Source organism: Ensifer sp. LC384, assembly GCF_001695865.1.
Classification (GTDB): Bacteria; Pseudomonadota; Alphaproteobacteria; order Rhizobiales; family Rhizobiaceae; genus Ensifer.
Map to the genome: position 1 here is coordinate 1 of NZ_MBST01000047.1, position 51,616 is coordinate 51,616.

At 56.5% G+C, this 51,616-nt stretch carries 41 protein-coding genes and 7 pseudogenes; 16 read left to right on the plus strand and 32 right to left on the minus strand.

The annotated features are described in order from the left end of the window. Positions 1 to 340 (plus strand): transposase domain-containing protein (locus BC363_RS26775; protein WP_244519954.1); only part of this gene is annotated, 340 nt, incomplete at its 5' end. A 207-nt stretch (positions 341 to 547) separates the two neighbouring features. Here BC363_RS26775 and BC363_RS26780 read toward each other — a convergent pair. The 4 genes and pseudogenes from BC363_RS26780 to BC363_RS26795 form a co-directional block, all read right to left on the minus strand. Then, on the minus strand, positions 548 to 1,099 hold the full coding sequence (locus tag BC363_RS26780; RefSeq protein WP_065785983.1) for a UPF0149 family protein: 552 nt from the start codon (positions 1,097 to 1,099) through the stop codon (positions 548 to 550). Next, a complete protein-coding gene (locus tag BC363_RS26785; protein ID WP_065786002.1) occupies positions 1,096 to 2,670 on the minus strand; it encodes an IS66 family transposase in 1,575 nt (524 codons plus the stop codon). The genes BC363_RS26780 and BC363_RS26785 overlap by 4 nt, the downstream gene beginning before the upstream one ends. 48 nt (positions 2,671 to 2,718) lie before the next feature. After that, complete coding sequence (tnpB, locus tag BC363_RS26790; protein WP_065785984.1) at positions 2,719 to 3,075, minus strand: IS66 family insertion sequence element accessory protein TnpB; 357 nt, start codon at positions 3,073 to 3,075, stop codon at positions 2,719 to 2,721. Next, positions 3,072 to 3,544: pseudogene (locus tag BC363_RS26795) on the minus strand (transposase). Before BC363_RS26795 ends, tnpB (BC363_RS26790) begins: the two are co-directional and overlap by 4 nt. Positions 3,545 to 3,775: 231 nt before the next feature. Here BC363_RS26795 and BC363_RS26800 point away from each other — a divergent pair. The 3 genes and pseudogenes from BC363_RS26800 (at position 3,776) to BC363_RS35230 (ending at position 6,713) form a co-directional block, all read left to right on the plus strand. Next, positions 3,776 to 4,769: pseudogene (locus tag BC363_RS26800) on the plus strand (IS30 family transposase). A 27-nt stretch (positions 4,770 to 4,796) separates the two neighbouring features. Next, positions 4,797 to 5,372, plus strand: a complete 576-nt coding sequence (locus BC363_RS33860; RefSeq protein ID WP_083223674.1) for a transposase — start codon at positions 4,797 to 4,799, stop codon at positions 5,370 to 5,372. Positions 5,373 to 6,290: 918 nt separating this feature from the next. Beyond that, positions 6,291 to 6,713: a class I SAM-dependent methyltransferase gene (locus BC363_RS35230; protein ID WP_065785985.1), complete on the plus strand. Its 423-nt coding sequence runs from the start codon at positions 6,291 to 6,293 to the stop codon at positions 6,711 to 6,713. A 322-nt stretch (positions 6,714 to 7,035) separates the two neighbouring features. Here the strand turns inward: BC363_RS35230 and BC363_RS26815 are convergent, their stop codons facing one another. The 4 genes and pseudogenes from BC363_RS26815 to BC363_RS26835 form a co-directional block, all read right to left on the minus strand. Next, positions 7,036 to 7,332 carry a hypothetical protein gene (locus BC363_RS26815; RefSeq protein ID WP_065785986.1) on the minus strand — a complete coding sequence of 99 codons (297 nt, stop codon included), beginning with the start codon at positions 7,330 to 7,332 and terminating at the stop codon, positions 7,036 to 7,038. Further along, positions 7,332 to 7,559 (minus strand): annotated as a pseudogene (locus BC363_RS26820) (transposase domain-containing protein); the annotation flags it as partial. The pseudogene BC363_RS26820 and the gene BC363_RS26815, both read right to left, overlap by 1 nt. A 289-nt stretch (positions 7,560 to 7,848) precedes the next feature. Beyond that, on the minus strand, positions 7,849 to 8,196 hold the full coding sequence (gene tnpB, locus BC363_RS26830; RefSeq protein WP_065785989.1) for an IS66 family insertion sequence element accessory protein TnpB: 348 nt from the start codon (positions 8,194 to 8,196) through the stop codon (positions 7,849 to 7,851). Next, the gene (locus tag BC363_RS26835; protein ID WP_065785990.1) at positions 8,193 to 8,561 is read right to left on the minus strand and encodes a transposase; all 369 of its coding nucleotides are present in this window, start codon (positions 8,559 to 8,561) and stop codon (positions 8,193 to 8,195) included. The genes tnpB (BC363_RS26830) and BC363_RS26835 overlap by 4 nt, the downstream gene beginning before the upstream one ends. Before the next feature lie 463 nt (positions 8,562 to 9,024). Between BC363_RS26835 and BC363_RS26840 the strand changes: the two genes are divergently transcribed. Together BC363_RS26840 and BC363_RS33870 are read left to right on the plus strand one after the other, a co-directional pair. Beyond that, on the plus strand, positions 9,025 to 9,426 hold the full coding sequence (locus tag BC363_RS26840) for a hypothetical protein (protein WP_065785991.1): 402 nt from the start codon (positions 9,025 to 9,027) through the stop codon (positions 9,424 to 9,426). A 41-nt stretch (positions 9,427 to 9,467) separates the two neighbouring features. Further along, complete coding sequence (locus tag BC363_RS33870) at positions 9,468 to 10,304, plus strand: glycosyltransferase family A protein (RefSeq protein ID WP_083223676.1); 837 nt, start codon at positions 9,468 to 9,470, stop codon at positions 10,302 to 10,304. A 169-nt stretch (positions 10,305 to 10,473) separates the two neighbouring features. Here the strand turns inward: BC363_RS33870 and BC363_RS26850 are convergent, their stop codons facing one another. Next, complete coding sequence (locus BC363_RS26850; RefSeq protein WP_141690441.1) at positions 10,474 to 12,153, minus strand: hypothetical protein; 1,680 nt, start codon at positions 12,151 to 12,153, stop codon at positions 10,474 to 10,476. A gap of 462 nt (positions 12,154 to 12,615) precedes the next feature. Here BC363_RS26850 and BC363_RS26855 point away from each other — a divergent pair, with 462 nt between their 5' ends. The 5 genes from BC363_RS26855 (at position 12,616) to BC363_RS26880 (ending at position 18,364) form a co-directional block, all read left to right on the plus strand. Further along, positions 12,616 to 13,461 carry a class I SAM-dependent methyltransferase gene (locus BC363_RS26855; RefSeq protein WP_065785994.1) on the plus strand — a complete coding sequence of 282 codons (846 nt, stop codon included), beginning with the start codon at positions 12,616 to 12,618 and terminating at the stop codon, positions 13,459 to 13,461. 293 nt (positions 13,462 to 13,754) lie between these two features. Further along, positions 13,755 to 14,819 (plus strand): hypothetical protein, encoded by a 1,065-nt coding sequence (locus BC363_RS26865; protein ID WP_065785996.1) that lies wholly within the window; start codon positions 13,755 to 13,757, stop codon positions 14,817 to 14,819. Beyond that, complete coding sequence (locus tag BC363_RS26870; protein ID WP_065785997.1) at positions 14,809 to 16,077, plus strand: capsule biosynthesis protein; 1,269 nt, start codon at positions 14,809 to 14,811, stop codon at positions 16,075 to 16,077. The genes BC363_RS26865 and BC363_RS26870 overlap by 11 nt, the downstream gene beginning before the upstream one ends. A 97-nt stretch (positions 16,078 to 16,174) precedes the next feature. Next, positions 16,175 to 16,828 (plus strand): ABC transporter ATP-binding protein, encoded by a 654-nt coding sequence (locus BC363_RS26875; RefSeq protein WP_065785998.1) that lies wholly within the window; start codon positions 16,175 to 16,177, stop codon positions 16,826 to 16,828. A gap of 525 nt (positions 16,829 to 17,353) precedes the next feature. Further along, the gene (locus BC363_RS26880; protein ID WP_244519955.1) at positions 17,354 to 18,364 is read left to right on the plus strand and encodes a hypothetical protein; all 1,011 of its coding nucleotides are present in this window, start codon (positions 17,354 to 17,356) and stop codon (positions 18,362 to 18,364) included. Between the two features lie 232 nt (positions 18,365 to 18,596). Here BC363_RS26880 and istB read toward each other — a convergent pair whose 3' ends face one another. The 16 genes and pseudogenes from istB to glmS all read right to left on the minus strand — a co-directional run bounded on the left by istB (position 18,597) and on the right by glmS (position 38,324). Next, positions 18,597 to 19,352 carry an IS21-like element helper ATPase IstB gene (istB, locus tag BC363_RS26885; protein ID WP_065786000.1) on the minus strand — a complete coding sequence of 252 codons (756 nt, stop codon included), beginning with the start codon at positions 19,350 to 19,352 and terminating at the stop codon, positions 18,597 to 18,599. A gap of 14 nt (positions 19,353 to 19,366) precedes the next feature. Beyond that, positions 19,367 to 20,935 (minus strand): IS21 family transposase, encoded by a 1,569-nt coding sequence (gene istA, locus BC363_RS26890; RefSeq protein ID WP_348272420.1) that lies wholly within the window; start codon positions 20,933 to 20,935, stop codon positions 19,367 to 19,369. A gap of 201 nt (positions 20,936 to 21,136) precedes the next feature. Then, positions 21,137 to 21,664, minus strand: a pseudogene (locus BC363_RS26895) (IS3 family transposase); the annotation flags it as partial. Further along, entirely contained in the window at positions 21,624 to 21,764 is a 141-nt protein-coding gene (locus BC363_RS34785) for a transposase (protein WP_141690442.1), read from the minus strand. The gene BC363_RS34785 and the pseudogene BC363_RS26895, both read right to left, overlap by 41 nt. 314 nt (positions 21,765 to 22,078) lie before the next feature. Then, positions 22,079 to 23,344: a TylF/MycF/NovP-related O-methyltransferase gene (locus BC363_RS36100; protein WP_244519956.1), complete on the minus strand. Its 1,266-nt coding sequence runs from the start codon at positions 23,342 to 23,344 to the stop codon at positions 22,079 to 22,081. Between the two features lie 355 nt (positions 23,345 to 23,699). Continuing rightward, the gene (locus BC363_RS34790; RefSeq protein ID WP_065785933.1) at positions 23,700 to 24,419 is read right to left on the minus strand and encodes an NUDIX hydrolase; all 720 of its coding nucleotides are present in this window, start codon (positions 24,417 to 24,419) and stop codon (positions 23,700 to 23,702) included. A gap of 241 nt (positions 24,420 to 24,660) precedes the next feature. Continuing rightward, positions 24,661 to 25,557: a glycosyltransferase family A protein gene (locus BC363_RS26910; protein ID WP_065785932.1), complete on the minus strand. Its 897-nt coding sequence runs from the start codon at positions 25,555 to 25,557 to the stop codon at positions 24,661 to 24,663. Positions 25,558 to 25,567: 10 nt separating this feature from the next. Then, complete coding sequence (locus BC363_RS26915) at positions 25,568 to 26,968, minus strand: glycosyltransferase (RefSeq protein ID WP_065785931.1); 1,401 nt, start codon at positions 26,966 to 26,968, stop codon at positions 25,568 to 25,570. Between the two features lie 4 nt (positions 26,969 to 26,972). After that, positions 26,973 to 28,103 carry a UDP-N-acetylglucosamine 2-epimerase (non-hydrolyzing) gene (gene wecB / locus BC363_RS26920; protein WP_065785930.1) on the minus strand — a complete coding sequence of 377 codons (1,131 nt, stop codon included), beginning with the start codon at positions 28,101 to 28,103 and terminating at the stop codon, positions 26,973 to 26,975. A 2-nt stretch (positions 28,104 to 28,105) separates the two neighbouring features. Next, the gene (locus tag BC363_RS26925; RefSeq protein WP_065785929.1) at positions 28,106 to 29,146 is read right to left on the minus strand and encodes a polysaccharide biosynthesis protein; all 1,041 of its coding nucleotides are present in this window, start codon (positions 29,144 to 29,146) and stop codon (positions 28,106 to 28,108) included. Next, positions 29,146 to 30,012 carry an SDR family oxidoreductase gene (locus BC363_RS26930; RefSeq protein ID WP_065785928.1) on the minus strand — a complete coding sequence of 289 codons (867 nt, stop codon included), beginning with the start codon at positions 30,010 to 30,012 and terminating at the stop codon, positions 29,146 to 29,148. Before BC363_RS26930 ends, BC363_RS26925 begins: the two co-directional genes overlap by 1 nt. A 184-nt stretch (positions 30,013 to 30,196) precedes the next feature. Continuing rightward, the gene (locus tag BC363_RS26935) at positions 30,197 to 30,928 is read right to left on the minus strand and encodes a glycosyltransferase family A protein (RefSeq protein ID WP_141690443.1); all 732 of its coding nucleotides are present in this window, start codon (positions 30,926 to 30,928) and stop codon (positions 30,197 to 30,199) included. Next, positions 30,882 to 32,534 carry a glycosyltransferase gene (locus BC363_RS26940; protein WP_065785926.1) on the minus strand — a complete coding sequence of 551 codons (1,653 nt, stop codon included), beginning with the start codon at positions 32,532 to 32,534 and terminating at the stop codon, positions 30,882 to 30,884. The genes BC363_RS26935 and BC363_RS26940 overlap by 47 nt, the downstream gene beginning before the upstream one ends. A 65-nt stretch (positions 32,535 to 32,599) precedes the next feature. Beyond that, the gene (locus BC363_RS26945) at positions 32,600 to 34,888 is read right to left on the minus strand and encodes a hypothetical protein (RefSeq protein ID WP_141690444.1); all 2,289 of its coding nucleotides are present in this window, start codon (positions 34,886 to 34,888) and stop codon (positions 32,600 to 32,602) included. 123 nt (positions 34,889 to 35,011) lie between these two features. Next, on the minus strand, positions 35,012 to 36,373 hold the full coding sequence (gene glmU, locus BC363_RS26950; RefSeq protein WP_065785924.1) for a bifunctional UDP-N-acetylglucosamine diphosphorylase/glucosamine-1-phosphate N-acetyltransferase GlmU: 1,362 nt from the start codon (positions 36,371 to 36,373) through the stop codon (positions 35,012 to 35,014). A 124-nt stretch (positions 36,374 to 36,497) separates the two neighbouring features. Beyond that, a complete protein-coding gene (gene glmS / locus BC363_RS26955) occupies positions 36,498 to 38,324 on the minus strand; it encodes a glutamine--fructose-6-phosphate transaminase (isomerizing) (RefSeq protein ID WP_065785936.1) in 1,827 nt (608 codons plus the stop codon). Between the two features lie 188 nt (positions 38,325 to 38,512). On the opposite strand from glmS, the gene BC363_RS26960 reads away from it, so the two are divergent. From BC363_RS26960 to BC363_RS36110, 4 genes and pseudogenes are all read left to right on the plus strand, one after another. Beyond that, on the plus strand, positions 38,513 to 38,773 hold the full coding sequence (locus BC363_RS26960; RefSeq protein ID WP_244519957.1) for a transposase: 261 nt from the start codon (positions 38,513 to 38,515) through the stop codon (positions 38,771 to 38,773). Between the two features lie 154 nt (positions 38,774 to 38,927). After that, positions 38,928 to 39,952 (plus strand): annotated as a pseudogene (locus BC363_RS33880) (IS3 family transposase); the annotation flags it as partial. Between the two features lie 127 nt (positions 39,953 to 40,079). Next, the gene (locus BC363_RS36105; RefSeq protein WP_348272183.1) at positions 40,080 to 40,280 is read left to right on the plus strand and encodes a hypothetical protein; all 201 of its coding nucleotides are present in this window, start codon (positions 40,080 to 40,082) and stop codon (positions 40,278 to 40,280) included. A gap of 28 nt (positions 40,281 to 40,308) precedes the next feature. Further along, positions 40,309 to 40,500, plus strand: coding sequence for a hypothetical protein (locus BC363_RS36110; RefSeq protein WP_244519959.1), 192 nt, complete (start codon positions 40,309 to 40,311; stop codon positions 40,498 to 40,500). An 88-nt stretch (positions 40,501 to 40,588) separates the two neighbouring features. On the opposite strand, the gene BC363_RS26985 is transcribed toward BC363_RS36110, so the two are convergent. From BC363_RS26985 to BC363_RS26995, 3 genes and pseudogenes are all read right to left on the minus strand, one after another. Beyond that, a complete protein-coding gene (locus tag BC363_RS26985) occupies positions 40,589 to 41,605 on the minus strand; it encodes a capsular biosynthesis protein (protein WP_065785934.1) in 1,017 nt (338 codons plus the stop codon). Between the two features lie 226 nt (positions 41,606 to 41,831). Beyond that, a pseudogene (locus BC363_RS26990) lies at positions 41,832 to 42,240 on the minus strand (IS3 family transposase); the annotation flags it as partial. Next, positions 42,241 to 42,797, minus strand: a pseudogene (locus BC363_RS26995) (transposase); the annotation flags it as partial. A 154-nt stretch (positions 42,798 to 42,951) separates the two neighbouring features. Here BC363_RS26995 and BC363_RS27000 point away from each other — a divergent pair. Further along, a complete protein-coding gene (locus BC363_RS27000; protein WP_139110186.1) occupies positions 42,952 to 43,182 on the plus strand; it encodes a hypothetical protein in 231 nt (76 codons plus the stop codon). A 132-nt stretch (positions 43,183 to 43,314) separates the two neighbouring features. Here BC363_RS27000 and BC363_RS27005 read toward each other — a convergent pair whose 3' ends face one another. The 4 genes from BC363_RS27005 to BC363_RS27020 form a co-directional block, all read right to left on the minus strand. After that, a complete protein-coding gene (locus tag BC363_RS27005; RefSeq protein ID WP_065785920.1) occupies positions 43,315 to 43,995 on the minus strand; it encodes a response regulator transcription factor in 681 nt (226 codons plus the stop codon). A gap of 836 nt (positions 43,996 to 44,831) precedes the next feature. Further along, positions 44,832 to 46,157: an HlyD family type I secretion periplasmic adaptor subunit gene (locus tag BC363_RS27010; protein WP_065793341.1), complete on the minus strand. Its 1,326-nt coding sequence runs from the start codon at positions 46,155 to 46,157 to the stop codon at positions 44,832 to 44,834. A 46-nt stretch (positions 46,158 to 46,203) separates the two neighbouring features. Then, on the minus strand, positions 46,204 to 49,719 hold the full coding sequence (locus BC363_RS27015) for a cadherin-like domain-containing protein (RefSeq protein ID WP_065786276.1): 3,516 nt from the start codon (positions 49,717 to 49,719) through the stop codon (positions 46,204 to 46,206). Positions 49,720 to 49,864: 145 nt separating this feature from the next. After that, positions 49,865 to 51,616, minus strand: a 1,752-nt coding sequence (locus tag BC363_RS27020; protein WP_202618623.1) for a type I secretion system permease/ATPase, incomplete at its 5' end; no start/stop codon positions are given.

Below are 51,616 nucleotides of genomic sequence, written 5' to 3' on the forward strand. Positions count from 1 at the left end.
AACCGACCTGTCGCTCGCTCCTCTACGCGGCAAATGGAAACCCTCTGGCCGAAATACGGATGCCAGCGATAATAGACCTCGACTTCATCGCCGACATGGGCAGAATGAACGGGGCATTGCCATGAACCGCCGCAACGCGCTGTTTGCAGGCCATGACGAGGGCGGCCGCAATTGGGCCCGGTTTGCCAGTCTGATCGGAAGCTGCAAGATGAACGGTGTCGAGCCCTACGCCTACCTGCGAGATCTCTTCATCAGCCTGGCCAACGGTCATCTCGCCAAAGATATCGACGCACTCATGCCGTGGGCCTATGCGCACCGCCGGATCAGCGCCTCACAGTGAGCTCGTCCGGGACTCTTCGATGAGCTCACAGGACATCCGCAAGCGATAGACCTGACCGCTGCAACCGCAAAATCAATGGGGTGGAGACGCCGCATACACAGCAATGAAAGACGAAGGCCTTTCTCTCAAAGAGATCGTTCGATGAACTGTGGGCGCAACGAATGGCCCACGGCTTTCATGATTGACGGATAGGTTTCTGGCGCCCGGTCAGAACTTCTGCTTGGCCCGCTTCGGCATAAAGTAGGTTCGGATATTGACGAGTGCGTCGGCGACGTCAGCAGCATCCTGGCTTGTCGCTTTCCGTTTTGCCTCGCCGAGCTTGCGGATAGGTGCGATGATATCCCCAGTGACGGCATGACCTCGAAGGACGGGCCCCCAAAGCTTAGGCGCGTATCCTGTTCCCAGCAGAAAGCAGAGGTCCCAATCGAAGATATCAAAGGTCTGATCATCGATCCTGGTGAACCTGGGCCGGTGGTCTTTCGGTGTTTCGGAAAGGCTTGCCGAGATGCGGTTATACTCTGCAACGATCGTCTGCACGGCTTGATGTTCGGTCGTTTCCATCGGCAGGTTCAGGGCATCCGGACCGGTCAATTCCGGGATCCATTGGCGTGGGTCGATGAACTTCGGACCGATGATGAGCGCCGTAAGGTAGCCATCGGGACCGCTCATTGACCAAATTGGCGTTGCCGGACGACGTCCCCTGATAAAGGCTTCGAACGCCTCGTCGTCGAGCTTTGGTCGTTCCGTCGTCTGTGTCATGCCGCTCGTCGCTCCTGCTGTGTCATCGCTTCACGCTCAGCCATCCAGGTCCAAGGCAGGAGACTTTCTATCTCGTTGGCTTTCACTTTGCCGGAGATGATCCGCTCCAACACATCGGCAAGCCAGACCTCGGGATCCACGCCATTCAATTTACAGGTGTTGACGAGGGATGCGATGACCGCGAAGGTCTTGCCGCCGTGCGCGCTGCCTACGAACAACGAGTTCTTTCTCGTCAGAGCCACGGATTTCATTGAACGCTCGACCACATTGGAGTCTACCTCGACGCGGCCATCATCGAGGAAGGCTGTCAGCCCGCCCCAGTGGTTGAGTGTGTAGGAGACCGCCTTGCCAAGCGCCGACTTCGACGACACCTCGTTGCTCAGTTCCGTGAGCTTGGCCTTCAGCACTTTCATGATGGGAGCTGTATCGCGACGTCTGACGATGAGCCGGGTATCGGCATTTTCCCCGCGCAAGTCCGCTTCGATGCGATAGATTTCGGCGATCCTGGCGAGGATCGACAAAGCCTCCGAAGAGCCGGTCAGTTTGACGACATCGACGAACTTGCGTCGTGCATGGGCGAGACAGAAGGCCAGTCGCATGGGGACGACATTGCTCTTTCCACGACGCTTGACCATGGTTTTATAGGCTTGGTACCCATCAACCTGAAGCACGCCGGCAAACGACGACAGTTGCCCCTCGACCTCGCGAGCGCTACGGCTTTCGGCAAAAGTATAGGCCACCGCCGGCGGCGCCGGACCATTCCATGGGCGATCGTCGATCGCTTGCGCCCACAACTGGCAGACCTTGGTTCGTTTGCGGCCCGGATCGAGCCGCGGAAGCGGCGTCTCATCACAGAACACCCTCGGCTGGGAGCGGATGAAGGCGGTGAGCGCATCGTAGAGAAGCTCAAGCCACCAGGCGACCCGCTTGACCCAGGCGCCGAGCGTGCCGCGATCGATGATCACGCCGCAGGAGGCAAGCATCTGGGCTTGACGATGAAGCGGCAGATGCCAGGCAAACTTCGAAACGGCGATATGAGCTGCGAATGCCGTGGTCACCATGCCGCCATCCATCACGCATGCTGGTGCGGGCGCTTGTACAATGGCATTCTCGCATGCCCGGCAGGCATAACGTGGCCGGGTCGTCCGTTTCACCCGGACAACGGCAGGCACGATGTCGAGCGCCTCGCTGACGTCCGTGCCGATGCAATGCAGTTCGAACGAACAGCAGGGGCAGACCTTGGTCTCCGGCTCGATGAGCTCGTCATAACGCGGAAGGTGCTTGGGCAAGTGGCCGATATTGCGCGCTGGAGGTCGCCGCGCCGGTGTTACCCGGCCGGCCACGGGCGCAACATCGTCATTGGCCGCAACGGGAATGTCGCTGAGATCGCCAAGGTCAAGGATCGCCTGTGTCGCATCGACCGCCGTCATCTTCTCCGATTTCGGGCCAAAGAGCTGACCTTCAAGGAAGGCCACGCGCGCCTTAAGGTCGGCATTCTCTTCGTTGAGCGAGAGAATGATCCGGGTCAATTGCGCAGCGTTTTGAGGCAAGGGATCGTGTCGAAGCGGCATGACGGATCCTACCACGCAGGCCAGAATCATCAAGCAAAACCAATAGGATCAACCTACTTTCAAGGGGCGTTTTACCGGGTTCTGCGTCACCCTTGTCCAGTCGATACCGGCCAGCAAAAGCGAGAGCTCTTCGCGCGTCATCTGCATGGCGCCATCGCGGATCGGCGGCCAAACAAACTTGCCCGCCTCAAGCCACTTCGTCGCCAGGATCATGCCGGATCCGTCCCAATAAATGCAGCGAAGTCGATCGAGACGCTTGGCGCGGAACACGAACACGTCGCCGCAATACGGGTCAGCCGCAAGCGCCGATGCCACCAATGCCACCAGGCCATTCATGCCGCGCCGGAAGTCGACAGATTGCGTCGCAACCATGATCTTCACTCCACCAGGGGAAAGTCCGATCACCGGCGCCCTCGCAACGCCGCCACGATCGCTTGCGCCAACTCGGGCGCCACCGTACCGATCACGGTCATGCGCGCGCCAGCAATCTCGATCTCAATCCGACCTGCGGCGAAGTGGGCGGCATCCGATCGAGAGCCCTGGTGGGCCGCTTGATCGCCGACCACCGCTACCGGCACGAACATCGCCTGCTGCGCACAGACCTTGGCCGAGCGACGAGTGGTCAGCCCGGCATCAATCGACGCCAAACATTCAGCAAGCCGCGATTGACGCCCCAGCGCCGAGCAACAGCAGAGATATTCACATCAGGCTCCGCGCTTTCCGCAAGGATGCGCGCCTTCTCCTCGTCAGTCCAATTCCGCCGCTGGCGACGACCGGTGATCACCTCGATCCGACGATATATTCCCTCATGCTTGGCTTCATGCATGCCTTCATCCATGACTTCAAGCATGGCATCAGCGCGATCTCCAACCATCCCGTTCCGCTCCTATCGGTGAAGAAGCTTATCTCGCGGCCTCGATCACAAAAGGAAAGGTGGGCTGTTCGTAGCGCTCACGATGAACTGGCGTCAGTCGCGGAACAGTGCGCAAGATTTCCCGTGGCATTCAGGACGATGTATTCCGTGTTCGGGAAAGCTCGGTGGGTTCAAGGATGAAGTGCGACTTGCGATAGATACCAATGGGTTGTCACGCGCGAGGAATGGCTCATGAGACGCACCTACTCCCAAATCGATATGGATGAACGTCGCAGGATCGCCCGCTGGCGAGCGGCTGGCCTGAGTGCCACTGTGATTGCCGAGAAGCTTGGACGACATCGCTCGACGATCTTCCGGGAGCTCAGGATACGCAAATGCCGGAGCTCAGCGGCTACTACTGCGTCACGGCCAACGAGATGGCGCGCGACCGCAGAGCCAAGCTGCGTAAGCTTGCACGGTTTGCGCATGTGCGCCGATCGGTGATTGAGCGGATCATGCATGGTTGGTCGCCGCAACAGATCGCCGGCCGGATGCGGCTCGAGCGTCATCCAATTTCCGTCAGCTACGAGACGATCTACAAATTTGCCTATTCTGCCGACGGCCAGGCCATCAAGCTATGGCGGCATCTGCCGGAACGGCGTGCGAGACGTCGCCCGCGACATGCCAGGCGGCGCTACGGCCGCCGTTTCAGTCCGGAACTCAACATTCTCCATCGGCCGACACCGTCGCCGCGCGCAAGCAATTCGGTCATTGGGAGTGCGATCTCATTCAGTTTCGCAAGAAGTTCGGCAAGGCCAACGTGACGTCGCTGGTTGAGCGGGTCAGCCGCTTTGCGGTCTTCCTGCGCAACAACGACCGGCAATCGAGGCCAATTATGAACGGGTTGATTGAGGTGCTTCAGTCCCTGCCCCACGCTGCTCGACGCTCCATCACCTTCGATCGGGGTACCGAGTTCAGCGAGTGGCCCTATCTGCAGGCGGGCATCGGAACACAGACATGGTTTTGCGACCCGCAGTCGCCCTGGCAGAAAGGCACGGTCGAGAACACCAACGGCCGGGTTCGCAAGTGGCTTTCGAGAGAGGTGGATCCGCTGTCGATCACGGATGGTGACCTGAAGAACATCTGCGATCGGCTTAACTCGACACCGCGGAAGTGCTTGGGCTACCGAACGCCTGCGGAAGTCTTCCGCAAGAAACTGCTCGCGCAAATGCGACGTGTCGGTTAGCGTTGCACGCGCAAGTCGCAGTTCGCCATGAACTCACACTCCCTTGAATCCTATTTGCCGATCCTTGACGCGCTCTGGATTGGAGGCTGTCACAATGGCGCGGATCTGTGGCGACGTCTGAAAGCGAGAGACTTCAGAGGATCGCTGAGGGTGGTTACCGAACGGACGACCCGCCGCCGGCGTGCTGATCGCCTCTGCCTGACCGACCTTCAACACGTCCCTTCGGCCCGTAAAATTGCCCGCATACTGACAACCAGCTGGAACAACTTGACGAAGACCGACGCCGTTATTGTCGCCAATATCGAGAAGAGTGTCCCAGCGCGGGCTACGGCGAGAACTTTGCTTGAGCTGTTCCAGGCCATGATCCGCAAGAGAAATACATCCGACTTGAGCCCCTGGATCATCGATACCAAATTAAGCCTAATTGCCTCCTTTGGGAACGGCGTTTCCAAAGACATCGATGCCATTCGCAATGCGATTGAACAGCAATGGTCAAGCGGTCAGGTCGAAGGCCAGTTCAACAAACTGAAAATGGTGAAGCGGCAGATGTATGGGCGGGCAAGAGTCGATCTCCTCCAAGCCCGCCTTGTCGGACCATCATAATCGAACGTCATCGAAAATGCGTCTGACCCATTTTTGGACGTCCCGTCGGAAAGCCCGACCGACGAACGGCTCAAGTGAGGTAGGATCACCAAGGCAGGCAACCGAGCGGATTGATACGACGGTAAGACGATGGAAGTGATAGATGTTATGCTGGAGGATTTCGATTTACGACGATGCTTCTGGCGTAGAACCCACTCGATAATTCGTCATAATTACGCTCTCGCTTGAAGAGGCCTCCGAGATGTCCGCATTTATGGTAAAGGCATAGGAAAAGTGGCAACCGTCTCAGAGATGCCCAAAGCCGCGCCCATCCCAGCCGACAGCAGCCCCAACTAAATGGTCCCGCGGATCGCTTACCGCGAATTATCCCTGCGAGTGTGGCAGAGAAAGCATTTACATAGTTCGGTCTATCGGCTTTTTTCCGGCCTCCATTTGAGAGGGACTGGCTATGCATCAGGACAGGAAAAAGAGCGAGGAGCAAGAAAAGCGTCAACCGGTCGAAGACGATGTCCGCTTCTACAATCCGTGGGACGAGCAATTCAAGACAGATTTCAAACAGCCGCAGACTGACTTCGAATCTTAAGTTACGTCACGTAGCGGGTTGAGTTGTCTTTCTTAGCAGAGCAAATGCAAAGCAGCTCGCATTTATGTTACGAGCGGCCTTAACTAAAACCCTCCGAGGCTACATCAATGTTTTCCCAATTCCTCAAGAGCGCCGTCAATAAACGCCCCCCGACGCGGCCGGCCGAGCTTGTACCTCATACCCACATCCCTAACGTTGACGTGATCAACGTTTTTAATACGAACGTGAGTGCAACGAATATCCGACGCGTTTTGGAAGTGGGAACGCGACGAACTGCACCCGGCCGTAAAACACACAGTCGTGACTATTTTCCGCACATTGCGGACGAGAACTATGTGCGGCTAGACATCCGTGACGGGATCGACGTGGACTTCATCGGAGATCTGCATGCACTGCCGCAGGAATGGACCTCGAGTTTCGACCTTTTCATCGCGGACGCTGTCTTTGAGCACCTCGAGAGGCCTTGGATTGCTGCAAAGGAAGTCTCACGGGTGCTGGCACCGGGAGCAATTTTTCTAGCCGTGACCCACCAGTGTTACCCGATCCATGGCCACCCCAGCGACTTTTTCCGATTTAGCACAGAAGCTCTGCGGGTGATCTTTGAGGACGCCGGCCTAGTCGTGGAAGCCGTAGAGTACAGCGACCAGTGTATGATCGTTCTTCCGGAGCACCTACTCCCGTACAAAATGATTGAGAGCTGGAACCGAGAATTCCCATCATACACAATGGTTCGCGCAACAGGCAGGAAGCCCGCCTAAGAGCAGTCGTTCGACTATCCAGAAGAGACTGAACCGAAAGCGCTAATTGCTCCGACGACGCGTCAGTGAGCAAGCGCCCCTGTCATACGACCAGCGGTTAAACCCACGCTCGTAGCTCCAGTAGCGGGATCTAACTTGTTTACTGCGCCTACGATCCCCTTGATCCCTTGAATTTCAGAGCGATTGCCATCGCCGAGGAGGTAACCAAAAATTATCAACTTTCCTGCATTGTTTCCGAGCACGGCAACCTCCCGGAATTAGGCATGGCAATTGTTAAGGGTGAACCACTCACCAATGCCTTCCGGGCGTAACCGACCGGTTGTTACCGCGGAGATTTCGCTTTGAAGCGGGCGACCAGCTCCTCGTCGTCGAAAAAGCAGTCGAGGAAGTCGTTCCATTCGTCGGTTGAACGGCGGGCGTGGGAGAGCATCTGTTCCAGTTCCTCCATGCCGTCGTCTGTCAGCGCGGTGATGGATTCGTCCTCCCCGTTATAGACGCTGATGATGCTGCCGTAGGTCAGATTATCATTGTTGGAGATGATTGCCCGGAGAAGCTCCGGATCCTCGCCAAGAATTTCAGCGACATATTTGATCGTACGGACATAAGTGATTGTTGCCATCAGGCTGCCTCGGCGCAGATGACGGCGACAGGTGACCAATTCCAGGGAAGCAGTTCGTCGAGGCGATTGATCTTGTGATCGTGGATGCGGTCGAGCACATCGGCCAGATAGGCCTGCGGATCGATGCCGTTCATCTTGGCCGTCTCGATGATCGTCATGGCACGCGCCAGGGTCTCCGCGCCGGTGTCGGCGCCAGCGAAGAGCCAATTTTTTCTTCCAATTCCTATCCCCCGTTCATTCTGCCCATGTCGGCGATGAAGTGGAAGTTCATTACCGCTGGCATCCGTATTTCGGCCAAACAGTTTGCATCCGTCGTGTCGATCAGCGGGCGACAGGCATATTTTTCCAGGTTTTGGGTCCGGTAGGCATCGTTGTTATGATCGCCGGATGGATGATCGATCCTGTGACGTACGCCAGCATGACCAGGGGAGCGGCGCGCGTCGCGCTCGACATGAACCTGACTAGCATAGGACAGGGCGAGTATCCATAAAAACAAGCAGATTCAGTGAGATAAATTCAACCAACACGCGCCGGCGGAGCGCCCCAGTTGGGACGTCGCCAATCGATCCCTTCCCAAAGCATGGCCAGTTGCGCCGTTGTCAGCCGGGCCGTTCCATCTGCTGCTGAAGGCCATGGAAACCGCCCCTTCTGCAAAATTTTGTAGTACAGGCAGAAGCCCTGGCCATCAAAATAAAGAAGCTTCAAACGATCGCCACGTCTGCCTCGAAAGGCGAAGACCGCGCCGCCTGTCGGCTTCTGGCGCAATACATCCTGCGCAAGCGCAGCCAAGCCCTCTATTCCTTTGCGCATGTCCGTGATCCCGCAGGCCAAGTACACCCGCACGCCGGTCCCAGGTCCGATCATGCCGCCTCCACCGCGCGGATGAGCCGCGTCAGGGTGGCGCCATCCACAGCACTGTCGAACCGAAGGCTGCGACCGAAGTTCAACCGCAACTCGATCACCCCCGACGGGTCCTGACGGTTTCCGCCGACCTCGGTCTGCACAACATTCATGTCCACCGGAACAAACACCGCATTCGCAGAAGACGGCAAAAGTCCCTGCTTCTTCAGTTCACTGCGCCAGGTGTAAATCTGCTGCCGCGTCAGATTGTGTCGCTGCGCAACCTCAGTAACCGTCCCCCCGTCGATCCCAACCGACAAGACAATCTCGAGCTTCTGTTCGTCGCGCCACCGGCGCCGACGTTCCTGCCCAAGAATTTCCACGCGCATCGCATACCTCGCCCAAGACACGTCGCTAACGACGTCGTTAAACACGTGTCTTAGGCCATCACGACGATAGCCGGCAGGCGGTACCAATCGGGCGGTTACTTCCGGGCCACCGTCGACATCCCAGCCTCGATCCACTGGCAAACGGATCAATCGCTCCAATGATATCCTTGGGGATCGTCGTAAGGAGCGTTTTCATCCGATCGCTTCACTACGAAACCGCACTCGGAGTGGCTTGCACACACATTAATGAATGTCATCTCAATAGGCGCGGAATTGACTCCAGACTGAAACCAGATGAAATCGCCGAGCCATTGGCGCTCAATTCCTCACTTCGATAACATCGACTCGCGAACCTGGCGTCCGATGAGAAAGACGACCGGCGCTTGCAATTTTGGTTCTCAACCTTTAACGCCACGTGGCGAGAACTCGGTGCTTGGTGTAAATCTACGCTATTGGATGTCACATGTCTTACGAAAGAGAATATCTGCTGCAAGGCAAATATAACAGGGCTCTAAACAAAATCGCAGAGTTGGAAGAACGGCTCAGAACAAGTGAGCTGCGGGTCGCGACAGGTACCCTTTCCGATAATTCTGCGCTTGAGGCGCGAGATTCCGAAATCTTGCAGAACCAGTTGCTTTTGCTTCAGCAAGATCTTGAGGCAGTTACCTTTGAGCGCGATGTCGCGAGAAGTAAGCTTCTTGCTCTGGGTCATACCGACGAGCTCCCAATGGCTCGCAATGTCATAAGCGCTGACTTGTCGAACGACGGCCGCGCCATCCGACTTATCTTGGAGATCGACAGATGCATGGCTCAACTACGACAAGAGTTGGGCATTAGATCCGAGCCATCATCCGAAGAAAAATAATGCGACGCGCTTCGATACTATTCACCTGCAGGTAGATTAAAATGACTTCTGATCCCTTGGTAAGCATAATATTGCCCACTTTTAATAGGGAGCGTTGGATAGAAGCTTCTGTGAGCAGCGCGCTCAGTCAGACTTATAAGAACATCGAAATAATCCTGATCGACGATGGTTCAGTTGACAACACCAGAGAGATCTTATCCAAAATTGATGACCCGAGGCTACGCTATCATTATCAGCCAAACAGAGGTCGGTCTAACGCGAGAAATCACGCCCTCTTACTAGCTGAGGGGCATTACATTGCATTTTTAGATTCTGATGATCTGTTCCTCCCGGATAAAACGCGACTCCAGGTCGAATATCTTCAATCTAACCCTGGAACAGGCATGGTTTATACATCTGCGCAGTGCATTGGCGAGAATGGAGAACCAATCGACTACGAATATATCGCGAACCGATCTGGGATGATCTATAAGGACGTTGCCTTTTTTAAGCCGGTCACGATAACCTTGCCGACCGTGATGACTTATCGACACGTTATCGATGCCGTCGGAGGCTTCGATGAGGAAATGTATCGCTTCGAAGATACCGATATGTGGCGTCGCATCTCGAAAGAGTATCGTGTGGATGCGATGCCAGCATATACTTGCTTACTCCGCACCCACGACAATAACGACATAACATCTCAAAACCCCGATGGCATCGTTAAAGCGCTGGATTATTACGCAGCAAAATTACTAAAGGAAGACTCAGACATCGGAGAAATTATATTGAGGGACGGCCTCCGAGCGCTTTTCGAATACTATGCGAAGTCTTTTGAGGTCTACCCGCAGTTTTCTAAACATTCATCTCATTTGATGGAGCGCGCAAGAGCTTTTTGATTTCGGTTAGGCCCGGTCTCGGATGAACACAGAGGGTGTCGGGTTGCAGCTACGGTTTGAAAACCCGAAACACACGATCATAACCGGCCCGAGTAATCGAGTATTGGATCTTGTTGGCTCAGTACCTGACGGTTGCGGCGGACGCTGAAGCCTCTTTCAGATCGTAAGATCAGCGAATACCGATGGCTGTCCAACAGAAGCTCGCATCGGCCGGTTGCTGCCGGACATTGACAGTAATAATCGAAACGAGGTTGCCGGAAGTGAAGAGGCGCTGAACACTGCGCACGTTCCCATCCATCACTGATGCAGTGAATGCGAAATCACTGGCAGTAAGATGAACTGGCATTGCAATCGTATAAGTGCCCACTGCTGTGCGCACACAAGACCATTCGGCAGGCATGCTGACAGGCATCCCATTATCCGCGATTTGCCCGCCGAAGTTTAGTCCCATGGCGCCGAACGCCACCGGATATTCAACGGCATGCGCAAACTGATGTTTGTCGCCACCAAGATTGAGCGTCATGTCAGCAGGTGCAGACGCCAAGATAGCTCTGCGCATGACATCCGGTACATAGGATCCTAAACTTTCAAACCTGTTGCCTCGCACATTCAGTGCCAGGTAGACCGAATTTTCAACATAGATGTGGTTCTGCACGTAGTGGACCATATCTAGAGACGCGAAAGAACTGTCCTCGATATTGTACACAGTGCCGCCGTTGATAACCTGTGCGATGTAGACATCCGCCCTACCGGCATTGGCCTCGAAATATGTGGAGCGGATGTTGACGCCAACGCCGCTTTCGGTCCCCGCATTCGCGAGATACATGCCGCCCCGAAAGTCATCCGAGACGCCCCATCCGTTACCTTCGATAACACCTTTAAAATCGACGACGCCGGCTTCATCAATTCGGAGCCCCCAACGCTTGTTGCGGCCAAACTCTCCCGAGATGCGAAGCGCGTTCGGGCGGCTTACAAACTTTTCGCCATCAATGAGGTAATCTGCGTACAGTCCGTAGACATTGTCCCTACAGACTAGATCGATTTTGGATGATAAACTGTTATTCAGATAGACCCCTCGCTCGAAGCCTCCACTCCCGTAGCGCCCTTCCGCAGCTACCTGAGAAATTTCACACCAGGGCGTGCGGGAAACCACCAGGCCCATGCCGCCGTCCGTTGTGGCATCTTTGTAAAAGCCGACCTTTTGGATAGATGTACGAGCGCAGCCCTCAATAGTGAGGAGGCTCACGTCGCCAGCTCCAGAAATGAAGCAACTGGCTCCCGGCCCAGCGCCGAGCAGGCCCGGCGTCTTTTTTTCATCCGCCATGGTCACCATCGCGCCGATGCTGGTGCGGTAGCATCCGCGGGGCACATAGATGTCGCCACCGAGGAGAGAAGCATAGCCATAAACGTCGGCCATAACGGAGCCATTGTCGTAGCCGCTGCTGCCGGACGTCGCATCGCCAATCGCACCCGCCATGGTGACGTCTATCCTCGGTTCGCTGATTTCCCACCAGCCTCCACCGCGTGCTGGCTCCTTAAGATTGTGGGCAGGCTCGGCATCCACCTTTCTATAAAGCGCTGCACCTAGCCGACTGTTGAGGTTATGCTGCGAAGTCCGAACGATGCGCACATCGTCAGTAACCTGCGGCAGGTCGCTGACCTGCATGACGTTAAGCGCTCCGGAGATGCTTTTCGCTGCGGGCGACCCGACCTCGCTGAGGGCGGCTGCTGCCACCCTTTCCGGGTCTTGCGGCTGCATGGAGGAGATGCGTGATCCCGTAGTGAAATGAGTGCTACACACATCGGCTCCAGCCAACAGACCGGCATTTAGGAATGAACGTCGTTTCATGGGAGCTCCTGTCGACCAAGTGGCTAATCCGACAGGAATTTCATGCCGGCAGCAACCACGCCTCGATGATATTGAGGGCCAAGGATGCACGCTGCTTCAAAAGTGCACCCGGCGATGGGTTGCCTTTACGTTCTGGAAAGCCAGACCGAAAGCTCAACACCACGGCAATGAAAGCAGGATGGCTTGAAGAACTCACCGCACGGTCTAACGTCAGAATTATTTTCGAGACGACCCGACATTGAACACTTAAATTCGAAACTCTCAACACGAGCCATTCTTATCATCCAGCCTACCAGCGAACGCCTACAATCGCCTTATTTTATAGAAATCAATGTTTGCTCCAAACAGTTCCGCCCTAACAATGGCGCTGAACGGAAAGCGCATGTTGCGTTTCCCAGGCGTCCCGATTATGTCCCTTTCGCTAAGAGCTGTGTTGACAGCAGGCCTTGACAGGATACATCAATGCTTTTGAAAAGGTTGTTTCATTGGAAGCGAATTGCAGGCGCCGAGGCGACCGAGACAGTTTTTGACCAATACTGCCACGATATACCGACGGCGCAAAATGCCGTAAGTGCTCTGACAGGCTGGACCTCCCAGTTCCCCCCGTCGGCGAATGTTTCGGCTGGCAGCCATCCGCTCTTTGCAGATACTCGGATTGAGTGGGCGCTCCAGCATGCCGGCCCCATGGCTGACAAACGCATTTTGGAAATAGGCCCGCTCGAGGGCATGCATACCTACATGCTAAACCAACATGATCCCGCCGTGATCGACGCAGTCGAGGCCAACAAGCAGTGTTTCCTTCGGTGTCTGGTCACTAAAGAGATCCTATCCATAAACCGGGCCCGATTTCACCTTGGCGATGCGCTCAAGTGGCTCGAAGCAACAGAAGCCAAGTACGATCTGGGCATCGCATCCGGCGTCCTTTACCACATGGCGGATCCCGGCCTTTTCCTGCAGCTTTTGGCTGCGCGATGTGATCAATTATTCCTCTGGACCCACTATTTCTCCGATACTGCAATGCCGGCAGAAGACGTTAGGCGGCTTGCCTTCAGTGGGAAATCAAGTCAGCGCACTATCGAAGGTGTCCCGCTCACTTATCACGAGCGACGCTACTTCCAAGCGAACGAAAGCAAGGCATTCTGCGGTGGAATGAGAGATCGGCACTTCTGGATATCCCGAGAGGATATTCTCGAGTTACTCTCTGCTCTCGGTTTCGTCGACGTCGAAATCGCACATGACGAACCTGCTCATCCGGGTGGACCGTGTTTTTCCATATTCGCTCGGCGGGCGGCCCCGTTTGGGACCTGATCAGCCGCGCCTACGGTCCACGCGCAATGTAGATGTGCAACAAATGAAGCGGACGGGCGTGAATCTGCGTGGACGGAGAAAGACCAAAGCATTGCTCGGACAAACGCATGATAGGATTCAGGAGAGGCACAGAGACTTCAGTTGCGACAAGTTTAGCATCGAAATTGCAGTGCTCTCGATTGCGAAAACCGACACTCAATCCGATTCAACGACTTGCTCTCTGGCGGGCTGCGCCATGTCAAACTCGACCGTGACCAAGCACATCATGGGATTTCGCTTTCGGGAGGCGAAGTATGCTTTTCAACGTTGAGTTTGACTCTGGTGATACTGTCGTTGGTTACCTGATTCCTGACGGCTTCTCGGAAACGCCACGCATTCGGGTTTCCGACGATAACGGAGAGATTGGTGTCTTTGCTTGCAATGACTTGCGGCCTCAGGTGACCGCCTCGGGTCGTCACGAAACGGGAATGGTGGGTTTCCGCCTCAATGATGAAAACGTCCCGAGTATTGCGACCCGTGAAAACCTCGCAGTTCATGATGCCAAGACCGATTTGCTGATCTATAGACGCATCACAAAAACTGCTCCGCTTCGACGCAAAATCATTAGGCTCGAGACGCAATTGTTGCCGATGATCCGTTTCGATCAGTACTGTGGCCGTCTCTTCCAGTACGAACTTTTCGCCGCCGAACGTCTGGGCCACGAAACGACATTGCAAGTCTTTCATCTCAACGCCGTCGACTCCATATATCTGAGTGGTCGGCTCCTTATGCGGAATTATGAGGAGTTCCTAAGCAAAGGCTTCGAGGGAATCGTGATGCTGACGGACCCATATTATGAAATGGCCGTCCGCATATTCCTGTTGAAGCGCATGGCTAAAACCCCGATTTCCTTCATAGGTGAGCGGGACAGGCTTATCTTAGGGCCAGCGACGGAATACTTTGCAGATGCCAACCTTGAAGACCATTCTTCACTTCGTTCGCTGCTCAAGAAGGCACCGAGCAAGGTGAGCAGCGTGCTTGCCTCGCCGGTTACGCGGCAGCTTACCACGACTACGCCTGAACAACGCATATCTCGCCGAGAGATCGCTCCGGCTATCGATCTTCTTTCACGTTTTACTGTCGTTGGGCACCAACAAGACATTCCATCTTTCCAGTCTGCGGTCGGCAAGACCTTAAATATCGCAGTCGACGACTTGGTTGTTCCACCGCGACAAATGTTGTTGAGCGAACTTGCCAGCAAGTTACGCATGCTACCTATTGCTGAGCTCATGCTGGAAGAAGATCTTATTTTCGACCACTATGTGAGGCAGGCGATGACGTCAGGTAGCTCGAATTCATGGAGCAACGATGCGAACTGAACGCTCAAGTCGTTTTGAAGAACCAACATCCCCTCAACAAGAGAGGGTTATCAAACCGTTACGGGCGCTTTCCTTTTCATCGTGGCGAAGGCATGCGCCTGTTCGGAAAGTCGATCGTGATGATGTCATATTATCTCTGAATGAGGGGGTCGATCTCGCTACGTCCCCTGGAGGGAAGCCTCCGATCAAGTTTTTGTCCTTCTGCCTGATTGTCCTAATTCCGTTTTTTGCCTTTCTCTGTTATTTTGTGTTCGGTGCAAGCGATCAATATACGGCGGAGGCACGCTTTGCCGTCAGATCGATCGCCGAACACGATTCGAAGGATAATACTGATAGCGACGTGCTTAGCATGAGCTCTGCAGGCCAAGATGCTTTCGTCGTGACAAGTTTCATACACTCACATGAAATCCTGGAACGCATCGGAAAAAAAATTGACTATCGTTCGATGTTCGCACGCCCTGACATCGACTCATTCTCAAGGTTCGACAAACAGGGCTCAACAGAAGAGTTTGCTAAATATTGGCAGCGTCAGGTTACTGCTTACATTGATGGCCCGTCGGGAATAGTTACATTGAAGGTCCGGGCTTTCCACCCGGACGACGCCAGACTGTTGACACAGGCAATCCTCGATGAGAGCGAGCAGCTCATCAATGAACTTAATGTACGCGCCCAGCGCGATCTGATTTCCAGCATTAGCGGTGAAGTCGAAAGAACGGGCAAACGCTATTCTGATTCTCTCGCCGCCCTGAATCGCTTTCAGCAGAGTGCCGGGCTCCTGAGCCCGCAAGCCCAAGCGACAGAGACGGGGAAGCTCCTGACCGGGCTTTTAGGTGATAGACTGAAGCTTGAGACGCGGCTTTCCATCCTGAAAACATCGGCGGCGGATAAGTCGCCAGCGTACGACCAGTTGGTCCGTGCCCGAGATAGTCTCGCCAAGCAAATTGAAGCATTGCGCGCTGAATTGACCGGGCCTGAAAACGCCAGCATAGCAAATGCGATTCTCTCTTTCTCAAGGCTGGAAACCGATAAGCTCGTAGCGGAAAAACTCTACGAAGCGTCTCGGAACAACTACGACTCCGCGTTAGCGGCCTCGCTTAGGAAGGCCCTCTACATCATGGTCTTTGTTCATCCGACGATTCCGCAGGAGTCGCTCTATCCCAAACGCGTCTCCACCCCCCTCTTTATCGGGCTGGCACTCGTCGTCGCATGGGCTACGCTGATGTTGTTGTGGGCCTCTATCGAAGACCATAAGCTTTAGAGAATGAAGGCAGCTTCGCCATGAGCGCATTTGCGAGTATCTACCTGCGAGCGGTCAGGTCTCAGGTTGCCCGTGACGCCAATGCCGAGGACCGTAAATGATCCGCTTCTCTAACGTCTCAAAGTTTTTTAAGACGCAGCAGCATCGCAAGGTGATTCTCGATCGCGTTACGATGGAATTTCAGTCCGGATACTCCTATGGATTGCTGGGAGTGAACGGCGCCGGGAAATCCACAACTATGCGGATGATTGCTGGCACCATTCTTCCGAATTCGGGGGCTATCAAGAAAAATGTGCGGGTTTCATGGCCACTTGGCTTTGCCGGTGGCTTCCATCCCAATATGACCGGCAAGGATAACCTTAATTTCGTAGCCCGAGCCTATGGTGAAGACCCCCTGCGCGTCAGTCGCTTCGTCGAAGACTTTGCCGAGCTTGGCGACTACATCAATGCTCCGGTCAAAACCTATTCATCCGGTATGAACGCGAGACTGGCCTTCGGGCTCTCGATGGCCATAGAGTTCGAATGCTATCTGGTGGATGAAATCACCGCAGTAGGCGATGCTCGCTTCCAGGAGAGGTGCAAGGTCGCATTTGAAAATCGCAGAAAAAACGCTGATGTGATTATGATCTCGCATGGGATGGACACGATTAAAAGTTATTGCGACAAGGCCATGGTACTGGTCGATGGCAGGCTCATGATTTTCGATACAGTGGAGCCCGCGATCGAGGCCTATTATCGCCTGAACCGATAGGCCGAGGAGTAAGCGGGCGGATAGCCCCTCAAGCAAATACGACGTCAACCGCGGGCATTGCTGGAAAACACCAAACGATTACCGCATCGCCGAAAGGTTATCAGCAGCGGTTCGAACACTGTGCGCCCGTGCCGCTAGCGCTTATCCGACACTGTCGGTTCGTCGCCTCCAAGCATCGAACTCGCGCCTGCCTCGGCTTGATGCTGCCAAACCTTTTGCTACCAGTCGTGCTCAAATCGCTCATTGTCGACCCACTGCAGTTCGCAAGCGGCCGATCGAGGTCAGGGGCAGAGGGCCGGCGGCACGCTCGCCATTTTGGCCACGGCAAAAGGTATTAAATGAGAATAAGCGGCATTCCCGCTGCCAAAACGTGTGGGAGAGACTTATGTTATCAGTATAATCGCAGGTGCCTGAGTGTTGGCAAGCCCATTAGCCCGAGCAATTTCACTGAGAGAAATGTTGAAACTTCGTGACGCTCTTTACTGGCTTCTTCCAAAGCCATCGTCCCAATACACGGGTAAAGGCATGACCCTGCCGGCAACCCGAGTGCTTGTAGTGTCGAAACACCCGAATCCTACCTACAGCTATTATCTTGAAGAGCGGCTGCGGAGGTGTGGGCTTCCCTTCCATGTTCAAGATCTTGATGATGATCTGGGGGGATTGGATCCCGACGGCATGTTCGTTGTGATATGCAGATACATCACGTCTCGTCAGTTGCGCTGGGTTGAGTTCAATCGACCTCGCCTCGCGGGTGTCGCCCTCTTCATAGACGACGACCTTGCAGCAATCGTAAGTGGAAGCGATGGCAGTTGGGGTTATAAGTTCCGGCTGCTGCGGCTTGGCATCAAGCCACTATACCACCTCAGAAAGGTGTTGGATGCGGTATGGGTATCGACGCCGGAATTAGCTCAGAGACTTCCGAGCTCAAATCAGGTTCCGCTCGTAATGCCGCCGTTCCCGGTCCCGTTCCCGCAGCAGAACGACCACGGAAGAAATCAGGCTGACAGCCAACAGATGCTCAAGCTTGTGTACCACGCTACAGGGATTCACCACCGTGAGCACGACTTCCTGAGGCCTATCATTGCGCGCGCCCTGGACGAACATCCAACCCTTCGATTCGAAGTGATTGCAGATGGCAAAATAGGCGCGCACTGGTCCGCAATGAATATCGCCGAAGGTCGCCTTATGGTTCGAGATAGTCTGCCTTGGCCGGAATATTTGTCCTACACAGCGCAGTCCGGAGCCGACATCGCACTTGCGCCGCTGCTGGAGAGCAGAACAAACTCTTCACGCTCCGATACCAAACGCATCGATATCGCCCGAATGAAAGCAGCGGCCATTTTTTCGAGGTCGCCCGTCTTCGATCGATGCGCCACGGAGGGCGAGCTCCATGTCGACAACACTGCCGAAGATTGGTTGTCGGCAATCAGGCTTCTGGTTACTGATCCCGCGCGTCGAGAGATAGCACGAAAGGCAACGGCGGCTTCAGTAGTAAAGATGGCGACCGTGGCGTCACCCGATTTTCCTCTAACATAGCCTTCGATTGCCGCTAGCCGCCGTCTCTCGCTCCTTTCCTGTTCTGTGAACCTCCAACCATCACAACTTCGAGCTGTATTAGTGCTGCGTATTCCGGTGATGCCGGACGGCTATTCCAATCTGAAGCCGGACAGGTATTCCAATCTCATGCCGGACACGATTCCGATTTGAAGCCGGACAGTTGGCGTGCCCCTGGGTCGTATGTGTTTTTGACCTGAACCGCGTCTCGCGGTCAAGCCGGGGTTGCTTGACCGGTGGTCACGGCTTTCTGTTTTCGCATACTCTCGCCGCTGAGCTCGATGCGATAGGCATTGTGTACGAGGCGGTCGAGGATGGCATCGGCAATGGTTGGGTTGCCGATCATGTCGTACCAGTGATCGATCGGGACCTGGCTTGTGACGATGGTGGATCGCTTCTCGTAGCGGTCCTCGATGATTTCCAGAAGATCGCGACGCTGCTCGTCGTTGAGCTTCTCCGGACCCCAGTCGTCGAGGATGAGCAGGTCGGTCCTCGCCAGCGCCTTTAGGACTTTCGGATATCTGCCGTCGCCGCGCGCCAGGGCAAGTGTGGCGAAGAGCCTGGGGAGGCGATGATAGGCAACGGAGAGGTCCTCACGGCATGCCTTGTGCCCAAGAGCGCAGGCAAGCCAACTCTTTCCGACGCCGGCGGGTCCGATCAACAGCAGGCTGTGGCGCTGCCTGACCCAGTCGCAGCCGGCCAGCTTCATGAAGAGATTGCGGTCGAGGCCGCGGGCGGCGCGGAAGTCGATATTCTCGATCTGGGCGTCGTGGCGCAGCTTGGCGGCGCGGGCTCTCGCCTCGAAGCGCTTCTGGCGGCGGGTGGTCGCCTCGCGTTCGAGCAGCAGGGCAAGCCATTCGCCATGCTCGAGGCTTCTGGCTTCCGTTTGCATCTCGAGTTCCTGATAGGCGCTTGCCATGCCTGTCAGGCCGAGTTCGCGTAGCATGTCGATGGTTGGGTTGATCAGCATCGTTGGGTGTCTCCTCAATGAAAGTAGCCGGGACCGCGCAGATTGACGTGATCCATGACGGCGGCGGGTTCGGTGGAATGCCGTGCACTCTTGTGGGTGGCGATGAGCGAGGTGATGGTCTTGCAGGTCAATCCGCCGATCTCGACGGCGCGCGCCGAAACGGCCTCGGCGCGGTCGCGGGTGATGTCGCGATAAAGGCGCAGGATGCCCAAGCATGTTCTGAAGCCTTGTTCCGGATGCGGCCGGCTGGCGAGAATGGCGACGACCAGCCCTTCGGTCTGCGGACCGATGGACGCGCCCCAGCGCCGGAAACGCTCCGGTGTCCACTCGGCATAGCGGCGATGGGAGCTGGGCATGTGGGCGGGATCTGTTCCATAGCGCGGACCGCCATAGCGGCGCTGATGCGCAGCGACGCGTTTGCCGCGATGGAAGATCTCGATCATCCGTGCGGTCGCCCGGATATCGACCTGCTGACGGATAAGGGCGTGCGGCACGGAATAGAAGAAGCTCTGGAACTCGACATGATAATCCGTCGAGACCCGCGCAAAGCGCCATTCGGCGAACTCGTAATCCTCGGCGGGCAGGCTCGCGAGCGCCGCGTGTTCAACCGTCTCGAAGAGATGCCGGCGGCTGACGCCCAGCCGTCGCATGATATGATTGTTGATGCGCTCCAGCACGTCGGCGATCGCGGTATTGGCCTCGGCGAGCGAGAAGAAAGTCTGCTTGCGCAAGCGGCCGAGAAGGCAACTCTGGGCGAAGCGCATGCCGTTCTCGACCTTGGCCTTGTCCTTGGGGCGTCGCGGGCGGGCCGGCAGAACGCCAACACCATAGTGGGACGCCATCATGCCGTAGCTGCGGTTGATCTCGGGATCGTAGAAGCTTGCGCGGCTGACGCCGGACTTCAGATTGTCGGGCACGATCAGGCGGGGCACGCCGCCGAAGAAGGCGAACATGCGCACGTGCGAGCCGATCCAGTCCGGCAAGGTCTGGGTCCAGGTCGCCTCGGCGAATGTGTAGCTCGATGCGCCGAGCACGCCGAGGAACAACTCCGCCTCGCGGATCTCGCCAGTCTTGCGATCGACGATCGGCACCTTCTTGCCGGAATAGTCCACAAAGACCTTGTCGCCGGCAGCATGCTCCTGGCGCATCGTCGGCGAAAGGCGCTGCTCGAAACCGCGGAACAGCTCGCAGAAACGGCTGTAACCATAACCATCGGGATGGACGCTGCGATACTCCTCCCACAGGATCAGCAGTGTCACGCCGGGTTTCTTCAGCTCAATGGAAAGCTCCGCCCAGTTCGGCTCGTGACGTCGCCGCTGGCCCTGTTTGACGCCAGCGCGGATGAAAAGCCGATGCTCGAGCGCATCGTCTGTCAGTTCTCCTGGCAATGGCCAGTTCAACCCAGCGGCCTTAGCCCGGTCCAGGTTATCTTGCACCGTGCTTCGGGCGATCCCGAGCACTACCGCAATCTCGCGTACGCTTGTCCCGCCGGCAGAGAGCCGAAGCATCTGTCGTATGTGTCGCATGGTCAGCCTTCTCTTTGACGGCATGAAATTCCCCTCGTGGATACTGAGGAGATTCATGCCAAGGTTGCTGACCCAAGGGCATCGTCACGACGGAAAAACCGTCCGGTAATGGATTGGAATGCTGTCCGGCTTCAGATCGGAACGGTGTCCGGATATTGATCGGAATCCCGTCCGGTTAATCCCCGGAATCCGCAAGTGCTGACCTGAGACCCTTGTTCCCTCCAGTTTTCGGGAGAGTCTTGGGTTTTCAATCTGGCCTTATGCGGCCTGTTTTTCCAGAGCAATTTTCATTGCGAACTCATTGGGCGTGATATTGCCCAGAGAGGAATGTGGCCGATTTCGGTTGTAGTCCTCCTTCCATTCGGTGATGTCTGTCCGCGCTTGTGCCAGCGATGAGAACAGGGTTTCATTGAGGCATTCGTCGCGGAAGCTGCCATTGAAGCTTTCCACGAAACCGTTTTGCATCGGTTTGCCTGGTGCGATGTAATGCCATTCGACGCGCGTGCCTTGGCACCACTTGAGAACGGCCATGCTCGTCATCTCCGTGCCGTTGTCGGAAACAACGATCCGTGGCTTTCCGCGCCGGGCGATGATGGCATCCAGTTCCCGTGCAAGCCGCAACCCTGAGAGCGATGTGTCGGCGACCAGCGCCAGGCATTCGCGGGTGAAGTCGTCAACGACAGCCAAGACCCGAAAGCGACGACCATCCGTGAAAGTGTCGCTGACGAAGTCGAGGCTCCAGCGCTCATTGGGACGCGACGGCAATGCCAAAGGTCGTCTCGTTCCCCAAGGCACGCTTGCGGCAGACATCGGCCGTCTTCAAGCCGTTCTCCTGCTCCTTCAAAATCCCGATGATCTGTTCGTCCGTGAACCGTGAATGCTTCATGCCCGTCTCCTCGTTGTGACGGACTCTACCAAAATTTGGAGGTCAGATCAGGGTCTCAGGTCACGCCGTATGATGCAAGCCGAGACGGCGATGTGATTCCCCTAACGGCCACGTTGCACCTTTTGTCAACGTTGGTGGGCCTTGCCGTACCAGGCGGGGTGCGACAACGACCGTACGTGTGGCTTGCAACAATACGAAAGCGTGTGCCGATACAGAGATATCTAAATATAGGCGAAGGATATCGACGGCTCGGCGGTAGCAAGCTCTTGGCGGCGGTAGCTGGTCAAAAGCTCTTCAAGTCGCGAGGCTTCTAGCTAAACACGCCACCAAACAGCTGCGTCATCTACGGGATGCAACGGTTGCGTGATGTGATTGTCTCTTCGGAAATCATCTACCGCCTGGGCGCATGCCTTCAGGATGTAATCATCAACAATGACAAATCCGCCTTTCGAAACTTTTGCGTACAATGCAGTCAACGTGTCCATAGTGCTTTCGTACATGTCGCCATCGAGCCTCAGGACAGCAATTTCCTTGATATCTGCAGTATGCAGAGTGTCTTTGAACCATCCTTCGAGAAATATGACATTCTCGTCGAGCAACCCATAACGACGGAAATTCTCCCGCACTACTGGTAGCGGTATGGCGAGCTCAGGAAAGGTACTGTGGATATCGCCCTGGTCGGCGGCGTAAAGGTCGACGTTTGGCTCAGGCAGTCCCCGGAAACTATCAGCCACAAAAACTTTTCTATCTTCGGCACCGCATGCTTCTAAGATACCCTTAGCGTAAATGCAGGCCCCGCCTCTCCAAACTCCTGCCTCGACAAAATCTCCCGTAATCTTGTCATCCAACGCCTGTCGCAATAACATGCGCAGATTGCGCATCCGAGCAGTACCGATCATCGTCAAGGCCTGCTTGGGCCAGTCCCGCCCAATCGCTCGTGTCGATGGGTTAAACTCGTTTGTGGTTATCCAGGGAGCCTCTGCCCCGTCTTCATACAGAACTCCCGTCAGCGACGCTTCAAGCAAATCGAGATAGAGATCGATCGGGCGCGCGTCTGTCGCGTCTGTACTTACATTATGCCTAAGAACCCGCCCCAGGCGAGCAATCGCCTCCTCTTGCCGAGTTGCCAAGCCAACATTGCCGGCCGACAAATTCGCGATCGCTCCAAGTGTCGTCTTATGATAGCTGTCGAACGTCTGATGAACGCCGCGCAGCGTTTCTTGCAATGTCGATTGATCTTTTATCTGCTGTCGTAAAAAGGAATTTTCGACATTTGCAGCGTCGCGTTCCTGCGCGATGCGGCTCAAATCAACCCGTAAAATAGCGGATTCCTTTTGACAGATATCCAGGTGCGAGAAAGACGACGTATATCTGTCCGAGAGTTCACGGTTGTCGGCGACCAACGTTTCCAACTCAGTCCGAATCTTCTCGGCCGCCTCTTTGTCGAGTCCCTCAGCGTAGAGCTCCAACTTGGCAATTGCAGCTTCGCGCTCCTCATGCAGCCGATCTATCTCATTGAAGTATGTAGCCAAGCCGGGGAGTTTGCGCCAAAATCGTTGTCTAGAGGATAGGTTGGTCAATAATACCTCGGTTAGTATCTAAGTGATTGACATCAGCGCGGAACTTCATTCCGCACCTTCGACAAAAGGCAATGGATTGTCAACTATCTGCTTCATCAGACATGGCTTAAGAATTAGCGATGTTTCATTGGTATCCTTTCGGATTGCACGCAACCGCGGGGCATGTAGATGAGCCTGGAGCCTCTGACCCGTCATACCGTCGATCTGCTCGGCGCCGAAATATGTAAGCCGTTGCCAACTCTGTTCCGCCAATGTGTAGCGCACACTGTTACACGGCAGCCAAGTTGAAGCTTTCTCATTTTCTCGCGAGAAGACAACGTATACTATCGCCGATCCCTTCTCCAAAAATGAATAACTAATTGAAAACCATATCGAGTATGGGATGCATTGCACTATTGTAATTATATGCGTATCTGTCAGAGGATCTTATCAAGACAGCCTCAGCTATTTCAGGCTGATCGACCTGAGCAGCATATTCGTCGACCCGCCTTTTCAACTCTTCGCCAGTCGCGTTGAAGCGGTAAATACGAAATACTACTATCCTATTTCGCTCGTAACTAGCGAAAAGCTGGCGATCCGCAGTTGCTTCATCTAAACAAAGCCCCGTCTCCTCACGAACCTCTCTACGCATGTTTGCTGTAATGTCTAACTTTCCCTCGATGATGTCATTGTGATCCAACAATCCCGCGGGACAATATACCTCCCCTGGCGTAGCGGTCATTTCTCCCATTCTTATCGCAACTATCGCGGAATCCGAAGACGCGATTACGGCGAATCCGAATAAATGATATGCGCCGGACTGATCAAATTGTTTCCGCCACCAGAGAAGCGATGAATAGCTAACAAAGTGACCAATTCCCACGACATTTCCCCGCGCCAAAGACAGCGATGACTGCAGCACAAGACGGCCGTTGTAAAGAAATGGCTTAGCAATTTTCTCGTCGCCCCAGTTATGATCGATAGCATCGCGATGTCTGAGCTCTATCGGATGAGGAGACGGTGAAATGGCCAAATCGATAGAATGTACTTCGAAAGAAACGCCTTCAGCTGGCCAGCTTTCACGGACATCAAACATAGCGTAACCTTTACATTCTTTGAGGGGGAGCGTGGCTCAGTCAAATCAGTGACTTTAGGCCAAACTGTTCGCCGTCAGATATATAATCCTTTGCAGCGCGCTTGGTATGCGCGGTCCTCGCACTACTTCGAGTGAGATTCCGGCTGGCAGCACTGAACAGACCATCAAACGCTAATGAAGGTCACCTAGTCTAACACAGTGATAGCGCAGAATTTTTTCCGCGCGAAACCACATAGAATGATCAGTAACCCTCCAAAGACAAACGGCGCGCTACCCGCCGCAGCTCGGCCATATACGCGACCGGGCTCAGTTTTGAGTGTACGACAGCACTTAAATAGGCGATCGGCTCCGGGTTTCCGAGATCTGTTGCTACCCCAATAAAGCAATTGGCGAGCTCATCCAACATTTCTCCGAGGTGATCTTGCGTTAGTCCGTCATCCCGGCGATAGGCTCGAGCGTAAAGATCGCAACGAGCTAATATGTTTTTACAATAGGGAAATTTACCTTCGGCGTCCCGTGTGTGGACACCCACCAGTCTTTCTTCCAGCGCTCCGAGCTCTCCATGCGCCATGAGGCGTCCCCAGAGATCGATGTCCTCGCATGTTTTGATGGCCTCATCGAATCCGCCAACATGCTCGACGATCGACTTCAACGCGACCACGCTTGGAGTTACAACTACGTTTTCTCGGATAGTAAGTATGGCTGGATACGGATTCTCGACGAACGAGCTATTTATAACTTCCGACTTCCTTCGTAATTTTCCATCATCGCTGAAATAGAAAAAATTAGTGAAGGACATGGCTAGATTTTGATTAGCCGTCATAAGCGCCATTTGCCGATGTAATTTATGAGGCATCCAAATATCGTCGCTATCCAAAAAAGCGACAAAGGCACTCTGAGCCAATGCAATCCCGCGATTGCGGGCTGCAGAAACCCCTGACTGCGTCTGACCGATGTAACGAAGCGGCACGCCTGCGGCAGCAAATTCCAAGCAAACACGCTCAGTGCCATCTGTCGAGCCATCGTCAACGACGATTATTTCAAAATCCCGGTAGGTTTGCAGAAGAACGCTTCGGATCGCGCGTGGCAAGCAATATGCGCGGTTGTGGGTGGGAATAATAATGGAAACCTGAGGCATCTCGCAAATCCTATAACGTCACCAAGGGTTCGCTCATACCGACGATGTCAGCCGAATCCTCCAAGAGAGCGACTAACTGAAGCTCAAACGGTACCTGAGCTTCATCAAAAAATCTAAGGGCCTCATACCAGCATAGTTTATGGAACATGTAAGCATCAAGGATCGCCGAGCCGGTCGCAACCACCCCGGCGGACTTCAGCTCGCAGATCTCTTGGGCGTTCATGAACGTGCCGTTCTTATAGAGTGAGCACATGCTCGCCCGCAGTCCACCCATCTGCATAAATCGGTGCTGTCGCTCGATGCGATTTTCCGAAAAAACCGCTCCAGTTGAGAAAACTACGTACTCGCCCCTACAAAACCTGAGTATTCGATCATATTTACTTTCATTGCTTGGATCGCTTAGCCGAATTACTCGGACACGTCTATCTACACCTACGAAGGAAGGAAGTGGAGTATCAGCGTCTAGCGCAACAACAATCTCTATATTCCTATAAGATTGCTTCAAGATCGAATTGAAATAGTAGAAATCGGATTGTTCGCTCCACATCACGACAACGCTGACAAGAGTGTCAGCGAGAACCTCCAACGATCGGGTTGATGCGTGAGCTATAGCCTTCTTGTAGGGAGAGTGCTGCAGATGCGTTCGCATGTGTTCGAAGTAACGGAACGAACTCCCTTCCATTAATACTCGGTCGAGTGAAGAGCGCCGATCCAGCATGTATCGCCAAAGTGGCTCCGCCTCAGCGTTGACGGCGTCGCTTTTTTTCTGGGTATCCTGATTTACATGTATGCGGTAACTCACCAGGAACTCCGGCTGGCAATAGAAATCATGCTCTTCAAGGATCTTGTTCCAGAGATAGTAATCCTGCGTATATTTCTTCGATAAATCGAACGGACCGAATTTCCGCATGATATGGACCGGGATGAACAAGGTGCATCCGTTGACGCAACCATTCAAAAGAACGCGAATTGGCGCTCTGGACAAAGCGTCGAGATTGAAGGTGACATCTTGAATCTTACCACCGTTGCCATCGATTAACGTGTAGTATGAACATATGATCGCGTCGGGATCGCCGATCTCTCGATAAAACTCGACATTTCTTTGAACTTTGTTGTCGTGATGAATGTCGTCATGGCTTAACCAAGTGAAAACGTCGCCGGTCATCACTTCCAGAGCGGTATTCAAAGCGCTCGCGACACCGCCGTTTGGTTGGGAAAAATATTTTACCCTATCTCCATACTGCTTTGCTATGCGCTCTGTCGCGCCATCGTCGATGGAGCCGTCGTTGACCACAACGACTTCGACATTGCCATAAGTCTGGCTAAGAGCGCTATCGATAGCTACCGACAGGTAGTCGCTCCCATTGTACACTGGAATGACAATGGAAACCTTCAAATCTTCGTCTTTCATGACGTCACGCCTCGGGCTTTCGCCAAACAACTCGATTTACGAATCCTATGTAAGACAAGACAATCCTGGCGACCTTTGACGACACTACTTCGACGTCGTAATCGCCGATCGGACCGGCAAAATGCGAACCGAACCGTGTTTTCCGAACGGCATCCACCGCATTTAGTATCCCGGAAGTGGACATATCCGCGATTATGAGCGTGCCCGCATCGATCCCCTCCGGTCTTTCGTGTGCATCGCGAATTGTAATCGCCGGTAAATCGAGCAAGGCGGATTCCTCGAAAATTGTCCCGCTGTCCGATATCACGCAGAAAGCCTGCTGCTGCAGCTTGATGTACGAGAAAAACGGGAAGGGCTCCAAAAACCGCACTGACTTCGACTCGGCTTCCACTCCGAGAGCTTCAAGTCTCTTTCGGGTTCTCGGGTGGGTTGAGACAATGATCGGGTAGCCGTATTTGGCGGACAATTCTTCGAGCGATGCCACAAGAACGCGCAGTTTACTATCCTGGTCAACATTTTCTTCGCGATGCATGCTAACCAGAAAATACTGTTCCGACGTGAGACCCAGCGTTTCAAGCACTGTCGACTCGGCGATCTTGTGCTTATTCCTCTCCAGGACCTCCTTCATGTGTGAGCCGACGTTGAATATCGTATTGGAAGCAATGCCTTCAGCAAGCAAATTGCTTCGAGCCTGCTCCGACAGGACCATATTGATATCACTCAAATGGTCGATAACCTTACGGTTCAGTTCCTCGGGAACACGTTGGTCGAAGCACCGGTTACCCGCTTCCATATGAAAGATCGGGATCTTCCGCCTTTTTGCAGGAATGACCGCTAAGCCGGAATTGGTGTCTCCGTAAATGAGAACTGCGTCGGGTTTCTCCAGTTCCAAAACCTTGTCAACATGATGAATCACGTTGGCAATCGCTTCAGCAGCTGTCGATGCAGCAACCCCAAGGTAATGGTCGGGCGCTCGTATGCCGAGCTCCTCGAAAAACACATCGCTGAGGTTGGGGTCGAAGTTCTGCCCCGTGTGAACCAGAACATGCTCACTCACCTGATCAACGCACGCGATAACGGCGCTCATCTTGATCAGCTCGGGCCGCGTCCCGACGATCGTCATTACTTTGACCATGATTAGTTCTCAAGCGCGCTGAGGGAGACACCGGGAGATTTGAGAGCGTGCTGGACATACTCGAGCGACATCAGCAACTCGATAACGCCCTCCACGTCCAGACGATGTGTGTTATGGGAAGTATAGTCCTCGGAGATCGAAACCTTCTGTTCGCCTTCGGTGAAAAACTTCGCGTAATTGAGATCGCGATCGTCACACGGCACCCGATAGTAATCGCCCAGGTCCTGAGCGCGAGCCATCTCTTCTCTGGAAATCAGCGACTCGAACAACTTTTCACCATGGCGCGTCCCGATGATATTCACCTTCGCTTTCGTGTTGAAAATCCGCTGTATCGCTTCGGCCAGATCGCCCACCGTGCAGGCGGGTGCCTTCTGCACGAAAATGTCGCCCTGCCCACCATTGTTGTAGGCAAACTCGACCAACTTCACGGAATCACTGAGCGGCATGAGGAAGCGCGTCATATTTGGATCGGTGATCGTGAGCTCAGCTCCTCTCAGGATCTGTCCGATGAACAACGGAATGACGGAGCCCCGAGACGCCATCACATTTCCATATCGAGTAGCGCAGAGGACAGTATCAGACCGGCTGAGAGTGCGCGACGTCGCAATCGCGATCTTCTCCATCAGCGCTTTCGTCAATCCCATAGCGTTGATCGGATAGACCGCCTTGTCGGTGCTCAATACAATTACGCGCTTAACCCGATTGTAAATGGACGCGTTGATGACATTTTGGGCGCCCAGAACATTGGTCTTAACCGCCTCCATCGGATAGAACTCACAGGAGGGAACCTGCTTGAGGGCAGCGGCGTGGAAGACGTAGTCCACGCCCTTTAAGGCCGAGTCTATCGAATTATAATCCCGAACATCGCCGATGAAATACTTTACGCGCTCGTCCCGGATGCGGTGACGCATATCCTCTTGTTTTTTTTCATCGCGGCTGAATATGCGAATTTCGCCGATATCCGAGCCCATGAATTTCTGGACGACGGCATTCCCGAAAGAGCCCGTCCCGCCGGTAATCAAGATAGTTTTTTTGGTAAACATTACGCTCTCACATCTACAGCTGTTGTCTTCATACGCGCGATAAGTTCCGGCCATGCCGGAGGCGTGTAGCCGGTGACCTGACGAAACCTGGAAGAGTCCAGCGATCGGTCGATCTTCAACGCTTCATCGGGGTTTATGACCTTTCCACAGCCATACTGCTCGTTGACTATGCTGAGGAGATCGTACTTGCTGATCCGGTCGGCGCTTACGTTGAAAAGACCATGCAGATCCTTGTTCGGCAAAACTTTATCGGCAATGATGTTTGTGATCTCGATCGTGGGAAATCCCGAAAAGAAAGCTTCCGTATATCCCTTTACCGGCCCTTTCTGATTGAGAAACCAAGCGACAAGGCCATTTTTTGAGCCGAGTTCCGGCCCGATGATCGATGTGCGGATAGTAAGGCAGTTATCGCCGTGCAACTCTCCCAGATACTTGCTAACGCCATAAAGATCCTTCGCGTCCGGCTCGTCCGTTTCACTATAGTTACCTTTATCGCCCACAAACACGCAATCGGTACTGATGTGAATGACCCGAGCCCCAATCAGGCTCGCCAGATTTGCGAGCTTGTGCGGAAGCAGGGAGTTGATCGGAATGGTGTAAAGCGGATCTTTCGCTATTCCGAGCTGCTTGATCACGCCAACGCAATTGATAATTACATCGGGTCTTACTGCCTCGAAAACTCGTATTAGAGAATCGTTATCGAGAACGTCGACGCCCAGCATTATATTCGAGGCGTCGAAGTATCCGGAAAATTCCGGCTTGAGCGAACGGGCGGTCCCGAATGCCTCAATCCCAGGGCGTCGTCCCAATTCCCTGTAGGCTACATGGCCTAGCATTCCTGTTACGCCTAGAACGAGCACTTTCATTAAAGTAGGCCTCCTTGCGGCTCCAGCCGCAGACAACAATCTGGGCGAAATCGGCTTCACGGTTAATGGATTGAGGAGGCGTTTGCAAGGCAGAGACAGCTCAAATTATGCAAGTAAAATCAACAACAAGTCTCGAAAACATTCCGGAACGGAAGGATGTTGCAGACTTACACTACCGTGTACACTATCGGCTGCGTATCAGAAAACTTGGGTAACCTGTAAACGGAGGCACACCATCGGCCTTCAGCGTTGCCTGCGATAAAGATGCTCGTCTCTTCTTTCGGACAATATGGCTCGTTCCGCGCACCACCTTATGAACGGCGCCGTTGATGATGACGTTCATATTCCATGCCCAATCTTCGAAACCTATGCCTTCGGCAACACTCGATGCCGGATAAGGATTTGAAACATATGATTCCCTCCGCCCGAAACTCAAAGCCGTCCATTGGTTCTCGATCATCAGAGACGTGGGCTCGAAAGGGTCGTCCTCCATGTCCTGATGATGAAGAATGTGATCCGAGTGCCCCAAGTATACGTTGACCTCCGGATGCCAGATTACATCATCCGATCTGCTGTCAGCACATCGAGCGGCCTCCAATAGCCAGTTCGCACCCCACATGTCGTCCGCGTCCAGGAAGGCTACGAAATCTCCTGCCGCGTTGAGCACGCCTTCATTCCTAGATCTACCGACATCACCGTATGAGAATTCAAAGACTCTTCCTACGTCCCTCATCAACTCAGAAATTATCTCAGTTGTAATGTCGTCTGAATTATCAAGAAGCGCCGCCACCTCGACATCGTATCCGGCATCCTTGGCCATCCTCATGGCGCGAAAGGCACTTCTTATTGAAGCCGGTGCCAGTAGGCCTTCACGATGCGCCGTGATCAGCGTGGTGATCTTTTGTTTTCGCGGCAATCAGTCCACCTGGGTTCTGGGGTTGATTTCGAAGGACATCAATATATCGACTCCAAGCATGCTGCTCATCAAGCTTTTTGCGCATATTGACAAGGCGCACGGAAACCTCACCAGGGTTTTGGATGATATTCTCCAGCGCAGCCAAATATGAATCGGGATTGTGAATATCGGGTACAAGCCAACCTGTGCGTTCATCCACAAGCTCTTTTATCCCCCCAATGTCGGAAGCGACAACGGCCAGACCTGCAGCCGCCCCCTCGAGCAGAACATTGGGTAGGCCATCCCAAAGCGAGGTGTAAAGCAGCGCCTCGTAATCTTCCACCGGAAGATCGGCAAAGCTTTCATACGGCCCTTCGAAATGGACATTGGGCTTTGCGGCATCAAGCTCGGACAGGGCTTCCTCGTACTCCTCTTCGCCCCTTCCCCAGATATGAAACTCGACGTGTGGCGGAGCCCTATCGATTATTGAAAAAAGTAGCTCTACATTTTTCTGGCGAGCAAGACGCCCGGCCCACAAAACCCGGATCCTGCCATGCTTGATGGATACCGGAACGCGCTGGATTTGTGGAATCGGCTGATAAAGGGGTATTAGCTTGCCCCGCAAGCTTGGGGGAATAGCAAACCGATCGGTGACCTCAAGAATATGAGTTTCGTTGTCGAAATAAATGCCGCTGAGATCGTGCAAGCAAGTGGATAGATATTCGTCGCTATAGCCTATGCGCCGGCCGTTTTCGAGAAAGTCAGCGCAGAAAAGCGTTGCGTAGATATTCGTAAATCTCGAGAGAACTCGCCCATAGAGCTGCGTTGCTTCCCAAGCAGCGCGACTGTTGACGTTTAGAACGGCACGAGGCGCAAAGCTCCGAATCATCAGACCGACAAGTTCTGCCCTTTGTGAAAGGGTGAGTTCGTCGCTGCAGTCGGAAAATGACAGGACTTGCACCTCTTCGGGAACAAGATGCGTGGCGTCCATTCGAGAATCGTCGGTTAGAACAAGCAGGACATTTTCGGTCCCTGACGACACCATCGCCCTCATGGCATTTGATGCAACAAGATCCGCTCCGCCATGACGGAGCCACGGAACGAATACTATGAAGCCGGGCGGAGCAATGAGCTTTTCGATCAGCTGCTTATAAACCAGAGCGACGTCGGAACGCGAAGTGCCATCAACGATCCTTAGACGATAAGGATCATCCAACCAGTTGATACTATTATATAGTCCCGGATCAATATCGGCGATCTCCGCCACAGCTCTCAGGGCGGCAGCAAATATCTCCTTCGAAGGCTTCGGGCGGCGTCCTTCGAGTTTGCCGAACTTGAGGTAATGTGTGAGCGGATCGGTATTTTTGATGTCCGGATATTGCTTGAGATACCAGGCCGCATCAAAGTCCGGACCGGGAGAACGACCTTCCTTGTAACCGAATCTCACATAATGAGTGAGCGCGGGGATGTCCGCAGCAGCGACATCCGGATATTTTCTCTTGTACCAGCTCTCATCGAAATATCCGGAAGCGAGCACAAAATCAGCATCAGCCTGAATTGCCGCACTGATTTCCCGACGCTTCCTTATTCGCCGGATTGAAGATCTGATCCTTTCACCAAATTCCATAAGAGATATCTCGATTGGGATTTACGATCTTACGCCTTCGCGTCAAAAAAACATGCCAAACGATTTCACCCGAATCGGCGATACTCGGTCTTGTAGAAATTTTTAACATACGATCTTGAGCTTAGTTCCACTTTGTCAGGCTTCGCATGCAGGAGCAGGCTTCTTCTGATCGCTTGGAAATGACTTAGCCATTCTACGGGTGTGCTGTCCCAGTCGGCCATGAATACCCAAGACCTGCCCGCAACTCGCTCCGGAAACGCTCCTAGATTTGGAACAAGGAGCGGAAGGCCTGACCAGAGACCTTCAGATAGGGTATATGAAAAGGCTTCGGGAATCCTAATCGGGTACCAGATCAGATGAATGTCGTTCTCATCCAGGATTTCCGGCAGTTGCCCGCGGACATACTCGCCCACCGATAGGGCTGTGTCGTCGTTTGCCATACTCGTTTCGGAGGAAGGCGCACCTATCATGATAATTCGAATGGGGGCATCGCATTCAAGTACGAGTTGCCTCACTTCATTGATGGCGCTCAATCCACTGCAATCCTCGGCTGTACCTAACACGGCAATGTTCAGGCACTTTCCCGGCTTCAAGGCCGGCACACGAGGCTGAGTCTCAGGCAAACCAGTAAGGTGAGGTGCGACGACGATGTTATCTACTCCAGCAATGCGTTGGATCCTGTCAGACATATCAATGCTGGGGACGATAAGCTGGCCTGCTTTGTTGACTATATCCTGAGCAGATCCATCAGAGTGAAAAGTCTCAATGTTAGATATATTTATTTCCCCGACAAATGAGCCATTGGGTCCCGCTAGGTTTCGATCTGCCGCAAATAAATCGTAGTCATAAATCGTCACGTCATAAGGAATGTTAAGGACACTATTGATCTGCTCAAATATTGAAAACTCCTGCGCCGTACAATGAACATTCGCCCTAACGACATTGAACGCTCTGAGATACTCAACAATCTCGTCCAACTGCTGAAGAAGATCAAATCGAACCGGTGTTCTTGCCCCAATATCATATATCTCAACGAGATGCGCGCTATCAACCAAGCATCGGATTGTAAGGGTGTTGATGGCCGGTGCAAGCGTATTTGAAAGCTCGTAAACATGTATATCGATGTCAGCTTTTGGCCGACCCTGCACCATGAGAATGGTGGGCTTAGCCTGCTGCGAAACACCGTTAACGACGGGGGCGTTAATTGCCGCGGATACAGGCTGGAATTGAGAGCTACCGGGCACCCCCTGCGGCAATCCAATTGTTAAGTAGTGCCTAAGCGCATCCTTTACTTGGAGCCCATGCGCGTGAGACTGCCCCATGTACCAGACTGGATCGAAGGACGGATGCGGACCGCGCCCCTCATGCTGGCCAATCGCAAAATAGTGTGTCAACGGATCCATTTGCGCAGCTGCAGCATCCGGATAGCGTCGAACATACCAGTTGGGGTCAAACAAGGGATGAGTTGACAGTCCCGCAGCGGCCCCGATGGTCATATAGTGAAGCAGAGGGTTGTGACGAGCGCCTTCACCTGCCTGTCTCAAATACCATTCAGTATCGAACAGCATATTTGGGCTGCGCCCCTCGCTCGCCCCATGGGAAACATAGTGGACTAGGGGGTTAATGCCAGCTTCACGAATGTCCGCGTATTGCTCGATATACCACTTACTGTCGAACAAGGCGGTAGGCGAGCCTGCCACAGCGGGCGCGGTCAATAAGAAATGAGCGATCGGATTTGCCTTGGCGTCGAGATCGCTGGTGTTCTCCAGGTACCACGAAGGGTCAAACCATAAACTAGGACTGCGTTGCTCGACGGCTCCATACTTAACATAATGGACAAATGGGTTGAGGCGAGCGTTGCGTACATCTGAATATCGTTGAAGATACCACATGCCGTCGAATAACGGATGTGGCGAACGTCCTTCAAGGTATCCGTAAGTAAGATAATGCAGCACCGGTTCGGCTTTCGCTGATGCAACATCCGGATTATTCAACAGATACCATTCTGGGCTAAATACGGGATTTGGAGAACGATTTTCGCTGTAGCCAAATGCCAAGTAGTGCTCAAGCGGGTCCAGACCGTTTGATGCCACATCTGGATTCGACATCAGATACCAATGATGATCAAAAATTTCGGTTATTTTTCTTTCAACATCACGATTGGCGGAGCGTTTACGAGGCCGATGCACGCCCAGCCAAGATTTAGTTTTGTTTTTCATTGTGTGCTCCCGTCCAAGCAGCTTTACCGAAGGCCCCTGCGCCGCCTTATCTATCATCTCGGCATCAAAACTCAACGACCGATTGGCGGCACCGGCGACCCAACCAGATCCTCGGCGTTCCTGGAATTTACTCATGATCCGACACCGATTGCCTTAATATGGGCTTTAGCTAGATCACCGGCGAGATCGGGACACCGCACTGTTTGCAATCAGTCGCCAGCGTGCTTTTAGCCGGATTTTGCCTTCATTCGGTACGAACTACTTCCCTGTACGACTGCCAGCCTTTATCGCTAGCGCGCGCTCGCGGATCACCTTCGCCCGTTCCGGCTTCACCTCCTGCCGCGCGCGGCCGAAAGCGAGCGCATCGGCAGGGACGTTTTCGGTGATGACACTGCCTGATGCGACATAGGCGCCGGCACCGACCGAGACCGGCGCGACGAGAGACGAATTCGAGCCGATGAAGGCATTGGCGCCGATCCGTGTCTCGTGCTTGTTGACGCCATCATAATTGCAGGTGATCGTGCCGGCACCAATATTGACGCGTGCGCCGATGACGGCATCGCCGATATAGGTCAGGTGATTGACCTTGGCGCCCTCGCCCACTTTGCCGTTCTTAACCTCGCAGAAATTGCCGACCTTGGAGCCTTCGGCCAGATCCGCGCCGGGGCGCAGCCGCGCGAACGGACCGACCGTCGCGCCGGCGCTGACATGCGCGCCCTCGACATGGGAGAAGGCATGGATCACGGCGCCGCCATCGATCGTCACGCCGGGGCCGAAGACGACGTTGGGCTCGATCAGCGCATCCTGGCCGATTTCGGTGTCAAAGGAGAGAAAGACCGTTTCCGGTGCGATCATGGAAACGCCCGAGACCATCAGTTCGTGGCGGCGGCGTTCCTGCCAGAGCTTTTCGATATAGGCGAGTTCGGCGCGGTTGTTGCAGCCTGTCAGCTCGCTTTCGGGCGCATCGACGGCCACGACCTTGCCGCCATCGGCACGGGCGATCTCGACGAGATCGGTGAGGTAATATTCGCCCTTGGCATTGCTGTTGCCGATTTTTTCCAGGAGCGACAGCGCCTTACGGCCGTTGATCGCCATCAGGCCGCTGTTGCACCAGGCGACCTTGCGCTCTTCGTCGGTCGCGTCCTTCTCCTCGCGGATGGCGACGAGTTCGCCGTTGTCGACCAGAAGGCGGCCGTAACCGGTCGGCTTGTCGGTATGGAAGCCGATGACGACGACATCCGCACCCTCGGCAAGCTTTTTCCGGGCCGCGGTGAAAGGGGCAGCCGTAATCAGCGGCACGTCACCATAGGCAACCAGCACGTCGTCGAAGCCGTCGGCGATCGCCTCGCGGGCCGCTAGAACCGCATGACCGGTACCGAGGCGCTCCGTCTGAAGGAAGCTGCGTACCGAAATCCCGTCGATCGCGCCTGCCTTGGCGACCTTCTCGGCGTCACGGCCGACGACCAGTGCGGCGTCCGTCATGCCTGCCGACGCCGACGCCGCCATGACATGCGCGATCATCGGGCGGCCGGCCACCGGATGCAGCACTTTCGACATGGAGGATTTCATCCGCGTGCTGTCGCCAGCGGCAAGGATGACGACAAGGCAGGAACGGCTCATCTGAGAACTTCCTTCTTTTGTCTGAGAGCACGCCTTAGCTGAAAGACAATCGATGCGTTGTAAAGCGGTCTGGGGAGTACGCAAGAAAACGCGGACGTCTGCCGAGGGGCGAGGGACAACTCAATCACTCCACGGTGACCGATTTCGCCAGGTTCCGCGGCTGGTCGACGTCGGTGCCCATGAACACGGCCGTGTGATAGGCAAGCAGCTGGATCGGCAGCGAGAAGATCATCGGCGCGATGATCTCGTCGACGTTCGGCAGCACGATCGTCGCCATCGTCCCGAGCTTCGAGGCGGCGGCGCCCTTCTCGTCGGTGATCAGGATGATCCGGCCGCCGCGGGCCGCGACTTCTTGCATGTTCGACACGGTCTTCTCGTAGAAGCGGTCGTGCGGGGCAATGACGATGACCGGCATGTTTTCGTCGATCAGCGCGATCGGGCCATGTTTCAGCTCGCCGGCGGCATAGCCCTCGGCGTGAATGTAGGAGATTTCCTTGAGTTTCAGCGCGCCTTCCATCGCCAGCGGGAAGCTGGTGCCGCGGCCGAGATAGAGCACGTCTTTAGAATGCGAGAGATCGCGGGAGAGCTGCTCGATCTGCGGCTGTATGTCGTTCAGCACCTGACTCATCATGCGCGGCATCTCGGCGAGATGCCTGACCATCTCCTTCTCGTCCGCCTCGGTCACCGTACCGCGGGCGCGGCCGGCGGCGATCGAAAGCGAGGCCAAAACCGCGAGCTGGCAGGTGAAGGCCTTGGTCGAGGCAACGCCGATTTCGGGACCGGCGAGAATCGGGAAGATGGCGTCGGATTCACGGGCGATGGTCGATTCGCGGACGTTGACGATGGCGCCAATCTTCAGGCCCCCGTCCTTGCAGTAGCGCAGCGAGGCCAGCGTATCGGCCGTCTCGCCAGACTGCGAGATAAAGAGTGCGGCCTGGGTCGGTGACAGCGGCAGTTCGCGATAGCGGAATTCGGAGGCGACATCGATCTCGACCGGCAGGCGGGCATAGCGCTCGAACCAGTATTTGCCGACAAGGCCGGCGAGATAGGCCGTACCGCAGGCGGAAACCGCAAGACCCGAGAGCTTGGAAAAGTCGATCGCCATGGCGGCATCCTTTACCGTATGGCTGGCGAAGTCGATGTAATGACCGAGCGCATGCGAGATGATCTCCGGCTGCTCGTAGATTTCCTTCTCCATGAAGTGGCGGTGATTGCCCTTGTCGACCATGAAGGCGGTCGCATGTGAAATCTGGCTTTTCCGGGTTACCGGGCGGCCATGGTAGTCCATCACCTCAAGACGGTCATGGGTGATCATGGCGAGATCACCATCCACGAGATAGGTGATCTCGTTGGTAAACGGCGATAGCGCGATAGCGTCGGACCCCAGGAACATCTCCCCCTTGCCGTGACCGATGGCAAGCGGCGGTCCGAAACGCGCCGACAGGATCGTGCCCGGATCGTCCTGAAACATCACGACGAGAGCGTAAGCCCCGGACACTCGGTTCAGCATGGCGAGCATCGCCTCGCGATGGGTCTTGCCTTCGCGAGTGTATTTGGCGAGCAGATGCGCGACGACTTCCGTATCCGTCTGGCTGGTGAAGACTGCGCCCTCAGTGATCAGCTCTTCCTTCAGTTCGGAAAAGTTCTCTATGATGCCGTTATGAACGATGGCTATGCCATCAACGAAATGCGGGTGGGCGTTCGCCTCGTTCGGCACGCCATGGGTGGCCCAGCGGGTATGGGCAATGCCGATTGTGCCCGGCAGCGGCTCGCCGTCGAGCTTCTTTTCCAGATTGAACAGTTTTCCTTCGGCACGGCGACGATCGAGCCGACCTTCATGGATGGTCGCGACACCGGCGGAATCGTAACCGCGGTATTCGAGCCTCCTCAGCGCATCGACCAGACGCGATGCCACCGGCTCCTTACCGACAATCCCCACAATCCCACACATGCTCATACCGTTCGATGATTTCGACTAGGCGAAGTCCTAGCCGATTGTGCGGCGCATGCAACCAGCTTTGTGGTTGCTATAGACAATATTCCGTTCGCACGCGTGTACGAGAACTCTAGGTTCCGTTGGCAAAGTTGATTCCCCAAATGGTTGAGTCGTGATCCAATGCAGCTTTTTAGGAGGCAGCCATGGCGCTAGGCGATTTGAGTGATGAGGAATGGCGGGTCGTCGAACCGCTGTTGCCGACCGAGCGTGGTCGCAAGTCTCGGCCGTCGCATGAAAACTGCCGCTTTTTCAATGGCATGCTCCATGTTCTGCGCGTTGGCAGTCCGTGGCGGGATATGCACGAGCGATATGGCAGTGGAATTCGGCCTATGTTCGGTTCCGTCGCTGGGCCGAACATGGCGTATGGGACGCACTTCTGGAAACACTTGTCGAACTTGGGCTGACCGACGACTGGCAACATAAAGTCGATAGCACTACGGTTCGCGACCATTCGCAGGCTGCGGGCGCTAAAGGGACTCATAAGGAGGGGTAATCCTCCCGCCAAATAATCGGGTTCAAAAGTAGAATTTTCTCGGCAATATGATCGAGGAGATTTTGATGAAGACGAACAGATTTAGCGAACCCCAAATCCTTGCGATCCTGCGCCAGGCAGAAGGTGGTGTCCCGGTGCCTGAGCTTTGCCGGGAACACGGGATGAGCACCGCCTCATTTTACAAATGGCGGGCCAAATATGGCGGCATGGATACCTCGATGATCAGCCAGATGAAGGCTCTGGAAGACGAGAACCGTCGGCTCAAGAAGATGTATGCGGAGATGAGCATGCAGGCCGAGCTTCTCAAAGAGGCTCTGGGAAAAAAGTGACGCGGCCGCCTCAACGCCGGGAGCCTTACAAGCATTTCCCTATCGGCCAAGGGATGGCCGGGAAAGCAGTGGCGTTGCATGGGGTCAGCATTGCACTGGCCTGCCGCACCTTTGATGTCACCGAGACGTGCTATCGTTGCAGCCGCAAGCTGAACGACGAGAACGAGCAGATCGCCGACCTGCTGATCGGGCTGACGCGGGCGAAGAAGAGCTGGGGCTTCGGCTTGTGCTTCCTTTACCTGCGCAACATCCAGGGACACCGCTGGAACCACAAACGCGTCTACCCCCTGGCCGGTAGGTGATTGCATGCAATCACCGTTAGGCGCATCTACCGTGAGCTGGAACTGAACCTCAGGATTAAGCCACGCAAGCGGTTGAAGCGGGACAAGCCGGATGCACTGGTCGTGCCGGAAACGCCGAACATGGTCTGGTCCATGGACTTCACGGCAGACCGTCTGGAGGATGGCAGACAATTCCGGCTGTAGAACGTCCTGGACGACTTCCACCGCGAGGGGTTGGGCATCGAAGTGGACCTCTCGCTTCCTGCCGAGCGCGTCATCCGAAGCTTGAACCAAATCATCGAATGGCGCGGCAAGCCGCTGGCCATCCGAGTGGACAATGGCCCGGAATATGTCAGCGGCAAACTGATGGAATGGGCCGAGAAGCAGGATATTGCCCTGAGCTATATCCAGCCCGGAAAGCCGCAGCAGAATACCTATGTCGAGCGCTACAACCGCACCGTTCGCAATGAATGGCTCGACCAGTTTACAAAGAAATACCACCGAGACCTACCTCGATATTCTAACCAACTTTTTTCTTTTGCAACGATTACCTGCGTGAACATCGGGAGAGTCCGGGCGCGACATCCGCCAACCAAAAATCCATCTTGTGGATACCGGGATCGTCGCCGCCTTGAGGAGTATGAACGCCCAGACCTTCAAAATGGGCGCGAATCCCACAGCGCTTGGCGGCCTTTTCGAAAATTTCGTTCACAATGAACTGTGGAAATCCCTCCCCCCATCAGAAGCGTCGGTGGCGACTTTATCATTGGAGGCATCAACGAGGACGCGAGATAGACATCATTGCTGAATCAGACAGAGCGATAATAGGCTTCGAGATGAAGACATCGACTGCGGTTGAAGCAAAGGACTTTCAGCATCTGCGATGGTTTCGAGACGAAGGCCCGGGTAAGAACCGTCCCTTCGTCGGCATCGTCGTCTATATGGGAGAGCGCGTACTCAGTTTCGGCGAAAACATGGTCGCGCTCCCACTGTCGATATTTTGGTCGTTCAAAGAAAGTTTAGTCTGAATGGGCGATTGGACAGCTTTCGGGCCCCGGCCCTTCCTGTGCGCATGGACCTTGGGCCCATTGATTAAGTGATAGAGGCCATAAAAAATCAGGCAGTCCGCATCGTTGTGGCGATTTCTTCGATCAAAAAATCAATTGCCTGGAGTGGCTCCAGCACGGCCCACGTCTTTGGATGGCGATAGACGGGGTAGAGGCTGAACGCGGCGAACGCTAGCTGATCGACGGTGGGTCGCGCGATCGCGCGCCTCGCAAGGGCCACTTGAGCCCGATCTTCAACCCGATCGTCCGTCAGTCCCCAGCCTGCGTAAAATGGGGTGGCATAACAACGAACCGGAAGACCACGCAAAAGCGCGTCGAAGCCCATTTGACTCGAAACGGTCCAGACTTCGTCAACGACTGCGAGGATCGCTGCGGCAGAGACCTTGTCGGCCATCAAGGTTACGCCCGGCAATTTCGATGCCCGTTCGGTCATATAGCCCTTGCGGTGACCGGCAATAACGTCTGGATGCGTGCGAACGACGATCTGGGCGCTGCTTGCGAGCGCATCATCCAACATTCGGTCAAAGGCGGAAGGCGAGCCGAGCGCCTTATCGACCGAAACATCGCCAAACACTTGATCAACCAGCAGGAGCCTTCGCCGTGTCGAGGGATCGAGACGAGGTTCGCTGTGCGGGAGATTATTGTATTTCGACAGCTTATGCTCAACCAAGGCTTCGCGGATCGGCGCACCAACATCATGCGCGAAGCCGCCAGCCGCATCGCGGATCAGCAGTTCCAATCGAGAGACTCGACCAGCATCGACCGGTAGAGCCTTATCATCGACCACAATCGAGATCGGAATACTTCCATCCTTGCCGAGACCGACGGAGCGCAGGAAGCCATCCTCGAGATGCCAATGCGGAAGCTGACGCAATCTCGCAATTCTCATGGCCGTTTTCGCCGGCAGCCGGCCACCCCATGAAAGGATGCCATCGAGCCCAGGCGCAAGCGTCGAACGAAGCGGCGCCTCGCCGAAATAGCGGCCCAGCCAAGGAAACGCCTTGTGCACGAAAAAAGTCGCTCCGAGCCTTGCTCCCCATTTTGGGTGCCAGGGCCTAGTTTGCATCGCGGTTAGCGTCGGATTGTCGAGCACGTTCAAATTCTCACTCTGCCGGCCACCTCGGCACGTTCCGCCAAAAACCACCTTGCAGAGCCAAATGCAAACCGAACTTGCGCCGTGACCACCGCTTGAAGTCAGCTTTTCAGACCGGTGCGCGGCCAGCGGGAAACCAAGAGTGGTCGCGCACGGATGTGAAGATCGCACAAGAATTGCTTTCTTGTTGATTGGATACCACCCATTTCTGATTGGGGCGATCCGCCTCGGACTGCCGGTCCAGCACATTCGGCATGATGCCGGAGCGCTCACCGGCATCCTTTGGCAAGCCTCGTCTGCGGGGACGTGCTCGCAATGCGTTCTCACGCATCAGCCGCTCGACGCGATGCAATCCGCAGGAGAAGCCTTCAGCGAGCAGGTCGTGCCAGACACGCCGGGCACCATAGGTGCGGTCGCTAAATTTGAAGCTCTGCTCGATCTTCGCCAGCAGGACTTCATCAAACCGAGCATGGATGCTCGGCGAACAATTGAGCCAGGCATGAAAGTCGGAACGAGAAACACCCAGCGCTTCGCAGAGCCATGCCACCGGCCAGATGCAACGGTGCTTTGCAATGAAGGCGAACTTTGCAAAGTAGGCCGCGGCCTTCCTAAGAAACACATTCTTCGGCGGTCATAAGTTCGAGCTGATAGCCTAGTAACCGGGCGCGGCGCTGAAGATTTGCCAGCACCCTGCCACGATGTCGCTCGTCACAGGCCGCAGCACCTGGATCGCGGTAGATCATCCCAAATCGGAGAGCGTTGTAGAAGAGAACAGCAATCTTGAGTGCGGTGGCCGTGACCGCCTTCTGCTTACTAATCCTCCCTGCCAAACGCCGATAAAATGCGCCGAGCGCCGTGTCACTTCGACCGATCGTGGTCGCTGCCAACCGCAAAAGCGCCGCTGCGCGACTAGACGACCGGCGCGTTCTCGACGAAAGCAGTTTGCCGCCCGATATCTTGTTGCCAGGAGCCAGACAGAGCCATGAGGTGAAGTGCTTGGCGGTGGGCCAGGCTCCCATGTCCGTGCCGCACTCGCGTATCAGCTTGAGCACAAGGGAGGAGCCGGGACCGTGGATTTGGGTCAAGTCTGTTCCCACCAGCCATACAATGCGGCCCGTACGTCAAAGGGTGGTGCGTTCGTCTGCTTTTCGGGGATTGTCCGAATAGATGATCTCGTTGATGCGCCCGACTGCTCCGGCCTCCGGGTCCGCGTCCGTCGCTTACCGGACCCACTTGATCTCGCCTAGCGATCGACGGGCAAGGCTTCTTCATCGTCGAGAGAAACGCGGGCTCCCCGTATCTGACCCGTGCAGGCTCGTTTGTTCCAGACCAGAATGGCGATCTCGTCAACACTGCCGGATACAAGCTGCTCGGTTATCCCTTCCTTCACAGACCGTGACCCGACGGTGTTGGTCAACGGCTTTGACGGGCTGGTCCCTGTCAATGTGAGGGGCAATGGCCTGAAAGCGGAAGCCACTGCGCAAGCGACTTTTGGCGTCAACCTGCCGTCATTCGCCGATACGAAGGGCAGCGGCGTCGCCAACGTCTAAGGGAGACATTTACGGCCGCACATGCAGCCGCTGGAGGCTGCTGCGCAACCGATCACGATGACTAAGTGGCACATACAGGACCCCGCATCCCGCGGGAGACACGGCAAGCGACCTCGTTGGGCCAAGCACGGTTCATTTGAACCGCCCGGACATCCCCCGATTGGCACCGCCATCAGCAATCGCGTTCAACTTCTGGGCGGCAAGCACAACCTCGACGCGGTTCCGTGCGTCAAGCTTCTGCATCAGCACCGTCATGTAGTGTTTCACTGTCGTCTCGCTGATGCCGAGACAGGCGGCGATCTCACGGTTCGTGCTGCCGCGCAGCAGATAGCGAACAATCTGCTCCTCACGCGAACTCAGGCGCTTTTGCGCTTGGGTACGACGGCGAAGGTCTGCGGTCTTCATGGCCATCATGACCTTTGTGGCAAAGCCGGCAGTCACGAATGTGTCGCCGTCATGCACAGCACGGATCGCTTCATGCAGATCATTGGCGCTGCTGCTTTTGAGCACATAGCCCGCAACGCCATAGTTCAGCACCTGGATCGCTGTTTCAATGCTCGAATTTGCGGTAAAGACAATAATCCGCGTGCCTTCGTAGTTCTGCCCGATCCGTTCGATGGCGGCCATGGCGTTGCCGGGCATGCTCAGATCAAGCACGAGGACATGCGGCGAAATTTCTTCAACAATTTTCAAAGCATCGACCGCGTTTTCGCCCTTGGCGACGATCTCGAGGTCACTTTTTCCAGAATATAGACTAACCAGTCCCTCCAGGAGGATCGGGTCGCCGTCAACAAACGCTACTGACACCGGCATGATTGTTGCGCTCCTTCCGCAACAATCACGATAGTTGAACAGCAATGCATTTCAAAGCAAACACTTAATAACAGTTTAATTTTAGGGGTCACAAGATGTGTTCCACGCCCGACGGCTGGTTATTTTCTTTGCAAAGAATTCAAGCCTATGTAATGTTGCCGCCATGACGCGCAGCCGATGTAATTGACTAGGAAATTCAGTCACTTGCCTCATTCGCTTAACCAGTATCTTCGAACGGGTGATGCGCCGTGCGCTACCGTGGTCCTTTGCCGCAAGACCTGGGGTAGATCAGTGCCGCCCGGCTCCCAAGATAGGCCCAAAACGTGCAGTTTCATTCGGGCGTTCCCACCTTATTTTGCGCGACACGCACACTATTTCTCAATATCCACTTTTTTCTTGAATTTGAGCATCGTCTTTATGATTCGCTGCGCGTCCGTGTCATCCGGAACAACTTCATTGCATGCATCGCAAAAGCGGCCCGTCACCTTTTCGATAAGCACGCTCTCCCCTCTGTAGACATAGGGAATATCGCGGGTATCTCTAACGAGTGTGCCTCTTCCGCAGTATGGGCATGTCATCTTGATGCCTCCCGAGCGACGTCTGTCTGCGGCGACGATCGCCGGCGTTAGCTATCTCGTCAATTTGGCCCACCTGCGTTAACGAGCTTCCGGCGCGTGGACCGGATGGAAATCCACCCCTTCGGATGCCCATAGAGCGACAGCGCAGCCAACCACACGGCCGCCGAAGCGATAATATTGGGCATATCTGTTCGCGTCCGGCGCCGTACCGAACGATAGATCCTGTCGCTACCGTTCACCCCTGCCGACGCCCTATCCTCACTCCTCGCGGAAGGCGCGCAGCATCTGATCGGTGAATGGTTTTGTCAGGTATGAGATTGCGGTTCGCTCGTCGGTCTGGACGAAGACCTCGACGGGCATGCCGGGCATCAGCTTGCGGCTGCCGAGCTTGTCGAGCGGCTCGGTGATCTCGACGGTTGCGAGATAGAACGGCTGTCCGGTGTTGCGGTCGAGCGTGGTGGCGGCGGCGACGACGTCGATGCGGCCGTCGAGTTCGGGGGTGGTGCGCTGGTTGAAGACGGTAAAGCGCATGCGGCTTTGCTGGCCGGGGGCGATGCGGTCGATGTCGGCCGGCGGGATGCGGATCTCGACCGTCAGGTCCTCGCCCTCGGGCACGATCGACATGGCGGTGGCGCCGGGGGCGATGATGCCGCCGATGGTGTGGATCTGCAGGTCGTAGACGAGACCGTCGACGGGGGCGCGCACTTCCATGCGCGACAGCCGATCTTTTGCCGCCACCGCGCGTTCGGTCAGTTCGGCGATCTTGGCCTCGATGCCGACGATCTGGCCTTGGGTTTCCTTGCGGTTGTTCTGGTCGATCGACATCAGCTTGATGCGCAGTTCGCTGATCTGGCCGAGCGCCTCGGCGATGCGGGCCAAGAGTTCGCCCTTGGAGCCGTCGATGCGGGCCATCTGCCGCAACAGGTCGCGATGCTCGGAAATCGGCACCAGGCCACTCTTCAGAAGCGTGTCGAGCTTGACGAGCTCCTTCTCGACGATCTCCTTTTCCTTGTCGCTGGAGCCGGTCTGGGCTTTCAGCCCGCGGATCTGCTCCTCGAACTGGCCGATCTGCAGCCGCATCTGCTCTTCCTGGCTGGTGATCATCCGGCGGTTGGCCTCAAACAGTTTCAGCTCGCTGACTTTCAGGATCTCCGGCACGTCGAGGCCGGCAAAGGAGACGGTGGTCTCGCCGTCGCGCTCGGCCGTCAGCCGGGCGCGCATGGCGTAGAACTGCTGCAACTGGCCGCGCACGATCGACAGCTCGACCCGGGTCTGGGTCTCGTCGAGCTGCAAGAGCACGTCGCCCTTCCTGACATGGGTGCCGTTCTTGACGGCGATCGCCGAGACGATGCCGCCGTCGCGGTGCTGGATCAGCTTGACCTGCTGGGAGACGGCGACCTGGCCCTGGGTGATGACGGCACCCGACAGCTTGGCCTGGGCCGCCCAGCCGCCGACACCGAACACCAGCGTCGCGGCAAAGACGGCCGAGACGACGATGCGCGAGGTGATGCCGAACTGCGGCTTCTCAGTCGATGCCGCACTGGTGGTTGCCGTTTCCACCGTGCTGTTGTCCGTGGTGTTCATGGTCTTCTTCTCCCGATAACGCGTGACAAATAGGTTCTGTGGTCGTTCAGACGCTGTCTCTCGGCTGATCGGCCGGGCTTTCGAGCGCGGCCAGGATGAAGTCCTGTTCGGTGAGCTCGTGGCGGCCGGCGATCAGGAATTCGAGATCCTCGTCGCGTTCGAGGTTGACGACGGCGCGCACGACGGTGCGTTCGCCGTCGCCGAAGGCCTCGTGATAGAAGGTGATCTGGTGCACCGGCGGTGTCTGGCCGTCGGCGGCGAACTGGGCAAAGACCAGGCCGCCGATGGCTTCGGCGATCTTCGACAGGTCGATGCGGTCGCCGACCTCAAAGTCGCGGATCTCGTCGCGGCCGCTGCCGTCATTGGCCAGCGATGCCACCGTGCGGAAGACGAAGACATCGGCGCCGTCGCCGCCGGCGAGGAAGTTGACGGCAGTGTCGGCCACCAGCACATCGTCGCCCTTGCCGCCGACAGCGCCTTCGATCGCGGTCAACAGGTCCGAACCGATCTCGGCGCCCTCAGCCGTGCCGCGGTCAAGGTCGATCACCACCGCCTGTGTCGCCGCCGCGGCGTCGTAGGTGTCGACCGCCTCATTGCCGTCGATCAGGTCGTTGCCGTCACTGCCGCTCGCATCCGGTGGGATCACCACCAGGAAGGTATCGTTGCCGGTATTGCCTTCCAGCGTGTCGTTGCCGGCACCACCGACGAGAATGTCGTCGCCGCCGCGGCCGCGCAGCACATCGTTGCCGGAGCCACCCGACAGGATGTTGTTGCCGGCCCCACCCGACAGCCGGTCGCCCCCCTGGCCACCGGCGATGATTTCGAAGCCATCGATCACGTCCGTGCCGATCTCGTTGCCCTCGGCGATCCCGGTCTCAATGTCCGCAAGGACTTCCTGGACCAGAGCCGAGAGATCGAGTGTGTCGATACCATCACCACCCGAATAGCTATCGGTGCCATCATTCGTCGCGGTGCCGTTGCCGGTCTCGATCATGGCGACGACGATCACCGTATCGTCGCCCGCACCGCCGGCGACGATGTCGTTGCCCTGGCCGCCGACCAGCGTGTCGTTGCCGCTACCGCCGTCGATGACATCGTTGCCGTCATTGCCGACGAGGGTGTTGCAGGCGGCATCGCCCGAAAGCTGGTCATCACTGGTGCCGCCGATCACCGTCTCGATGCTGTCGAGCGTATCCGATCCGACCTGTTCGCCGGTGGCGGTGCCCTGTTCGAGGTTGACGACGATGGTCTTTGTGCTGGCGCTGGCATCCAGCGTGTCGGTTCCTGCGCCGCCGCTATAGGTATCGTTGCCGTCGCTCGTTTCCCCGGGCATGCAGACCGGTGCTTCGACGAGAATGGTGTCATTGCCGTTGCCGCCGGTGACGGTGTCGTCGCCCTGGCCGCCGGCCAGCATGTCGTTGCCGCTACGGCCGTCGATAACATCGTTGCCGTCATTGCCGACGAGGGAGTTGCAGGCGGCATCGCCCGAAAGCTGGTCATCACTGGTCCCGCCGATCACCGTCTCGATGCTGTCGAGCGTATCCGATCCGATCTCTTCGCCGGTGGCGGTGCCCTGTTCGAGGTTGACGACGATGGTCTTTGTGCTGGCGCTGGCATCGAGCGTGTCGTTTCCTGCGCCGCCATCATAGCTGTCGTCGCCGTCGCTCGTTTCCCCGGGCACGCAGACCGGTGCTTCGACGAGCATGGTGTCATTGCCGTTACCGCCTGAGACGGTGTCGTCGCCCTGGCCGCCGGCCAGCCTGTCGTTGCCGCTACGGCCGTCGATGACATCGTTGCCGTCATTGCCGACGAGGGTGTTGCAGGCGGCATCGCCGGCAAGCTGGTCGTCACCGGTGCCGCCGATCACCGCCTCGATGCTGTCGAGCGTATCCGATCCGATCTCTTCGCCTGTCGCCGTCCCCTGTTCGAGGTCGGCGACGATGGTTTTGGTGCTGGCGCTGGCATCAAGCGTGTCGAAGCCGGTGCCGCCGCTATAGGTATCGTCGCCGTCGTCTTCGCTGTTGGCCGGCGATGGCTGCGCCTGGCGGGCCTCGTCGCTGGTCGCTCCGGTGACGATGACGTCGTTGCCGGCACTGGCCAGAACCGTGTCGTCGCCGCTGCCGCCGGCAAGGTGATCGTCCTCGGTGCCGCCATCGACGAGATCGTCGCCGGCATCGCCCTCGAGACTATCCTTGCCGTCCTCGCCGAACAGCCGATCGTCGCCCTCGCCGCCCGAGAGCGTATCGTCGCCGGCCTCGCCGATGAGGATGTCGTCGCCCGCCTCGCCATGGAGCCGATCGTCGCCGGCGCCGCCAAACAGGATGTCGTCGCCGTTGCCGCCGAACAGCCGGTCATGGCCGTCATCGCCATGCAGGGTGTCGTCGCCGTCGCCGCCCAGCAGCGTGTCGTTGCCGCTGCCGCCGAGGATCAGGTCGTCGTCCTCGCGGCCATAGACGACATCGTCGCCGCCAAGGGCGGCGACGATGTCGGGACGCGGCGTGCCGATCAGCACGTCCGGTCCTTCGGTGCCCTCGATCTCATGGGCCGGCCAGTCGAGCAGCGAAAGCAGCGCGCCATTGGCAACGCTGCCGGTGCCGTCGGAGACGGTGTAGCTGAACGTAACCTCGCCGATCTCGCCGCGCGCCGGCGTATAGAGCCACATGCCGTCGGCATAGGCGCGCACCGAACCGGAAGAGACGGTCAGATTGGCGATCGTCAGCCGGTCGCCGTCGGCATCGAGGGTGTTGGCCAAGAGATCATCGAGCAGGATGATCGCCGACAGGTTCATGAAGCCGTTGGCAAGGATGTTGCGGCCGGCAACGACCGGCAGCCGGTTGCTGCGGGTGCTGCCGTCATCGTCGTCATCGTCGTCGCCGCCATTGCTGCCGCCATTGTTGCCGCCGCCATTATTGCCACCGTTGTTGCCGCCGCCGTTGCCGCCGTTGTTCCCGCCGTTATTGCCACCATTGTTGTTGCCGCCATTGCCATTGCCGTCATCATCATCATCGTCACCGCCGCCATTGTCATCGTCATCGTCATTGCGGCCGCCGGTCGACGGCAGGTTGCCGAAGGACGACAGCCGGGGAAAGTCGAAGTCCGGCAGGTCGTTGTCGTTGGCCGAACGCTTGGACTGCTGCAACGGCCGGTCGTCGACAAAGCGGGTATCGGGACGGCCGTCGTCGAAGGACAGCCGCACCGAGGCGCGCAACCGGCCCATAACCGTTGGAACCGTGCCCGTCGTCAGCGCGAAGTCGGCCATCAGCTCGCGGAAATAGTCCGCGACATTCTCGATGACATCGAGCGCGCCGGCCAGATCCGGCCCGGTCTGCGGCTCGTCCACCGGCGCCATCGCCTCACCATCGCCAAGCCCCGGCCGATGCGCCGGCGCATTGCCGTCGGCCTCGTCGCGGCTGGCAAACACCGAGCCGAGGCCGCCGAGAAACAGCGCCGACAGCAGCAGGCCGCCGCGCTTACGCTCCGGCCTGTCGGCGATCTCGTAACGGTTCATCGGCGCGACCGCCTGCTGGCTGTCGGGTCGCTTCAGGATGAGCTTCTCGTCCATGACATCCTCCTCGGCCGGTGCTGGCTCCGATCGCGGAGCTCGTCTTGCGCCCTGGCCTCGTGTCGCTCGCTCGCATCTGCTCAGCTCTGCCGCCAAAGGGCGGCTTCAATCTCCGCTATGCTCGGCCCTGGCACCGGCGTGCCGGCTACTCCGCCGGCACCCGTTGCGGCTGGCCCATGTCCTGGCTCATGCCGGCATCCGCCCTGCCGGCGGCATCCGTCCTGCCGGCGGCATCCGCCCTGCGGTTCTTCTCCACCACCAGCGGCCGCATCTTCTGCGACGGCAGGATCTCCTCCTTCGGTCCGAAGGCGACCAGCCGGCCGGCCTGCACCAGGCCGATCATGTCGACCGTCTGCAAGGCGCTCGGGCGGTGGGCGACGATGACGACGATGCCGCCGCGCTCGCGCACCTTGAGGATGGCCTGACAGAGCGCCTCTTCCCCTTCCGCATCGAGGTTGGAGTTCGGTTCGTCGAGCACCACAAGAAAAGGATCCCCGTAGAGAGCACGAGCCAGGGCAATGCGTTGCCGTTGGCCTGCGGACAGTGCGGTTCCATGAGGACCAAGTTCGGTCTGGTAGCCGTTCGGCAGGTGCACGATCATCTCGTGGATGCCGGCGGCCTTGGCCGCACGGATGATGGCGCGCGCATTCGGCGCCTCGGCAAAGCGCGAGATGTTGTCCGACACCGTGCCGTCCATCAGCGCCACGTCCTGCGGCAGGTAGCCGACATGCTGGTTGAACAGCGTCTCGGGCCATTGGTTGAGATCGGCGCCGTCGATGCGCACCGCGCCGCGCAGCACCGGCCAGATGCCGAGCATGGCGCGCGCCAGCGTCGTCTTGCCGCCGCCCGATGGCCCGATCAGACCCAGCGCCTGGCCGGCCTTCAGCTCCAGGCTGACTTCGCTCAACAGCACCGCCCCGGTCGACGGCGCCACCGTCGTCACCTTGTCGAGGCTGAAGCTTGTCGTCGGCGCCGGCAGGTCGAGGCTGCCGGAGCGCTCGTCGAGCACGCCGAGTGTTTCGTTCAGCCGGTGATAGCTGCGCCGGGCCGCCACCACGCCCTTCCATTGCGCGATCGCCATGTCGACCGGCGCCAGCGCCCGGGCGGTGACGATCGACGCGGCGATGATCGCGCCCGGCGACAATTGTCCGCGGATCGCCAGATAGGCGCCAAGCCCGAGGATCGCCGACTGCAGGATCATGCGCAGCACCTTCGACAGGCCCGACAGCGTGCCGCCGATGTCCGAGGTCTTGGTCTGACAGTCGAGATGGCGGCGATTGGCCTTCTCGAAGCGGTCGACCGCGCGGCCGGTCATGCCCATGGCATGCAGCACGTCGCTGTTGCGGGCATTGCTCTCGGCCACCGAACTGCGCGCCACCGAGGCCTTGATCATCGCGTGCGAATGGCGCCGGGTCAGCACCTCGGCGATGATGGTCAGCACCGCCAGCACCAGGGCGCCGCCGAGCGTCAGGTAACCGAGCATCGGGTGCAACAGCCAGACGAAGACGAGATAGATCGGGATCCACGGCAGGTCGAACAGCGCCACCGGCCCCTGGCTGGCGAGGAACCCGCGCAGCGTGTCGACGTCGCGGCCGCGCTCCGTCGCCTCCGCCGTCGAATAGCCGAAGCGCGGCATCTCGATCACCACCTTGTGGGCGAGCGGCGCCAATTGCGCATCGAGCCGGGCGCCGAGCCGCACGAGGATCTGCGAGCGGATGACGTCGAACAGCCCCTGGAACAGGTAGAGCCCGACCGCCAGCACCGACAGCGCCACCAGGGTGGAGATGCTGCCGCTGGTCAGCGCCCGGTCGTAGATCTGCAGCATGTAGAAGGCGCCGGTCAGCGCCAGGATGTTGATCAGGCCGGAAAGGCCGAAGAGATAGATCAGGATACCGCG

Bases quoted from the DNA above. Each gene is read 5' to 3' on its own strand.
- BC363_RS26960 (WP_244519957.1), top strand. From the start codon at position 38,513: ATGGCGCTAGGCGATTTGAGTGATGAGGAATGGCGGGTCGTCGAACCG.
- BC363_RS26865 (WP_065785996.1), top strand. From the start codon at position 13,755: ATGCTTTTCAACGTTGAGTTTGACTCTGGTGATACTGTCGTTGGTTAC.
- wecB (WP_065785930.1), bottom strand. From the start codon at position 28,103: ATGGTCAAAGTAATGACGATCGTCGGGACGCGGCCCGAGCTGATCAAG.
- BC363_RS26875 (WP_065785998.1), top strand. From the start codon at position 16,175: ATGATCCGCTTCTCTAACGTCTCAAAGTTTTTTAAGACGCAGCAGCAT.
- BC363_RS27005 (WP_065785920.1), bottom strand. From the start codon at position 43,995: ATGCCGGTGTCAGTAGCGTTTGTTGACGGCGACCCGATCCTCCTGGAG.
- BC363_RS26930 (WP_065785928.1), bottom strand. From the start codon at position 30,012: ATGAAAGTGCTCGTTCTAGGCGTAACAGGAATGCTAGGCCATGTAGCC.
- BC363_RS33870 (WP_083223676.1), top strand. From the start codon at position 9,468: ATGACTTCTGATCCCTTGGTAAGCATAATATTGCCCACTTTTAATAGG.
- BC363_RS26945 (WP_141690444.1), bottom strand. From the start codon at position 34,888: ATGAGTAAATTCCAGGAACGCCGAGGATCTGGTTGGGTCGCCGGTGCC.
- glmS (WP_065785936.1), bottom strand. From the start codon at position 38,324: ATGTGTGGGATTGTGGGGATTGTCGGTAAGGAGCCGGTGGCATCGCGT.
- BC363_RS26840 (WP_065785991.1), top strand. From the start codon at position 9,025: ATGTCTTACGAAAGAGAATATCTGCTGCAAGGCAAATATAACAGGGCT.
- BC363_RS34790 (WP_065785933.1), bottom strand. From the start codon at position 24,419: ATGTTTGATGTCCGTGAAAGCTGGCCAGCTGAAGGCGTTTCTTTCGAA.
- BC363_RS26880 (WP_244519955.1), top strand. From the start codon at position 17,354: ATGACCCTGCCGGCAACCCGAGTGCTTGTAGTGTCGAAACACCCGAAT.
- BC363_RS26850 (WP_141690441.1), bottom strand. From the start codon at position 12,153: ATGAAACGACGTTCATTCCTAAATGCCGGTCTGTTGGCTGGAGCCGAT.
- BC363_RS26835 (WP_065785990.1), bottom strand. From the start codon at position 8,561: ATGCGCGTGGAAATTCTTGGGCAGGAACGTCGGCGCCGGTGGCGCGAC.
- BC363_RS26870 (WP_065785997.1), top strand. From the start codon at position 14,809: ATGCGAACTGAACGCTCAAGTCGTTTTGAAGAACCAACATCCCCTCAA.
- glmU (WP_065785924.1), bottom strand. From the start codon at position 36,373: ATGAGCCGTTCCTGCCTTGTCGTCATCCTTGCCGCTGGCGACAGCACG.
- BC363_RS26815 (WP_065785986.1), bottom strand. From the start codon at position 7,332: ATGGCAACAATCACTTATGTCCGTACGATCAAATATGTCGCTGAAATT.
- istB (WP_065786000.1), bottom strand. From the start codon at position 19,352: ATGCTGATCAACCCAACCATCGACATGCTACGCGAACTCGGCCTGACA.
- BC363_RS26785 (WP_065786002.1), bottom strand. From the start codon at position 2,670: ATGCCGCTTCGACACGATCCCTTGCCTCAAAACGCTGCGCAATTGACC.
- istA (WP_348272420.1), bottom strand. From the start codon at position 20,935: ATGAATCTCCTCAGTATCCACGAGGGGAATTTCATGCCGTCAAAGAGA.
- BC363_RS26925 (WP_065785929.1), bottom strand. From the start codon at position 29,146: ATGTTTACCAAAAAAACTATCTTGATTACCGGCGGGACGGGCTCTTTC.
- tnpB (WP_065785989.1), bottom strand. From the start codon at position 8,196: ATGATCGGACCTGGGACCGGCGTGCGGGTGTACTTGGCCTGCGGGATC.
- BC363_RS26780 (WP_065785983.1), bottom strand. From the start codon at position 1,099: ATGACACAGACGACGGAACGACCAAAGCTCGACGACGAGGCGTTCGAA.
- BC363_RS26940 (WP_065785926.1), bottom strand. From the start codon at position 32,534: ATGGAATTTGGTGAAAGGATCAGATCTTCAATCCGGCGAATAAGGAAG.
- BC363_RS27015 (WP_065786276.1), bottom strand. From the start codon at position 49,719: ATGGACGAGAAGCTCATCCTGAAGCGACCCGACAGCCAGCAGGCGGTC.
- BC363_RS26915 (WP_065785931.1), bottom strand. From the start codon at position 26,968: ATGAAAGACGAAGATTTGAAGGTTTCCATTGTCATTCCAGTGTACAAT.
- BC363_RS27010 (WP_065793341.1), bottom strand. From the start codon at position 46,157: ATGAACACCACGGACAACAGCACGGTGGAAACGGCAACCACCAGTGCG.
- BC363_RS33860 (WP_083223674.1), top strand. From the start codon at position 4,797: ATGAACTCACACTCCCTTGAATCCTATTTGCCGATCCTTGACGCGCTC.
- BC363_RS36110 (WP_244519959.1), top strand. From the start codon at position 40,309: ATGAAGACATCGACTGCGGTTGAAGCAAAGGACTTTCAGCATCTGCGA.
- BC363_RS26855 (WP_065785994.1), top strand. From the start codon at position 12,616: ATGCTTTTGAAAAGGTTGTTTCATTGGAAGCGAATTGCAGGCGCCGAG.
- BC363_RS26910 (WP_065785932.1), bottom strand. From the start codon at position 25,557: ATGCCTCAGGTTTCCATTATTATTCCCACCCACAACCGCGCATATTGC.
- BC363_RS26985 (WP_065785934.1), bottom strand. From the start codon at position 41,605: ATGCAAACTAGGCCCTGGCACCCAAAATGGGGAGCAAGGCTCGGAGCG.
- BC363_RS34785 (WP_141690442.1), bottom strand. From the start codon at position 21,764: ATGAAGCATTCACGGTTCACGGACGAACAGATCATCGGGATTTTGAAG.